This window comes from Nocardioides sp. NPDC004968, assembly GCF_040608935.1.
GTDB lineage: Bacteria > Actinomycetota > Actinomycetes > Propionibacteriales > Nocardioidaceae > Nocardioides.
This window is the reverse complement of sequence record NZ_JBEXJF010000037.1, coordinates 1-50,762: the sequence shown is the minus strand read 5'-3', so window position 1 is coordinate 50,762 and position 50,762 is coordinate 1. Positions and strand designations below refer to the sequence as shown.

At 69.0% G+C, this 50,762-nt stretch carries 51 protein-coding genes; 30 read left to right on the top strand and 21 right to left on the bottom strand.

Translation table 11 applies throughout. From position 1 onward, the window contains the following. The first annotated feature begins 143 nt into the window (after positions 1–143). On the top strand, positions 144–569 hold the full coding sequence (locus ABZU72_RS24020; RefSeq protein WP_355021300.1) for a nitroreductase/quinone reductase family protein: 426 nt from the start codon (positions 144–146) through the stop codon (positions 567–569). 15 nt (positions 570–584) lie between these two features. Here ABZU72_RS24020 and ABZU72_RS24015 read toward each other — a convergent pair whose 3' ends face one another. The 4 genes from ABZU72_RS24015 to ABZU72_RS24000 are packed head-to-tail and all read right to left on the bottom strand — an operon-like array spanning position 585 to position 6,257. Continuing rightward, positions 585–1,829 (bottom strand): hypothetical protein, encoded by a 1,245-nt coding sequence (locus ABZU72_RS24015; RefSeq protein ID WP_355021299.1) that lies wholly within the window; start codon positions 1,827–1,829, stop codon positions 585–587. Continuing rightward, complete coding sequence (locus ABZU72_RS24010; protein ID WP_355021298.1) at positions 1,826–3,409, bottom strand: succinic semialdehyde dehydrogenase; 1,584 nt, start codon at positions 3,407–3,409, stop codon at positions 1,826–1,828. Before ABZU72_RS24010 ends, ABZU72_RS24015 begins: the two co-directional genes overlap by 4 nt. 59 nt (positions 3,410–3,468) lie before the next feature. After that, complete coding sequence (locus ABZU72_RS24005; RefSeq protein WP_355021297.1) at positions 3,469–5,091, bottom strand: GMC family oxidoreductase N-terminal domain-containing protein; 1,623 nt, start codon at positions 5,089–5,091, stop codon at positions 3,469–3,471. Between the two features lie 2 nt (positions 5,092–5,093). Next, positions 5,094–6,257, bottom strand: a complete 1,164-nt coding sequence (locus ABZU72_RS24000; protein WP_355021296.1) for a steroid 3-ketoacyl-CoA thiolase — start codon at positions 6,255–6,257, stop codon at positions 5,094–5,096. A gap of 199 nt (positions 6,258–6,456) precedes the next feature. On the opposite strand from ABZU72_RS24000, the gene ABZU72_RS23995 reads away from it, so the two are divergent. After that, the gene (locus ABZU72_RS23995; RefSeq protein ID WP_355021295.1) at positions 6,457–7,680 is read left to right on the top strand and encodes a cytochrome P450; all 1,224 of its coding nucleotides are present in this window, start codon (positions 6,457–6,459) and stop codon (positions 7,678–7,680) included. On the opposite strand, the gene ABZU72_RS23990 is transcribed toward ABZU72_RS23995, so the two are convergent. From ABZU72_RS23990 to ABZU72_RS23970, 5 genes are all read right to left on the bottom strand, one after another. Next, positions 7,671–8,177 carry a GNAT family N-acetyltransferase gene (locus ABZU72_RS23990; RefSeq protein WP_355021294.1) on the bottom strand — a complete coding sequence of 169 codons (507 nt, stop codon included), beginning with the start codon at positions 8,175–8,177 and terminating at the stop codon, positions 7,671–7,673. The genes ABZU72_RS23995 and ABZU72_RS23990 overlap by 10 nt on opposite strands. 5 nt (positions 8,178–8,182) lie before the next feature. Next, the gene (locus tag ABZU72_RS23985; RefSeq protein ID WP_355021293.1) at positions 8,183–8,584 is read right to left on the bottom strand and encodes an HIT family protein; all 402 of its coding nucleotides are present in this window, start codon (positions 8,582–8,584) and stop codon (positions 8,183–8,185) included. A 149-nt stretch (positions 8,585–8,733) separates the two neighbouring features. After that, on the bottom strand, positions 8,734–9,897 hold the full coding sequence (locus ABZU72_RS23980; protein ID WP_355021292.1) for a thiolase domain-containing protein: 1,164 nt from the start codon (positions 9,895–9,897) through the stop codon (positions 8,734–8,736). Continuing rightward, positions 9,894–10,964 carry a thiolase domain-containing protein gene (locus ABZU72_RS23975; protein WP_355021291.1) on the bottom strand — a complete coding sequence of 357 codons (1,071 nt, stop codon included), beginning with the start codon at positions 10,962–10,964 and terminating at the stop codon, positions 9,894–9,896. Before ABZU72_RS23975 ends, ABZU72_RS23980 begins: the two co-directional genes overlap by 4 nt. Positions 10,965–10,974: 10 nt before the next feature. Then, positions 10,975–11,925 carry an OB-fold domain-containing protein gene (locus ABZU72_RS23970; protein WP_355021290.1) on the bottom strand — a complete coding sequence of 317 codons (951 nt, stop codon included), beginning with the start codon at positions 11,923–11,925 and terminating at the stop codon, positions 10,975–10,977. 61 nt (positions 11,926–11,986) lie between these two features. Between ABZU72_RS23970 and ABZU72_RS23965 the strand changes: the two genes are divergently transcribed. From ABZU72_RS23965 to ABZU72_RS23940, 6 genes are all read left to right on the top strand, one after another. Next, positions 11,987–13,036 (top strand): LLM class F420-dependent oxidoreductase, encoded by a 1,050-nt coding sequence (locus ABZU72_RS23965; RefSeq protein ID WP_355021289.1) that lies wholly within the window; start codon positions 11,987–11,989, stop codon positions 13,034–13,036. Positions 13,037–13,067: 31 nt separating this feature from the next. Beyond that, entirely contained in the window at positions 13,068–13,925 is an 858-nt protein-coding gene (locus ABZU72_RS23960; protein ID WP_355021288.1) for an SDR family oxidoreductase, read from the top strand. Then, positions 13,922–15,157, top strand: a complete 1,236-nt coding sequence (locus ABZU72_RS23955) for an NADH:flavin oxidoreductase (RefSeq protein ID WP_355021287.1) — start codon at positions 13,922–13,924, stop codon at positions 15,155–15,157. Before ABZU72_RS23960 ends, ABZU72_RS23955 begins: the two co-directional genes overlap by 4 nt. A gap of 14 nt (positions 15,158–15,171) precedes the next feature. Further along, positions 15,172–15,888, top strand: a complete 717-nt coding sequence (locus tag ABZU72_RS23950; protein WP_355021286.1) for a PaaI family thioesterase — start codon at positions 15,172–15,174, stop codon at positions 15,886–15,888. A 67-nt stretch (positions 15,889–15,955) separates the two neighbouring features. Further along, a complete protein-coding gene (gene fadD8, locus ABZU72_RS23945; protein WP_355021285.1) occupies positions 15,956–17,536 on the top strand; it encodes a fatty-acid--CoA ligase FadD8 in 1,581 nt (526 codons plus the stop codon). After that, the gene (locus ABZU72_RS23940) at positions 17,536–18,165 is read left to right on the top strand and encodes a cytochrome b/b6 domain-containing protein (RefSeq protein WP_355021284.1); all 630 of its coding nucleotides are present in this window, start codon (positions 17,536–17,538) and stop codon (positions 18,163–18,165) included. The genes fadD8 and ABZU72_RS23940 overlap by 1 nt, the downstream gene beginning before the upstream one ends. 7 nt (positions 18,166–18,172) lie before the next feature. On the opposite strand, the gene ABZU72_RS23935 is transcribed toward ABZU72_RS23940, so the two are convergent. Next, the gene (locus tag ABZU72_RS23935; RefSeq protein WP_355021301.1) at positions 18,173–18,970 is read right to left on the bottom strand and encodes a crotonase/enoyl-CoA hydratase family protein; all 798 of its coding nucleotides are present in this window, start codon (positions 18,968–18,970) and stop codon (positions 18,173–18,175) included. 54 nt (positions 18,971–19,024) lie between these two features. Between ABZU72_RS23935 and ABZU72_RS23930 the strand changes: the two genes are divergently transcribed. The 4 genes from ABZU72_RS23930 to ABZU72_RS23915 all read left to right on the top strand — a co-directional run bounded on the left by ABZU72_RS23930 (position 19,025) and on the right by ABZU72_RS23915 (position 23,287). Continuing rightward, complete coding sequence (locus ABZU72_RS23930) at positions 19,025–20,689, top strand: acyl-CoA synthetase (RefSeq protein WP_355021283.1); 1,665 nt, start codon at positions 19,025–19,027, stop codon at positions 20,687–20,689. Beyond that, positions 20,686–21,795, top strand: coding sequence for a nitronate monooxygenase family protein (locus ABZU72_RS23925; protein WP_355021282.1), 1,110 nt, complete (start codon positions 20,686–20,688; stop codon positions 21,793–21,795). The genes ABZU72_RS23930 and ABZU72_RS23925 overlap by 4 nt, the downstream gene beginning before the upstream one ends. A 170-nt stretch (positions 21,796–21,965) precedes the next feature. Beyond that, on the top strand, positions 21,966–22,793 hold the full coding sequence (locus tag ABZU72_RS23920) for an alpha/beta fold hydrolase (RefSeq protein ID WP_355021281.1): 828 nt from the start codon (positions 21,966–21,968) through the stop codon (positions 22,791–22,793). Between the two features lie 17 nt (positions 22,794–22,810). Beyond that, the gene (locus ABZU72_RS23915; RefSeq protein WP_355021280.1) at positions 22,811–23,287 is read left to right on the top strand and encodes a hypothetical protein; all 477 of its coding nucleotides are present in this window, start codon (positions 22,811–22,813) and stop codon (positions 23,285–23,287) included. Here ABZU72_RS23915 and ABZU72_RS23910 read toward each other — a convergent pair. Next, the gene (locus ABZU72_RS23910; protein WP_355021279.1) at positions 23,265–23,777 is read right to left on the bottom strand and encodes a hypothetical protein; all 513 of its coding nucleotides are present in this window, start codon (positions 23,775–23,777) and stop codon (positions 23,265–23,267) included. The genes ABZU72_RS23915 and ABZU72_RS23910 overlap by 23 nt on opposite strands. Positions 23,778–23,868: 91 nt before the next feature. Between ABZU72_RS23910 and ABZU72_RS23905 the strand changes: the two genes are divergently transcribed. Beyond that, positions 23,869–24,306 (top strand): hypothetical protein, encoded by a 438-nt coding sequence (locus tag ABZU72_RS23905; RefSeq protein WP_355021278.1) that lies wholly within the window; start codon positions 23,869–23,871, stop codon positions 24,304–24,306. A 5-nt stretch (positions 24,307–24,311) separates the two neighbouring features. On the opposite strand, the gene ABZU72_RS23900 is transcribed toward ABZU72_RS23905, so the two are convergent. After that, on the bottom strand, positions 24,312–24,680 hold the full coding sequence (locus tag ABZU72_RS23900) for a VOC family protein (protein ID WP_355021277.1): 369 nt from the start codon (positions 24,678–24,680) through the stop codon (positions 24,312–24,314). Between the two features lie 61 nt (positions 24,681–24,741). Here ABZU72_RS23900 and ABZU72_RS23895 point away from each other — a divergent pair, with 61 nt between their 5' ends. Further along, on the top strand, positions 24,742–25,194 hold the full coding sequence (locus ABZU72_RS23895; protein WP_355021276.1) for a MarR family transcriptional regulator: 453 nt from the start codon (positions 24,742–24,744) through the stop codon (positions 25,192–25,194). A 22-nt stretch (positions 25,195–25,216) separates the two neighbouring features. Here ABZU72_RS23895 and ABZU72_RS23890 read toward each other — a convergent pair whose 3' ends face one another. The 4 genes from ABZU72_RS23890 to ABZU72_RS23875 all read right to left on the bottom strand — a co-directional run bounded on the left by ABZU72_RS23890 (position 25,217) and on the right by ABZU72_RS23875 (position 30,285). After that, entirely contained in the window at positions 25,217–25,876 is a 660-nt protein-coding gene (locus ABZU72_RS23890) for a hypothetical protein (RefSeq protein ID WP_355021275.1), read from the bottom strand. A gap of 279 nt (positions 25,877–26,155) precedes the next feature. Further along, a complete protein-coding gene (locus ABZU72_RS23885; RefSeq protein ID WP_355021274.1) occupies positions 26,156–27,397 on the bottom strand; it encodes a DUF222 domain-containing protein in 1,242 nt (413 codons plus the stop codon). Between the two features lie 585 nt (positions 27,398–27,982). Next, on the bottom strand, positions 27,983–29,059 hold the full coding sequence (locus ABZU72_RS23880) for an acyl-CoA dehydrogenase family protein (RefSeq protein WP_355021273.1): 1,077 nt from the start codon (positions 29,057–29,059) through the stop codon (positions 27,983–27,985). 23 nt (positions 29,060–29,082) lie between these two features. Beyond that, positions 29,083–30,285, bottom strand: a complete 1,203-nt coding sequence (locus tag ABZU72_RS23875; protein WP_355021272.1) for an acyl-CoA dehydrogenase family protein — start codon at positions 30,283–30,285, stop codon at positions 29,083–29,085. Between the two features lie 57 nt (positions 30,286–30,342). Here ABZU72_RS23875 and ABZU72_RS23870 point away from each other — a divergent pair, with 57 nt between their 5' ends. From ABZU72_RS23870 to ABZU72_RS23845, 6 genes are all read left to right on the top strand, one after another. Continuing rightward, positions 30,343–31,512 carry a Rieske 2Fe-2S domain-containing protein gene (locus ABZU72_RS23870; protein WP_355021271.1) on the top strand — a complete coding sequence of 390 codons (1,170 nt, stop codon included), beginning with the start codon at positions 30,343–30,345 and terminating at the stop codon, positions 31,510–31,512. After that, complete coding sequence (locus ABZU72_RS23865) at positions 31,512–31,817, top strand: hypothetical protein (RefSeq protein ID WP_355021270.1); 306 nt, start codon at positions 31,512–31,514, stop codon at positions 31,815–31,817. Before ABZU72_RS23870 ends, ABZU72_RS23865 begins: the two co-directional genes overlap by 1 nt. Continuing rightward, positions 31,807–32,856, top strand: coding sequence for a ferredoxin--NADP reductase (locus ABZU72_RS23860; protein ID WP_355021269.1), 1,050 nt, complete (start codon positions 31,807–31,809; stop codon positions 32,854–32,856). Before ABZU72_RS23865 ends, ABZU72_RS23860 begins: the two co-directional genes overlap by 11 nt. A gap of 149 nt (positions 32,857–33,005) precedes the next feature. Beyond that, positions 33,006–33,587: a hypothetical protein gene (locus ABZU72_RS23855; protein WP_160023363.1), complete on the top strand. Its 582-nt coding sequence runs from the start codon at positions 33,006–33,008 to the stop codon at positions 33,585–33,587. A 92-nt stretch (positions 33,588–33,679) separates the two neighbouring features. Further along, positions 33,680–34,462 carry a 3-oxoadipate enol-lactonase gene (gene pcaD, locus ABZU72_RS23850; protein ID WP_355021268.1) on the top strand — a complete coding sequence of 261 codons (783 nt, stop codon included), beginning with the start codon at positions 33,680–33,682 and terminating at the stop codon, positions 34,460–34,462. Between the two features lie 73 nt (positions 34,463–34,535). Beyond that, positions 34,536–35,261, top strand: coding sequence for a class I SAM-dependent methyltransferase (locus ABZU72_RS23845; RefSeq protein ID WP_355021267.1), 726 nt, complete (start codon positions 34,536–34,538; stop codon positions 35,259–35,261). 3 nt (positions 35,262–35,264) lie between these two features. Here the strand turns inward: ABZU72_RS23845 and ABZU72_RS23840 are convergent, their stop codons facing one another. Further along, positions 35,265–35,555 (bottom strand): hypothetical protein, encoded by a 291-nt coding sequence (locus ABZU72_RS23840; protein ID WP_355021266.1) that lies wholly within the window; start codon positions 35,553–35,555, stop codon positions 35,265–35,267. Between the two features lie 106 nt (positions 35,556–35,661). Here ABZU72_RS23840 and ABZU72_RS23835 point away from each other — a divergent pair, with 106 nt between their 5' ends. Next, positions 35,662–36,975: an HNH endonuclease signature motif containing protein gene (locus ABZU72_RS23835; RefSeq protein WP_355021265.1), complete on the top strand. Its 1,314-nt coding sequence runs from the start codon at positions 35,662–35,664 to the stop codon at positions 36,973–36,975. 35 nt (positions 36,976–37,010) lie between these two features. Beyond that, entirely contained in the window at positions 37,011–37,175 is a 165-nt protein-coding gene (locus tag ABZU72_RS23830) for a hypothetical protein (protein WP_355021264.1), read from the top strand. Here ABZU72_RS23830 and ABZU72_RS23825 read toward each other — a convergent pair. Together ABZU72_RS23825 and ABZU72_RS23820 are read right to left on the bottom strand one after the other, a co-directional pair. Further along, complete coding sequence (locus ABZU72_RS23825) at positions 37,118–37,936, bottom strand: class I SAM-dependent methyltransferase (protein ID WP_355021263.1); 819 nt, start codon at positions 37,934–37,936, stop codon at positions 37,118–37,120. The genes ABZU72_RS23830 and ABZU72_RS23825 overlap by 58 nt on opposite strands. 95 nt (positions 37,937–38,031) lie before the next feature. Beyond that, positions 38,032–38,757, bottom strand: coding sequence for an SDR family NAD(P)-dependent oxidoreductase (locus tag ABZU72_RS23820; protein WP_355021262.1), 726 nt, complete (start codon positions 38,755–38,757; stop codon positions 38,032–38,034). A 78-nt stretch (positions 38,758–38,835) separates the two neighbouring features. Here ABZU72_RS23820 and ABZU72_RS23815 point away from each other — a divergent pair, with 78 nt between their 5' ends. Next, entirely contained in the window at positions 38,836–39,225 is a 390-nt protein-coding gene (locus ABZU72_RS23815) for a helix-turn-helix domain-containing protein (RefSeq protein WP_355021261.1), read from the top strand. Positions 39,226–39,229: 4 nt separating this feature from the next. Here the strand turns inward: ABZU72_RS23815 and ABZU72_RS23810 are convergent, their stop codons facing one another. Next, a complete protein-coding gene (locus tag ABZU72_RS23810; protein ID WP_355021260.1) occupies positions 39,230–39,655 on the bottom strand; it encodes a nuclear transport factor 2 family protein in 426 nt (141 codons plus the stop codon). A gap of 11 nt (positions 39,656–39,666) precedes the next feature. Continuing rightward, entirely contained in the window at positions 39,667–40,152 is a 486-nt protein-coding gene (locus ABZU72_RS23805) for a nitroreductase/quinone reductase family protein (protein WP_355021259.1), read from the bottom strand. Between the two features lie 46 nt (positions 40,153–40,198). On the opposite strand from ABZU72_RS23805, the gene ABZU72_RS23800 reads away from it, so the two are divergent. From ABZU72_RS23800 to uvrB, 7 genes are all read left to right on the top strand, one after another. Beyond that, complete coding sequence (locus ABZU72_RS23800; protein WP_355021258.1) at positions 40,199–41,083, top strand: TIGR03619 family F420-dependent LLM class oxidoreductase; 885 nt, start codon at positions 40,199–40,201, stop codon at positions 41,081–41,083. Further along, complete coding sequence (locus ABZU72_RS23795) at positions 41,080–42,246, top strand: hypothetical protein (RefSeq protein ID WP_355021257.1); 1,167 nt, start codon at positions 41,080–41,082, stop codon at positions 42,244–42,246. Before ABZU72_RS23800 ends, ABZU72_RS23795 begins: the two co-directional genes overlap by 4 nt. A gap of 45 nt (positions 42,247–42,291) precedes the next feature. Next, positions 42,292–44,667, top strand: coding sequence for a protein kinase (locus ABZU72_RS23790; RefSeq protein WP_355021256.1), 2,376 nt, complete (start codon positions 42,292–42,294; stop codon positions 44,665–44,667). 49 nt (positions 44,668–44,716) lie between these two features. Continuing rightward, entirely contained in the window at positions 44,717–45,511 is a 795-nt protein-coding gene (locus ABZU72_RS23785) for an SDR family oxidoreductase (RefSeq protein ID WP_350841383.1), read from the top strand. Then, a complete protein-coding gene (locus ABZU72_RS23780; protein WP_355021255.1) occupies positions 45,504–46,673 on the top strand; it encodes a sulfotransferase in 1,170 nt (389 codons plus the stop codon). Before ABZU72_RS23785 ends, ABZU72_RS23780 begins: the two co-directional genes overlap by 8 nt. Positions 46,674–46,775: 102 nt before the next feature. Beyond that, positions 46,776–48,383 (top strand): hypothetical protein, encoded by a 1,608-nt coding sequence (locus ABZU72_RS23775; protein WP_355021254.1) that lies wholly within the window; start codon positions 46,776–46,778, stop codon positions 48,381–48,383. A 10-nt stretch (positions 48,384–48,393) separates the two neighbouring features. Continuing rightward, a complete protein-coding gene (gene uvrB / locus ABZU72_RS23770) occupies positions 48,394–50,535 on the top strand; it encodes an excinuclease ABC subunit UvrB (protein ID WP_355021253.1) in 2,142 nt (713 codons plus the stop codon). The last annotated feature ends 227 nt before the right edge of the window (positions 50,536–50,762 follow it).

Here is a 50,762-nt window from a genome sequence, read left to right as displayed (position 1 = left end):
GACTTGACGGGCGTTTCAGTGCCCGTCAAGTCCAGGGATACCCGGTCGACCGGGTATCCCACACGGCGCCGCGTTTGACCGGTGCCCGTTGGGCATGTCTGCAAGAGTGGGTGAAAACCGATTCCTCGGGGGAAAGGCACTCCATGTCAGGCAGCGACTACAAGGACTGGAACCAGTCGATCATCGATGAGTTCCGCTCGAACGACGGCAACGTGACCTCGGTGCCGTTCGGGCGCGGGCTCGTGCTGGTGCACCACACCGGCGCCAAGACCGGCACCGAGAGGGTCTCGCCGGTGGCCAACCTCCACCCGGACTCCGACACCTGGCTGATCGCCGCGTCCAAGGCCGGCGCGCCCGAGAACCCGGCGTGGTACCACAACCTTCTCGCTCACCCGGAGACCAAGATCGAGACGCCCGACGAGGGGGTGGTCGAGGTCGAGGTGACCGAGCTGACCGGCGCCGAGCGCGACGCCGCCTGGGAGCGCTTCAAGGCGATGAGCCCCGGGTTCGGCGAGTACGAGGCGAAGACCGACCGGGTCATCCCGGTCCTCGCGCTGCGCAGGCGCTGACCTCAGACAGGACGATCAGACGGGCGTGATCGGCAGCGACCGGCGCGGCTCGAAGGCGAAGTCCGCGCCGGTGCTGAACCTCACCACCGCGACCTCGTTGGCCTCGGGAGCGGGTTCGGTGCGGCGTACGACCTCGACCCGCCAGCCGCCCTCGACCGCACCGACCTCGACGTCGAGGTGAGGGTCGAGGGCCTGCACCGCGGCCCGGAGCGGAATGAACCATTCCGGCCCGATCAGCGAGACCCAGGCGCCGTCCTCGTCGGCCGCCGAAGGGCGGAGGGTCAGCGCGTCGGCGTCCACCTCGCCCGAGACGTACGCAGCGGGGTTGAGCATCGGATGGAGCGCGAGCAGCCGCAGGGCGCCCTTGGTGTCCGGCGGTAGCGAGAGGGCCCGGGCGAGGCGTGCACCGGCGATGCCGGCGACCCCGACCAGCTGCTTGCGGCGGATGTCGACGAGCTGCTCGGGCGACGTCACCCGGGACTCCAAGGCGAGGGTGAAGCCGCGGTCGAGCAGTGCCATCTGCAGGCAGACCTCGTCGGCGATGCGCACCAGCGCTGAGTGGGAGAAACCGGCCAGGTCGAGGTCGGAGACCAGCGGTCCGGCGTAGTCGGCGGCACCGTCCTCGGACGGATCGATAGGCGCCAGCTCGAGCCGCGCCGCGCGTGAGCGCTCGTTGACGGCCAGCTCGGGGATCGCCACGGCCTCGGGATGGGCGTCGTCGATGGTCACCGTCCAGCGGCAGTGGGGCGTCCGGCCGGCCGGCACTCTCGGCGGCCGGTGGACCGGGCGCACCTGGGCCCGGGGGTGGGTCGCGATGGCGGTGGCGTCGAAGGTGGGGTCCTCGATGTCGTGGCACATCCCGCGGACGTACTCCTCGCCCATCGGCTCGACGTCCATCAGCGCGCCGCAGTGGTCGAGGTGGAACTCGCCGTGGCGGTTGTCGTGGACGGTGTAGCGGAAGTCCATGAACTGCGGCGGTGCGCCGATGTCGAGCTGGAGGCCCTTGAAGATCGTCGGTACGTTACCCTGCCCGGCTACCGCCGGCGCGTAGCCCAGCGCGGTCTGCATCCGCCGGGTGTAGACCGGCGAGGCGGCGGCCCACTCGACGATCGCGATCCGGAGCATCTCCTCGCGCCCGAAGGCGGAGATGCACCACGCCATCCCGGAGCGGTCGATCAGCTGGCCGATCAGGAGGAGCTCGCGGACGAGCTCGGCGAGCTCCTCCCGGGTCAGCTCGGCGTAGCGGGAGACGGGCGTCAACGGATGTGGAGCTTCCGCATCCAGCGCAGCGACGCCTGCATCTGCTTGGCGTAGTCGTCGAAGGTCTGCTTGCCCTGCGGCCCCATGACCTGCTTCTTCAGGGTCGCGACGTTCTGGGTCTCGGTGTACTTCAGCAGCCCCTGGTCACCGTGACGGGCACCGACACCGGACTGCTTCATGCCGCCCGAAGGGGTGGACTTCGAGGCGTACGCCGTGGCGAGGCCGTCGTTGATGTTGACGTTGCCCGACTCGATCCGTGCCGCGATCGCCTGGGCGCGCTTGAAGTTCGTGGTCCACACCGAGGCGTTGAGCCCGTAGTCGGTGTCGTTTGCCAGCTCGATCGCCTCCTCGAGGGTCGAGTAGCGGTGCAGCGAGACCACCGGCCCGAACGTCTCGGTCACCCCGTGGAGCATCTCCTTCGTGGTGCCCTCCAGGATGGTCGGCTCGAAGAAGGTCGGCCCGATGTCGGGACGCGCCTTGCCGCCGGTCAGCACGGTGGCGCCCTTGGCGACCGCGTCCTCGACGTGCGACTGCACCCGCGCCAGATGGTCGGGGGAGACCAGCGCCCCGAGGTCGGGCCCGAAGGCGTACGCCGCCTCGATCCGCATCCTTTCGACGGCGGCGACGAACTTGGCGCGGAACTCGTCGTACATCGCCTCGGGGATGTAGATCCGCTCGATGTGCATGCAGATCTGGCCGGTGTTGCCGAAGACGGCGAACATCGAGCCGCCGACGGTCTCGTCGATGTCGGCGTCGTCGAGGACGATCATCGGGTTCTTGCCGCCGAGCTCGAGGCAGGCACCGATCAGGTTGCGCCCCGCCTGCTCGCCGATCACCCGGCCGGTTGCGGTCGAGCCGGTGAACATCGCGTAGTCGACGTTGTCCAGCATCGTCGGGCCCACATCCGGGCCCTCGCCGCAGACCACCTGGAACAGGCCCTTCGGCAGGCCCGCCTCCTCGAGCAGCGAGATCCCGAACAGCGGGGAGAGCGCCGTCTTGTTGTCGGGCTTGAGGAGCACCGCGTTGCCGGCCATGAGCGCCGGGATCGCGTCGGAGAGACCGGTCGCGAACGGGAAGTTCCACGGCGCGATGATCCCGACCAGACCACGCGGCGGGTGGCGCTCGATCGAGCTCGACAGCACCGGCATCACGCCCGGGCGCTTCTTGTCCTTGAGCAGCTTCGGCGCCCGCTTGAGGTAGTGCGAGATCACCATCGGCGGGTCGCAGACCTCCTCGAAGGCGATCCGCCGGGCCTTGCCCGACTCGGCCTGGATGAGGTCGGCGATCTTGTGCTGGTTGCGCAGGATCAGCTCGTGGGCGCGCTTGAAGACGGCCAGCCGCTCCCGGAGCGGGGTCGCCGCCCACGCGTGCTGGGCAGCCCGGCCGGCCTCGGCGGCCCGCTCCACGTCCGCCGGTGATGACTGCGGCAGCGCCACCAGCACCTCACCGGTGTAGACCTCGGTCAGCTTCCAGGACGCACCCGTCGAGGACGGGACCCGGGAGACCAGCTCGGCCAGCAGCTCCTCGGTGATCCAGTCGGGGCGGCGTACGTCTGCTGTCTTCGCGGTGTCAGTGCTCATGTCTGCTTCCGATCAGCGGTTGTCGAGGACGGCTCTACAGATTTTCGTCAAGGATGGCTCTACGCACTTTCGTCAAGGACGAAGGCTGCGCAACGGTCACCGATCATGACCGCGGGAGCGTTGGTGTTGCCGCCGATGATCGACGGCATGATCGAGGCGTCGGCGACCCGGAGGCCATCGATGCCGCGTACGCGGAGCTGCGGGTCGACCACGGCCCGCTCGTCGACTCCCATCCGGCAGGAGCCGACACCGTGGTAGATCGAGGTCGCGCGGTTGGTGACCTCGTCCTTCATGGCCTCGGCGTCGATCGCCTTGCCGGGGTGGATCTCCGACTTGACCTGGTCACCGAAGGCCGGGGCGGCCATGATCTCGCGGATCATCTCCACGCCCTCGAGCAGGACGCGCTTGTCGTCGGGCTCGGCGAGGTAGTTGAAGTCGATCAGCGGCTCGGCGGTCGGGTCCGCGTTGCGCAGCCGCAGCGTCCCGCGCGAGCGCGGGTAGATCAGCGACGACATCACCGTCAGCGCCGCCCGAGGGTCGACCTCGTGGCGGATCGGCGCGTCCTGGTTGGGGGAGGGATAGGCCCAGGGGAGGACGTGCAGCTGCAGGTCGGGCACGTCGGTGGCCAGCGAGGTGCGTACGAAGCCGACCGTCTCGAAGACCGTGTGGCCGAGGATCGACCGGCCGACCGTCTGCTCCTTGAGGACCGCCTTGCCGAAGTAGCCGGCGGTGCCGCGGTGCAGCGCGGTCGGCATCTCCCAGGTGGTCGGCACGAACATGTGGTCGTGCAGGTTGTCACCGACCGGCAGCTCGTGGACGGTCTGGATCCCGTGCTCGGCCAGGTGGTCGGAATGACCTATTCCGGAGAGCATCAGCAGCTGGGCGGAGCCGAAGACGCCCGCGGAGACGATGACCTCCTGGGTCGCCGAGATCGTCTGCGGACCCTGCCTGGTGAGGATCTCGACGCCCTTCGCGCGGCCGTTCTCGATCACGATCCTCGAGACGTGCACCTGGGTGAGCGTGGTCAGGCTCGGCAGCTCCTGGTCGTGGAGGTAGCCCCGCGAGGCCGAGTAGCGCAGCCCGTCGATCGCGCTCTGCTGGAACGTCGAGACGCCCTCCTGCTCGGCGCCGTTGTAGTCGTCGAGCACCTTCACGTCGAGGGTCTCAGCAGCGGCTCGCTGGAAGGAGAGCGATGCCTCGGTCGGCCGCGGGTGCTTCATGACCTTGATCGGCCCGCCGGTGCCGCGGTAGTCGGAGCCGCCGCCCTCGTAGTCCTCGACCCGCCGGTACGCCTCATTGACCGAGTCCGCGTCCCAGCCGGTGTTGCCCTCTGCCGCCCAGGCGTCGTAGTTGGCCCGGTTGCCCCGGACCCACAGCAGCCCGTTGATGGAGGAGGAGCCGCCGAGCACCTTGCCGCGCGGCTGGGGGAGCTCGCGGTTACGGGCGTGGTGCTGGGGGACCGTGTGGTAGCCCCAGTCGACGAGCTTCTTCAATCGCGGCTCGGCGTGGAGGGGTCCGATCATGCCGGGCTTGGTCACCAGGTAGTTGCGCCTGTCGTTCTTCCCGGCCTCGAGCAGGATGACCGACTTGCCGGCGGCCGCCAGGCGGCCGGCGACGGCACAACCGGCCGAGCCGGCGCCGACGACGACGTACTCGGCCTCGGTGATTTTGGACTTGGGCACGATCAGATCCTCTCGATGATCGTCGCGGTGGCCTGAGCGCCACCGGCGCACATCGAGACCAGCGCGGTGCTGGCGTCGCGGCGCTCGAGCTCGTGCAGCGCCGTGGTGAGCAGGCGGGTGCCGGTGGAGCCGACCGGGTGGCCGAGCGCGATCGCGCCGCCGTTGACGTTGATCTTCTCCTCGGGGACCTGGTGCACCTGGGCCCAGGACATGACCACGCCGGCGAAGGCCTCGTTGACCTCGGCGATGTCGATGTCGCCGATCGTCATCCCGGTGTCCTTCAGCGCCTTCTCGGTCGCCTGGACGGGGCCGTCGAGGTGGTAGTAGGGGTCGGATCCGACCAGGTTGGAGGTGACGATCCGCGCCCGAGCCTTCAGCCCGAGCGAGGCGGCGACCGCGGAGTCCATCAGCAGCAGCGCCGAGGCGCCGTCGGAGATCTGCGAGGAGGTGCCGGCGGTGTGGATGCCGCCCTCGAGCACCGGGCTGAGCCCGGCCAGCTTCTCGAGCGAGGTGTCGCGGATGCCCTGGTCCTCGGTGACGGTGCGTACCGAGTCGGTGGGCTTGCCCTCGTCGTCGAGCATGGGGGCTTCGACGGCGAAGATCTGCCTCTTGAAGTGCCCGGCGTCGCGCGCCTGGCGCGCCTTGACCTGCGACCACAGCCCGAACTCGTCGACCTCGTTGCGGGAGAACCCGCGGTTCTTCACGATCCGGTCGGCGCCCTCGAACTGGTTGGGCAGATCGATGTTCCAGTCTGCGGGACGTGGATCGCCGGCGCCCTTGGGCACGTTGGCACCCAGCGGGATGCGTGACATCGACTCGATGCCGCAGGCGATGCCGACCTTGATCTGGTCGGAGGCGATCATCGCGTTGATCAGGTGCGTGGCCTGCTGCGCCGAGGAGCACTGCGCGTCGATGACCGTGGAGCCGGTGTGGATCGGCAGCCCGGCATGGAGCCAGGCGCGGCGGACCATGTTGTTGGACTGCTCGCCCGCCTGGGAGACGCAGCCGCCGATTACCTGATCCACCAGGTCAGGGTCGACTCCGGCGCGCTTGAGCACCTCGACCTGGGCGGCGCCGAGCAGAACGCCCGGGTGCAGGCCCGCGAGCCAGCCCTTGCGCTTGCCGATGGGGGTACGGACGGCTTCGACGATGACGGGCGTGCCCATGGAACCTCGCTCTTCGGGGGTTTCGACAAGTCGCTGGTGCGCGGGCGCGCACCGTCACGCCTGATGACGTGACACCGGTTACACTCGATTGTTCCAAAGTAGAACGTGTTCTCGTTTGGCGCAACCCTTGTGTGATGCTGGGCACTGTGTGAACATAAACTAGAACGTGTTACAGAAAAGACCTCGAAGGAGCACACCCGTGACCGCTCTCCCCGTGGATTTCGATCCGACTGATCCCGTGCTCAACGAGGAGCGCGTCCCGCTCCAGGAGTTTCTCGAGCTCCGCAAGACCGCCCCGGTGTGGTGGGTAGAGCAGACGCCCGAGGCACGCGCGGGCTTCCTCGACACCGGGTTCTGGGCGGTGAGCAAGCACGAGGACATCCTTGCCGTCTCCAAGGACAGCGAGAACTTCGGCACCAACGAGAACGGCGTGATCATCCGGTTCGCGCCCGACATGACCCGCGAGCAGGTCGAGCTGCAGCGCGCGATGCTGATCCACCACGATGCGCCCGACCACACCAAGCTGCGCCAGATCATCAGCCGCGGGTTCACCCCGCGGGCGATCAACGCTCTCAAGGACCGTCTGGTCGAGCGGGCCCACAGCATCGTCGACGACGCGCTGGCCAAGGGCGAGGGTGACTTCGTCGCCGAGGTCGCCGCCGAGCTCCCGCTCCAGGCGATCGCCGAACTCCTCGGCGTCCCGCAGGAGGACCGGCGCAAGCTCTTCGACTGGTCCAACCAGATGCTCGCCTACGACGACCCGGAGTACAACGCGGACCCCGAGGCCGCCTCCATCGAGATCTTGACGTACGCGATGACGCTGGCCGCCGAGCGCAAGGCGGACCCCAAGGACGACATCATCTCCAAGCTCGTCAACGCCGAGCTGGAGGGCGGGGCGCTGGGCGATGACGAGTTCGGCTTCTTCGTCATCCTGCTCGCGGTCGCCGGCAACGAGACCACCCGCAACGCGATCTCCCACGGCATGCAGGCCTTCTTCGACAACCCCGACCAGTGGGAGCTGTGGAAGAAGGAGCGCCCCGACACGATGGTCGACGAGGTGATCCGCTGGGCCACCCCGGTCACCGTCTTCCAGCGTACGGCGCTCAACGACGTCGAGGTCGGTGGCCAGCTCGTCAAGAAGGGCCAGCGCGTCGGCATCTTCTACGCCTCGGGCAACCACGACGAGGACGTCTACGACGACCCCGACACCTTCGACATCACCCGAGAGCACAACCCCCACCTCGCCTTCGGTGGCCACGGCGCCCATTACTGCATCGGCGCCAACCTCGCCCGGATGGAGGTGCGGATCATGTTCGACGTGATCGCCGACCGGATGCCCGACCTGAAGCCCAACGGCGCACCGCGCCGCCTGCGTCACGCATGGATCAACGGCATCAAGGAGCTTCCGGTCACCTACGCCTGACCAGGGACCTTCACATTGGAGAAGTGGGGCCGGCGAAACGGATAATTCTCCGGCACCCACTTCTTCAGCGCTTCGAAAGCCACCTCGTAGAGCCCCTGCTCGTAGGCCTCTGTGGTCACCCACCAGCTGACGTCGACGTCGTACGCGGCCAGCTCCTCGCTCAGCTCCTGCCGGACGCCCAGCGGATAGAGGTAGGCACACCCGACGTAGCCCAGCGTGGGCGTCCCCAGGACGTAGGAGAACGACTTGTTCTCCTTCCACTCGCCCTCGTGCCAGACCAGGTCGATGTAGTCGTCCTCCTCCGACGTCAGCCCGTCCGGCCACCCGCCACCCCGGGTCGCGTTGATGATTTCGCGGTCGGCGTTGATGGCGCGTACGTCATCGGCCAGGCACTCGCGCGACAGTGGCCGCGCCGTCAGGTCGCCGTGGGTGAGCACCCGCGGCGCCTCGAACCCGTCCGGGACGACCAGCAGCTTGCTCAGTCCTGCGTAGCTCATCTCCCTCACCTGAGCTCGCCGGTGAGCTGCTTGGCGAGCGTCGAGCGGATCGCGAGCCCGATGCGGTCCCTCTCGGTCGCCGGGATCTGCTCGTCCTCGGGGACGTCGAGGTAGCCGAAGACCTTCGGCCCCGTCCGGTCCTCCGGCTGGTCCGGCATCCGCGGGACCAGGTGGACGTGCAGGTGGTGATATCCCGCAGTCTCGGAGAACTGCATGACGTAGGTCTTCTCGCACTGCGTCAGGGTGCGCAGTGCCTGCGAGAGCTGCCCGAGAAGTGTGCCCAGTTCCGCATGCCCCTCGGCATCCAGCGCATCGAGGGCGGTCACGTGCTCGCGGGCGACCAGGACAAGCCAGCCGGGCAGTGACGTGTTGAGCGCATGCGCCGCCCGCCAGTGCTTGGTCGTCACGATCGATCCGCGAGGCGTATCAGCCTCGCTCTCTGCGATGGCACAGGTCTGGCATTCCATGCCGATTCACGTTAGCCGATGCACACGGTCGTTACAGGTGTGACGAATGAGGCGCCTCACCCGTCACACCCGCAACGACCGTGTGCGTTTCAGTTGGAGGGCGGCTGTGATCCCACGACCCACATGGAGAAGAACTGCGACCCGCCGCCGTAGGCGTGCCCGAGTGCTCGGCGGGCGCCGTCGACCTGGTGCTCGCCGGCCCGGCCCCTGACCTGCAGGGCGGCCTCGGCGAAGCGGAGCATGCCGGAGGCGCCGATGGGGTTGGAGGAGAGCACGCCGCCGCTCATGTTGACCGGGAGGCTGCCGCCGATGGCGGTCTCGCCGGCCTCGGTGAGCTTCCAGCCGGAGCCCTCGGCGGCGAAGCCGAGGTTCTCGAGCCACATCGGCTCGAACCAGGCGAACGGCACGTAGATCTCGGCACAGTCGATCTCGCGGGCCGGGTCGGTGATCCCGGTCGCCTTCCACAGCGCCGCCGCGGCCTCGCGGCCCGCCTGCGGGTTGACCTGGTCGCGCTCGGCGGCCGAGGTGGGCTCGGAGCGCATCACGGTGCCGTGGATCCAGGCCGGAGCCTCGTACGTCTTGGCGACGTCCTCGGCGGCGATCACCATCGCGCAGGCGCCGTCGGAGGACGGGCAGGTCTCGTCGTAGTGGATCGGGTCCCAGAGCATCTGCGAGGCCAGCACCGACTCGACCGTGGTGCCCTCGTTGTGGAGATGCGCATAGGGGTTCTTCAGTGCGTTGTTGCGGTCCTTGGCCGCGACGATCGCGCCGATGTGCGAGGGCGCGTTGGCGCGGCGGATGTAGGAGCGTACGTGCGGGGCGAAGTAGCCGCCCGCGCCGGCGTGCACCGGCATCACGAACGGGATCGGCACGGAGAGTGCCCACATCGCGTTGGACTCCGACTGCTTCTCGAAGGCGACGGTGAGCACCTTCTTGTGGACGCCGGCCTGAACCAGCGAGGAGGCGACGATGGCGGTCGAGCCGCCGACCGAGCCGGCGGTGTGCACGCGCAGCAGCGGCTTTCCGGCCGCGCCCAGCGCCTCGGCGAGGTAGAGCTCGGGCATCATCACGCCCTCGAACAGGTCCGGCGCCTTGCCGATGACGATGGCGTCGACCTCGTCGAGGGTCAGCCCGGCGTCCTCGAGGGCCCGGTCCATCGCCTCGCGGCACAGCCCGGCCATCGAGACGTCCTCGCGCTTGGCGCGGTGGTGGGTCTGGCCGATCCCGATCACGGCCGCGGGAACCTTGCTCACTTGCCACTCCCGTTCTCTTGGGCTTCCATCACGCACACGAGGTTCTGCTGCAGTGCCGGACCGCTGGTCGCGTGACCGAGCACCTTGTCGGCCGACCCATCCCAGATCCGCTTGGCGGCCTCGCCGATCCGGATCGCGCCGGCGCTGAACATCGGGTTGGCGGCGAGCGCTCCACCCGAAGGACTGATCTGTACGTCATCACCCAGTCCGAGCGCCGAGCGCAGGACGAGCTCCTGGTGGCTGAACGGCGCGTGCAGCTCGGCGACCTGGACACCCGCGGTGCCGCCCACGGCGGCAGCTGCCCGCTGGGCCGATCCTGAGATCGTCAGGTCGCGCGTGCCGAGGTGGAGACCGTCGGAGCTGTGCGCGATCCCGGTGATCCAGGCCGGACGCTGGTTGGCGTCGTACGCCCGGTCGCCGGCGGCGAGCACGATCGCGGCCGCGCCGTCGGTCACCGGAGCGCAGTCGTGCTTGCGCAGAGGGTCGGCGAACATCGGCCGGGCGAGCAGCTCGCTCACCGAGGAGCCACCGGCCCGGACGGCGTACTCGTTCTTCTCCGCATCCGTCAGCGACCGGTTGACGACCTCGGCCAGCGCGGTCTCGTCCCAGAGTCCGGCGTCGAGCCCCAGGCGCGCCTGGAGCGCGGCCAGGGAGACGGTGTCGGGCCACAGCGGCGTCATCGTGTAGGGGTCCAGCTGCAGCGTCAGCGTCCGGCGCAGCACGCCCGCCGACGCCTTGCCGAACCCGAAGACCAGCGCGGTGTCGACCTCGCCGGTCTGGATCTTGATCCAGGCCTCGTACAGCGCCCAGGCGGCGTCCATCTCGACGTGCGACTCGTTGACCGGGGGCAGCACCCCGATCGCATCGATCGCGCTCACGAACGAGAACGACCGGCCGGCCAGATAGTCGGACGAGCCCGAGCACCAGAACCCGATGTCCTTCTTGGCCCATCCCGTCTGCTCGTAGCACTCGGCCAGGATCGGCACGAGCAGCTCGGCCATGCTCGGCGACCCGTCGAAGTCCTTCATCTGTCGCTGGGCGAACCCGACGACGGCAACGTCTCTCACTGAGCGCTCCTCACAGGTGGTGCTTGTAGCTGTCGAAGTCCGCGTCCGGCTCATCGGTCGGCGCGAAGTGGCTGATGTTCTCGATGCTGGTGCCCCACTCGTCGCGCGGCTTCCAGACCGCCTTCACCCGCATCCCCATCCGGACCTCGTCGGCCGGGATGTCCAGGATCAGGTGCTGCAGCGCGATGTCGGCGCCGTCGAGGAGGACGTACGCGGAGACGTACGGCGGCTTGATCTTCTGCCCCAGGAACGGGACGTTGACGACGCAGAACGTGGTCACCGTGCCGACGTGCGAGAGCTCGATCTCCTCCGCGGTCGGCACCCCGTCTGTCGGGCAGGCGCCCCGCGGCGGGACGTAGACCTTTCGGCACTTCGGGCACCGCTGGCCCAGGATCCGGCCCTCGGCCAGGCCGCGGAAGAACGAGGACTCCTCCGGCGAGGCCGCGTAGTGGTAGTCGAGGCTGACCGGGGTCACGATCCGGCTGACGTCCTCGCCTCCGGTGGCTGCCGGGGTGCCTGCTGGGTCGCCGCCTTCGGCCTCGAAGACGAGGTCGTTGACAGAGCCGGTGCGCTCCTCGGCCCATCTGGCTCGGACCCTCATCCCGGTCTCGATGTCGTCGGGGGAGGCGACGTCGACGGCATGCAGCCACGGGGTGTCGGCGCCGTCGATGGTGATCAGGGCGTACGCGAACGGCCTCTCGAACGGCTGGCCGGCGACGGGCTCGCTCACCCAGGTCCATGAGGTGACCGTGCCGGTGTCGGGAAGCTCGACGAACTCGGTCACGGCCTGGTGCGTGACCGGGTCGTACTCAGGGGGTGGGACCGCGACTCGGCCGTCGCCGAGCCGGCCGCCGACGATGGTGGTGTCTCGTAGTCCGGTGAGGAAGCGGCCGATCACCGGGCCTGTGGATCTGGTGTAGTCGAAGGCGACCGTCACGGGTGCCTGCAAGGTGCGACTCATGACAGAAAGTGAAACACGTTCTAGTATTGGCCACAACCTTTACGTGGTGACTAAGGAGTCGATGAGAGTGAAGTTGGGGCTACAGCTTGGCTACTGGGGAGCACAGCCACCGACCGGTGTCGGCGAGCTCGTCGCCGCCGCGGAGGAGGCCGGGTTCGACGCGATCTTCACCGCCGAGGCCTGGGGGAGCGACGCGCTCACGCCGCTGGCCTGGTGGGGCCGGGAGACCTCCCGGGTCCGTCTCGGCACCTCGATCGTGCAGATGTCCGGACGTACGCCCACCTCGATCGCGATGCACGCGCTGACGCTCGACCATCTCTCCGGTGGCCGGTTCGTCCTCGGGCTCGGCGTGAGCGGCCCGCAGGTGGTCGAGGGGTGGTACGGCCAGCCGTTCGGTAGGCCGCTGGCCCGCACCCGTGAGGTCGTCTCGATCATCCGGCAGGTGCTTGCCCGGGAGGCGCCGGTGACCAACGACGGGCCGCACTACCCGCTGCCCTTCACGGGCGAGGGCTCGGTCGGGCTCGGCAAGCCGCTCAAGCCGATCGTGCACCCGCTGCGCGCCGACATCCCGATCTGGCTCGGTGCCGAAGGCCCCAAGAACGTCGCCCAGACCGCCGAGATCGCCGACGGCTGGATCCCGATCTTCTACACCCCCAGGTCCGCCCCGATGTACGCCGACTGGCTCGCCGAGGGCTTCGCGCGACCTGGGGCGCGGCGTACTGCCGACGACTTCGAGATCGCCGCGACCTGCCATCTCCAGATCGTCGCGGACGCGGAGGAGAAGCAGGCCGCGCTCGAGGCGATGAAGCCGTTCGCGGCCCTCTACATGGGCGGCATGGGCGCCAAGGAGCAGAACTTCCACAACCAGGTCTTCGAGCGGATGGGCTACGCCGAGCTCGCCGGGCAGGTTCAGGCGCTCTACCTGACCGGCGACAAGACCCAGGCCACCGCCCTCATCCCCGACGAGCTCGTCGACGACCTGCACATCATCGGCACCGAGGACGAGGTACGCGACAAGGTGGCGCAGTGGGAGGAGACCGGTGTGACCACCCTGCTGCTGAGCCTCGGCTCGGCCGCCGAGGTCCACCGCATCGCCGAGGTGCTCGGATGACGACGGCGCCCCTCTCGGGGGACGCCCGCTGATGGCGGTCTACGCCGTCACCGGATCGGCCTCGGGCATGGGGGCCGCCGTCGTCGAACGGCTCCTCGCCGCCGGACACCGCGTCGTGACCGTCGACATCGCCGAGGCCGATGTCGTCGCCGACCTGTCGACGCCGAAGGGCCGCCGCGACGCCACCGAGAAGGTGCTCGCCGCCTGTGGCGGCCGGCTCGACGGCGCGGTCCTCGCGGCCGGGCTCGGGCCGGCGCCGGGGCACGAGCGCCCTGGCCTGATCACGCAGGTCAACTACCTCGGCGTCGTCGAGCTCCTCGAGGGCTGGCGCGAGGCGCTCGCCGCCGCCGGCAACGCCAAGGTCGTGGTCTTCTCCAGCAACTCGACCACGACGATGCCGCTGATCCCGGCACGGGCGGTCGCGGCGCTGCTCGAGGGCGACGCGGAGCGGGCGCTGAAGGCGTACCGGATCTTCGGGAAGGGGGCGCCGGCGATGGCCTACGGCGCCTCGAAGGTCGCCGTGACCCGCTGGGTGCGGCGTCGCGCGGTCGAGCCGGAGTGGGTGCAGGCCGGGATCCGGCTCAACGCGATCGCGCCGGGCGCGGTGCTGACGCCGCTGCTGGAGAAGCAGCTCGCGACGCCGGGGGAGGCGAAGGCGATCCGGTCGTTCCCGGTCCCGGCCGGCGGCTTCGGCGACCCGGGGCTGCTCGCCGACTGGGTGATCCACATGCTCGGCCCCGCGGCCGACTTCATGGTCGGCAGCGTCGTCGTGGTCGACGGCGGCACCGACGCCTGGTTCCGGGCCGACGACTGGCCGCGGCCGGTGCCCGGCAGGCGGCTGCGGGGCTATCTGCGCAGGATGCGCGAGTTCAGGAAGGTACGCGCGTGACCGACTCCACGACCGACCCGCTCGCTCCGGCGACGCTGGGTCCGGTGACCCTGCGCAATCGGGTGATCAAGGCGGCGACCTTCGAGGGCGCCTCACCCGGGGCGCTCGTCTCGGACCGGCTGATCGACTACCACCTCGCCGTCGCCGAGGGCGGCGTCGGGATGACCACGGTCGCCTATCTCGCGGTGGCCCCGGAGGGACGTACGCATGCCGACTGCATCTACTGGCGCCCGGAGGCGCTGGCCGGGCTGCGGAGGCTGACCGAGGAGGTCCACGCGACCGGCGCCAAGATCTCGGCCCAGATCGGTCACGCCGGCCCGGTCGCCAACGCCAAGTCCAACGGGGTGCCGTCGCTGGCGCCCACGCGGTCCTTCAACGCGCTCGGGATGGCGTTCAACCGCGCCGCGACCGCGGCGGACCTCGCCCGGGTCGTCGAGCAGCACGGCGCCGCGGCCCGGATGGCCGTCGAGACCGGCTTCGACGCGATCGAGGTGCACCTGGGCCACAACTACCTGCCCAGCTCGTTCCTCAGTCCGCGCCTCAACCAGCGCACCGACGAGTTCGGCGGGTCGCTGGCCAACCGGGCCTCGTTCCCGCGCCGGATCCTGGCCGCGGTGCGGGAGGCGGTCGCCGAAGCGGGTGGTGGTCGGGTCGCCGTGCTCGCCAAGATGAACATGCGCGACGGCTACCGCGGCGGGTTCGACCTTCCCGAGTCGGTCGAGTTCGCGCGCCTGCTCGAGTCCGACGGCCACCTCGACGCGCTCGAGCTCACCGGCGGCTCCTCGTTCATGAACCCGATGTATCTCTTCCGCGGCGACGCTCCCTACCGCGAGATGGCCGCCAACATGCCACTGCACCCGGTGATCAGGATGGGCATGCGGATGGTGGGCAAGGGCTTCTTCAAGGAGTACCCCTACAAGCCGCTCTACTTCCTCGACAACGCCCGCGAGTTCCGCCGCGCTCTGAGCATGCCGCTGGTCCTCCTCGGCGGGGTCACCGACCTGACCGGGATGCGGACCGCGATGGACGAGGGCTTCGAGTACGTCGCGATGGCCCGCGCGCTGCTCCGCGAGCCGGACCTGGTCAACCGCCTCCGGGCCGACCCCGCGACCGTGTCGCGATGCACCCACTGCAACCTGTGCATGTCGACCATCTACCCGGGGACCCATTGCCACCTCGACGCCGAGCACGTCTACGGTGAGGCTCACCCGATCCTGCTGCCCCCATCCTGAAGCCGAGGACCCAGATGTCGATGCACTACGGACGCGCCCACCACCCGCAGGCTCCTGCCGGATACGTCCGTGACGACATGACCGACGCTGAGATCAAGGAGCGGGAGGCCACGCTGGTCCCGCTGACCGACTCGGTGCGCCGGCTCGTCGACGCGGTCGTGCGCACCCAGGTCGCGGACTCGGTCCTCGACGACGTACGCCGCCGGGTCGAGGCGCTGACCGATGAGCTGCTCGCCGAGGCGCTGCCTGGCCCGCACGGGGTCCGGTTCGGGGCGGACGGCGGCTTCCGCAACTACGGCAACCCGGTGGTCGGGAAGGGCAACGCCATCGCCCCGCCGCTGGCGGTCCAGCGCGACGGCGAGGACGTGTGGGCCGACTTCGAGCTCGGGCCCGCGTACGAGGGCCCGCCGGGACTGGTCCACGGCGGTGTGTCTGCGCTGATCCTGGACCAGCTGCTCGGCGAGGCCGCCTCGGCGGGTGGTCGCCCCGGAATGACCGGCACCCTGACGATCGTCTACAAGCAGGGGACTCCGCTGGGTCCGTTGCGCGGTGAGGCGCGGATCGCGTCGACCGAGGGAGTGAAGTCGGTCGTACGTGGACGGCTGCTGACCCGGCCCGCCGACGGTTCCGAGCCGGTGGTGTGCGTCGAGGCCGAGGGCATCTTCATCCTGCCGCGGTGGGCACGCGAGGCGATGGCCGCCGCCGACCGGGATCACGTCGGCGACGCCTGAAGCGGCTCCTGTCGCAGCAGCCAACCCGGGGCTAGAACACGTTCTAGTTTCGCGGTAAGGTGCGGGCATGGATACCAGCCGCATCGGTCCCCACAACGGTCATCTGATGGTCTCGGCGCTGGAGCGCCACAAGAACCGTCCGATCATTCATCTCGGCGACGTGAGTCTGACCGGGGCGGAGGTGGCGGCGCGGATCAGTCAGTACGTCCAGGCCTTCGAGGCGCTCGGCGCCGGCACCGGCTCGGCGACCGCGCTGCTCGCGCTCAACCGCCCCGAGGTGCTCTTCATCCTCGGTGCCGGCCAGACCCAGGGATTCCAGCGCACGGCGCTGCACCCGCTGGGCAGTGCGGAGGACCAGGCGTACGTCATCAACGATGCCGGGATCACCGGTCTGATCATCGACCCCTACTTCGCTGATCGCGCGGTCGAGCTGCTGGAGATGTGCCCGGGGCTGAAGCGGGTGCTGACCATCGGGCCGGTCCCGCCGCAGCTGGCGGATGTCGGCGTCGATCTCGTCGCCGCCGCGGAGACCTACCCGGTCGAGCCGCTCGCTGCGAGGCTGCTCCCGCCGAACCACGTCACCTCGATCACCTACACCGGCGGCACGACCGGGAAGCCGAAGGGCGTGATCGGGCTGTCCGGGTCGTTCGCGACGATGACCCAGGTGCAGCTCTCGGAGTGGGAGTGGCCCGAGGCGCCCCGGTTCCTGATGTGCACACCGCTCTCGCACGCCGGTGCCGCCTTCTTCGTGCCCGTCGTGATCAAGGGCGGCACCCTCTTCGTGATGCCGAGGTTCGATCCGGCCGCCGTCCTGGAGACCATCGAGCGCGAGCGGATCTCCTCGCTGATGGTGGTCCCGACGATGCTGTACGCGCTCCTCGACCACCCTGACTCCCGCATCCGCGACCTGTCCTCGCTCGAGACCGTCTACTACGGCGCCTCCGCGATCAACCCGGTGCGCCTGGCGGAGGCGATCGAGCGGTTCGGGCCGATCTTCGCGCAGTACTACGGCCAGTCCGAGGCGCCGATGGCGATCACCTACTTCGCCAAGGGCGACCACGTCGACGCTGACGGGGAGCCGCTCACCCATCGGCTCACCTCCTGCGGCCGGCCGTCCGCGCTGGTCCGTACGGCCCTGATCGGTGCCGACGGCACGCCGGTCGCTCCTGGCGATCCCGGTGAGATCTGCGTCGCCGGACCGCTGCTCTCCGGTGGGTACTGGCAGCTGCCCGAGGTCACCGCCGAAACCTTCCGGGACGGCTGGATGCACACCGGCGACGTCGCCCGGGAGGACGAGGACGGCTTCTGGTACATCGTCGACCGCACCAAGGACATGATCGTCACCGGCGGCTTCAACGTCTTCCCCCGCGAGGTCGAGGACGTCATCGCGACCCATCCCGCGGTCGCCCAGGTCGCCGTCATCGGCACCCCGCACGAGAAGTTCGGCGAGGCCGTCACCGCCGTGGTCGTCCCCCGTCCCGACGCCGTCCTCTCGGACGAGGTCGTCGCCGAGATCCAGGCCCTGGTCAAGGAGCGGAAGGGATCCGTTCATGCACCCAAGTCGGTCATCGAGATCGACGCGATCCCGATGACCGCCCTCGGCAAGCCGGACAAGAAGGCCCTGCGGGCGCGCTACGCTGCCTCCTGATGTCAGGCACGTCGGCAACGGGCTATGGGGTCGTCGCCAAGACCCTTCACTGGCTGACGGTCGCCGCCTTCGTGCTGCAGTTCGTGGTCGGCTATGCCATGTCGACAGAGACCGACTGCGACCCGCCGGCGGAGGACCGCAGCGGCGGTGACACCTCCGACGCGGAGGAGGAGCGGATCGAGCGCTTCGAGGAAGCCTGCGAGGCCCGGGTCGGCGACGAGGGCTCGCTCGACACCGCCTGGGCCGACCTGTGGGGCGGCGGCATCGGTGTGGACGGCATCGGCCTGCCCGAGCTGCACATCCTGCTCGGCCTGGCCATCCTGCTTCTCGGCGGTCTTCGGGTCGCCTGGCGCATGATCGCCCCGCTACCCCCGTGGGACCCGCGACTCACCGCGACCGACCGACCCCTGGCCCATGTCACCGAGCGGGTGCTGCTCTCGCTGATGTTCGTCGTCCCGCTCACCGGCCTCGCGCTGGTGGCGGTCTCCGACGACCTGGTCGCGCTGCACATCGCCGCCCACATCGCGTTCTTCGTCGCGCTCGGCGCACATCTGCTGCTGGTGCTGCGGCGGGGGCTGCTTCCGCGGATGCTGCCAGGGGCTGCGTACGTCAGGAAGGGCCGCGCCTGAGGGGGTCTCAGCGTCCCTTGAACTCGGGCTTGCGCTTCTCCAGGAAGGCCTTGGGGCCCTCCTTGGCGTCCTCGGAGGCGAAAACGGCGGCACCGACCTTGGCGTCGTCGGCCCAGGCCTCCTCCTCGTGCTTGCCCTCGGACTCGCGCATGGTGCGGAGGATCGCCTGGACGGCCAGAGGCCCGTTGGCGGCGATCATGTCGGCGAGCTCGTGGGCCTTCTCGAGCGCGGTGCCGTCGGGGACGACGTGGCCGATGAGGCCGAGCTCCTTGGCCTCGGGGGCGAGCAGCGTACGTCCGGTCAGCAGCAGCTCGGCGGCGACGGTGTAGGGGATCTGGCGGGGGAGACGGACCGCGGAGCCGCCCATCGGGTAGAGCGACCAGCGGGCCTCGGCGACGCCGAACTTGGCCGACTCGCCGGCGACCCGGATGTCGGTGCCCTGCAGGATCTCGGTGCCGCCGGCGATGGCGGGGCCCTCGACGGCGGCGATCAGCGGCTTGGTCAGCCGGAAGCCTTTGAGCAGGCCCTTGATCACCGTCGGGTCGAAGCCCTCCTCGAACGACTCCGAGGGCGGCTTCTCGTCGGCCTTCTTCAGGTCCATCCCGGCGCAGAAGTAGCCACCCGCGCCGGTCAGGATGCAGACCCGGATCTCGGGGTCCGAGTTCACCCGGTCCCAGGCGTCCTCCATGATCCGCAGCATCTCGGAAGAGAGGGCGTTGCGGCGCTCGGGACGGTTCATGGTGACGATGAGCTTGTGGCCGTCCTGCTCGACGATCGCGTGCGGCTGAGCAGAAGTTTCTGTGATCGGCATAACATCAGACCCTAGCGGAAAACTGAAACGTGTTCTAGTGTCGCAGTCATGGCGCTGAACCTTGCTGACCTCTTCGAACACGCCGTCGACGCCGCGCCTGCGAAGGTGTCGGTCCAAGTCGGCGACCGCAAAGTGACTTACGCAGAGCTCGAGCGTGAGTCCAACAAGCTGGCCCACTATCTGGCCGGCCAGGGGATCGGGAAGGGCGATCACGTCGGGCTCTACTCCAAGAACTCCGTCGAGCACGTCGTCGCCCTGCTCGCGATCCTCAAGATCCGTGCTGTGGCGATCAACGTGAACTATCGCTACGTCGCCGGTGAGCTGGAGTACCTCTTCGGCAACGCCGACCTCAAGGCCCTGGTCCATGACCGCGTCTACGCGCCGCTGGTCGCCGAGGTCTCCCCGAAGCTGGACGGCCTGACGACGTTCGTCGCCGTCTCCAACCCGCTCGAGCCGCACGACGACTCCGACCTCAGCCCGTTCGGCGGCGTCACGCTCGAGGAAGCCCTGGCCGGGCAGTCTGAAGCGCGCGACTTCGGCGAGCGCAGCCCCGACGACATCCACGTCATCTACACCGGCGGCACCACCGGCTTCCCCAAGGGCGTGATGTGGCGCCACGAGGACTTCTGGCGCGTGCTCGGCGGCGGCATCGACTTCATGACGGGTGTGCCCCTGGAGGAGTACGACCAGTCCAAGCAGGCCGCCGGAGGCGGACTCATCACCCTGCCGCTCAGCCCGCTGATGCACGGAGGTGCGCAGGCGAGCCTGCTGATGCACCTCTTCGCCGGCCAGGTCACGATCCTGGAGCCGAAGTTCGACCCGGTACGCACCTGGGAGATCGTCGACCGCGAGAAGGTCCAGATGATGTTCATGACCGGTGACGCGATGGCGGTGCCGCTCATCGACGCGTACGAGGCCGGCCCCGGCAACGGGCAGAGCTTCGATGGTCAGTCGCTGTTCGCCATCGCCTCCTCGGCCGCGATCTTCTCCAAGTCGGTCAAGGAACGTTGGATGAGGGCCTTCCCGAACGCGGTGTTCACCGATTCGATCGGATCGACCGAGACCGGCTTCCAGGGCACCGGCCTGCAGGACGCCTCTGCGCTCTCGACCGACGGACCCGTGGTCACCGCGGGTGCCCACACCGCCGTGATCGGCGACGACGGCCACCCGCTCGACCTCGCCACCGACGTCGGCAAGATCGGCCGTACCGCTCGCAAGGGCCACGTGCCGGTCGGCTACTACAAGGACCCCGAGAAGTCGGCGAAGACCTTCGTGGAGATCGACGGCATCCGCTACGCGATCCCGGGGGACTACGCCCGGGTCGAGACAGACAACCGCCTCACCCTGCTCGGACGAGGCTCCAACTGCATCAACACCGGCGGCGAGAAGGTCTATCCCGAGGAGGTCGAGGCTGCCATCAAGGCGCACCCCGACGTCTACGACACGCTCGTCGTCGGGATCCCGGACGAACGCTACGGCCAGGCCGTCGCCGCTGTCGTCCAGCCGCGACCGGGCGCGACCATCGAGCTCGAGGGGCTGCGTACGTTCCTGCGGGCTCACCTGTCCGGCTACAAGCTGCCGCGCGCCCTGACCATCGTCGACGAGGTGCCCCGCAACGCCACGGGCAAGGCCCAGTACCCCAAGGCCAAGGAGATCGCCCTGGCCACCCAAGCGACCGCAACAGAGCAGGACCCCGAAGGAGCAAAGGCATGATCCGTACGGCACTGTGCGAGGCGTTCGGGATCGACTACCCGATCTTCGCCTTCACCCCCTCGGAGCACGTGGCCGCGGAGGTCTCCAAGGCCGGCGGGCTGGGCGTGCTGGGCTGCGTACGCTTCAACGACGCCGAGGAGCTCGACCGCACCCTGACGTGGATGGACGAGAACACCGACGGAAAGCCCTACGGCGTCGACGTGGTCATGCCTATGAAGGTGCCGACCGAAGGCACCTCGACCGACCTGTCCGCCTACATCCCGGCGGAGCACGCCGAGTGGGTCGACAAGACGCTGCTCTCCCTCGGCGTACCGCCGCTGCCGGAGGGGGAGGGCCGCGAGGGCGTCCTCGGCTGGCTGCACTCGACCGCGCGCTCGCACGTCGACGTCGCGCTGCAGCACCGGCCGGTGCTGATCGCAAACGCGCTCGGCACCCCGCCCAACGACGTGATCGAGAAGGCCCACGAGCACGGCGTCAAGGTGGCCGCCCTCGCGGGTGCACCGAAGCACGCGGTGTCGCACGTCTCGAACGGCGTCGACATCATCGTCGCCCAGGGCTACGAGGCCGGCGGGCACACCGGAGAGATCGCCTCGATGGTGCTCCAGCCCGACATCGTCGACGCGGTCGGGCCGGACGTGCCGGTGCTGGGTGCCGGCGGGATCGGTTCGGGCCGTCAGATCGCCGCGTCGCTGGCGCTCGGTGCACAGGGCGTCTGGACCGGTTCCATCTGGCTCGGGACGAGCGAGTATCGCAACCTCAACACCCACGCCGGCTGGGAGAGTGCCTTCACCCGCGCCACCTCCGCCGACACCCGCCGGATGCGGATCTACACCGGCAAGCCCGCTCGACTGCTGAAGTCGAAGTGGACCGACGCCTGGGAGGCCGAGGGCTCGCCGGCACCGCTGCCGATGCCACTGCAGAACCTGCTCGTCTCCGACGCCCACAACCGGATCAACGCCGCCGGGGATCCCGATGTCGTCGCGATGCCGGTCGGGCAGATCGTCGGCCGGATGAACGAGGTACGCCCCGTCGCCGCGGTCATGGCCGACCTCATCGCCGAGTTCGAGGCCACCGTCAAGCGCCTGGACGCGATCGCCGAGGGATAGTCCGCAGCACCACGAAGGCGCCGGCTCGTCGACCGAGCCGGCGCCTTTCTCGTGCCGTGATTCCGTCGCGCCTTACCTCAGCGCGCTATCGCACACACTGGTCGCTGGCGCCGCTACCGCACACCACAACCCCGCCGCAGAGACGGGAGAGGCACTGACAGGATGGCCGCGTGACGATCTCGAGCTACGTACGTGACGGACTCACCTTCGACGTGATCGACTCGGGCCCCGCCGACGGCGACCCGGTCGTGCTCCTGCACGGTTTCCCGGAGCGGGCGACCTGCTGGCGTGAGGTGTCACCGATCCTGCACGAGGCCGGCTTCCGCACGATCGCCCCGGACCAGCGCGGCTACTCGCCGGGCGCCAGGCCGCGTACGCGCCTCGGCTACGGCGCCGGCAAGCTGGTCGAGGACGTGGTGGCGCTCATCGACGAGATCGGCCGGCCGGTGCACCTGGCCGGCCACGACTGGGGGAGTGCGGTCGGTTGGGGAGTGGCGGCCAAGCGACCCGACCTGGTCCGGAGCTGGACCGCGATGTCGGTGCCGCACCCGGTCCCGTTCGCCCGGTCGATGAAAGGTCCGCAGCGGCGCAAGTCCACCTACATAGCGCTCTTCAACATCCCGCTGCTGCCCGAGCTGGTCTCCGGGGGAGGCGGCCGGATGGAGCGGATGATGCGGGGGAGCGGCTGGAACGACGAAGACGTCGAGCGCTTCCGGGAGGAGATCGTCGACTACGGCGCGCTGCCCGGTGGTCTGGGCTGGTATCGCGCCCTGCCCCTGGCCCCGCGCGTCGGCCGGGTCTCGGTGCCGACGACGATGCTCTGGAGCGATGGCGACGTCGCGATCGGCCGAACGGCCCTGGAGGGCAACGAGGACTCCGTCACCGGTCCCTACGAGTTCATCGAGCTGACCGGGGTCAGCCACTGGATCCCCATCAAGGCGCCGCAGGCGGCTGCCGACGCGATCCTCTCGACCATCGCCAGGGCGAGTCGGTCGTGATCGATGGCCGAGGCGGAGTGGCGCGCCATTCCGTGATCGGTGGTGCCGCCGCGGCCGCTGGTGCGTTGGCGGGCATCGGGCTGATGCGGCTGCTGTTCGCGCCGGCTGTGGCCTTCTTCGGTGGCTTCATCGAGGTGGAGGGGGCCGAGACCGGATCGGCGCTGGGCGACGCGCTCGCCACCGGGCTCGGCGCGGTGGGGGCGGTGCTGGCCGCGTTCTTCTTCGCGGCCGTCGCGCTGCTCACTGTCGTGGCGGTGATGCCGTTGGTGGCGATGGGTCTTACGCTCGGAGGCTCCGGGTTCGAGCGCGCTTGGCTGGCAGTGCTGATCACGCTTCCGCTCGCCCTGGTCGGGTTCTTCGGGATCGGACAACTGTTGCCCGGTTCGGTCCCGTGGTGGTTCTGGCCGGTGACCGTGGCAGCCGCGGCGGCGGGATCGGTCTGGCTCGCAGCGGCCCTCCCTGCACCGGTGCTCAGTCGGTCGCGGCCACGGTAGGAGAGCTCGACCGGGGCGTGGTGTCGCGAGCTGTGATCGCGTCCCGGACACCGTGGATCGCTGTGCGGATCATGTCGCCGTACGGCCCTTGCGGCAGGGTAGCGACACGTTCCTCGGCCTTGCTGATCTGGCCGGCGGCTGCCTCGAAGGAGCCCAGGCGGCGCAGGTTGTCGGCGATGTTGAGATGCAGGCTCGGATAGAAGCCGGCAACCTCGAGGCCCGCGTGGTGCTCGCCGGCCCGACGGTCAGTGAGGGCGCCTGCGGCGTCGAGGGCGCGTACGTCCCAGATGAGTGCCTCGGCCGGATCGGGATACAGATCGGCGAGGTAGTGGGCGAGCGTGCACCGGTGAAGCGGATCGCCCAGCACTCCGAGGTCTTCCCAGATCTCGAGCAGCTCCTGCCGTGCTCTGGTGGTCTCGCCTTGGTGGCCAAGGGTCACGGCGGTGGTGATGGCGTCCATCGTCGGATCGGCTGCAGGGGTCGCGGTCATGCGCCGATGCTGGGGCTTCGACCCACCTGAAGGTCAAGAGTTGAGTACGCGGGCTCATCACGCCGCGCCGCGGCGCCGCGAGACTCGTCGCATGCTCGCTTTCGACCGCCCGGCCAGTGTCCGCTGGCGCATCACGCGCGTGCCCTGGTTTCTCGTCACCACGGCTCTTGCGTCCGTCGTGGCTCTTCTCGCCATCGGGAAGCTGGCCATGAACTGGCTGGACGTCTATCTCGTCTTCTTCGGCGAGCAGCCGGAGATCGACCCGGCGAACATCGCCGCGTACCGCGTCTGGGGTGCGATCGCGCTCGCCGCGCTCCTGTGCGGCGCGGTCGCCCACATGCTCAACCCCGACCGCCGCTTGCTCGGGACCTTCTGGCAGGGCCTGTTGGTCCTCGTCGGCACGGCGATGGTCCTGCTCTGCTACATCCCCGGCGCGGTGGATCTACCGGCGCCGGGGCGGGAGGACGACGGGTATCGCGCCCCGCCCTGCTACTCCGGCGGCGACAACGACGAGTGTGTCGGTGGCTGACGCTGTCAGCCGCGGTCGTGGAGCGTGATCTGGTAGCCGTCGGCGTCGGCGAAGGTGAACGTACGCCCGAAGGGGCCGTCGATCGCGGGGGAGACGATGGTGTGCCCGTCGGTGACGAGAGCATCGTGGATGGCCTGGACGTCGGTGGCATGGAGCCAGATCGCGGCACCGATGCCAGGTTGGGCGACAGAGGCGAGATCGGTGCCCGGGACGACCTCGCGAAGCGCGAACGCGATCGGCTTGGTCTCGAAGACGACGGCATGCGGTGGCCCGGCCGGCGAGCGGACGAGGCCGAGGTAGTGCTCGTAGAACGCCTGCGACGCGTCGAGGTCGCGCGCCTGCAGGGAGATGAAGTCGGGGCCGGTGACGGGCATGGAATGCTCCTTCGATGTGTGTCAGGTAACTGACACAACGAACGTATGTCAGAATACTGACATGAGTCAAGACGGCGTCGACCTGGACAAGTCGCTGGGCTACCTGCTGAAGGAGGCGTCGAGCGCCCTGCGCGCCGCGATGGAGGAGGTGCTTCGCCCGCTCGGGATGAGCATCACCCACTACGCCTGCCTGGAACTGCTGGCGCAGCGGCCCGGTCTGTCGAACTCCGAGCTCGCCCGAGGCGCGTTCGTGACGCGCCAGACGATGAACGTGCTGCTCCGCTCCTTGGAGCGAGACGGTGACGTGACCAGGCCGGCGGCGGCCCCCGTCGGAAAGGTCCTCCCCGCGCAGCTCACGCCTCGTGGCAGGCAGAAGCTCGAGGAGGCGACCGTCGCGGTCCGCTCTGTGGAGGTCAGGATGCTGGCCGGCATGACTCCGACCGATCAGTCCGAGGCCTTCCGGATCCTGCAGGGCATGGTCCACTCCCTACGTGATGGGGGCGACGGCGCCTGATCGGCCCGCAGCTGCGAGGAGGCTACGAGCGGACCCTCGAAGCACGCCAGAGCGCAGCGGCAAGCCATAGCGCCGCGACGGCGACGAGTACGCCCCAGACAATCCGCCCCGCGTGCGGGAGGAAGTACTGGGGGAGCATCGTGACCAGGAGAGCTGCCAGCGGGACGGCGCTCCAGCGGGGCAGGGACCCCGAGCGCCAGACCGCGATCGCGACGAGCACGGCGGCGACGGCGATGAGCAGCAGGCCGATCACGAAGACGGTCATCGCGGTCGGGTCGAGGCGGAAGTCGTTGCCCACGTCGGTCAGGCTGGGGTCGCCGTCGGCCACGGCGCGCTCGCCGATGGCCTTGAGACCGTAGACCTCGGCACCGTAGTAGGAGATGGTCAGACCGGAGCCGATGTAGCCGATGACGGCGGCAAGATATGCGGTCCTCTCCTGTGGTGTGCCGTCGAGGAGGTGGCGGATGGCGCCATAGCCGAGCGGGATGAGAATGAGGCCGACGATGGCACTGATGTGCGCGATGCTCCAGCCGGCGGAGGCCCACGCCGCTGCTCCGTCAAGCGTGGTCTCGTCGGCGCGTGGGGCAACGACCTCGTAGACGGCAAAGAGGACGCCGGCGATCGCGAACGCGACGGCCCCCATCTGGGTGCGGCGGTCGGGGGAGACGTGGGGGACGGTCACTGCGGAGCTCCTAGGTGGATGCAGTGAGAGCAGTGCTCTCAATTGTGAGCGATGATGACATGCATCCGCCTGCACCGCACGCGATTTGCCCGGCCTTCGTCCAAGACCGATCCGGGCGGCCCTCCCGTGAGTGACTCATAGGTCGAAGCGCTATCGCACACCGTGGTCATTTGGCGCGATACAGCACAGACAGCCGCGACGAAGATGTGGAATCGCGTCCATGCCGCCGGCGAGATGGAGAACCCGGCCCGGTGCCGATCTTCGCGATCCTGGCACTTTCTAAGTGCGTCGGGTGAAGCGGATGTCGCCACTAGGTAGGCGTTCATGGAGGTACGCGGTGTCGTGGGCGCGGTGGTGGTGATGGGAGCAGAGCAGGGCGGCGTTGTCGAGGTCGGTGTTTCCGCCGAGTGCCCAGGCAACCCAGTGGTGGGCCTCGGCCCAGGTGCCGGGGATGTCGCAGCCCTCGGCCTCACAGGTCGCGGATCTGAGCAGGAGGGCTCGGCGTTGGGCGGCGGTGAAGAAGCGTTGCATGCGGCCCAGGTCAAGAACCTCGGAGGCACCGCCGAGGACGGCGGGGATGATGTTCGCGTTGCAGGCCAGCCGGCGGGCCTCGGCGGCGGTGATCGGGGTGCCGCCCACGATCTGGGCGATGCCGGCCTCGGTGCGGAGCTGGTCGATATCGATGGTCACGATCACCGTGGTCGCATCCCCACCATGGATCGGGAGCCGGGCCGGGTCGAGGGTCTCCAGCATCTGGCACAACGCACGTCCGAGCCTGCGGTCGTAGGGCAGATACTCGCCGGTCTCGGTGCGGGTGCCGTCATCGCGGCGGGGCGAGGCGAACGCTTCCAGGTTGGTGGCCAGCCGATCCGCGGCCCCGTCTGGGACCACCGCAGAGATGCGGGTGGTGCCGTCCCCGAGCCGGCGCATGGACAGGCGGGTCTTCTTCCTCGCGTAGGCCTCCTCCGCGGCGAGCCGTCGAGCTTCCTCGGCCTCGGCGATCTCAGGGGCGATGACATCGAGGATCCGGCGCCCGAGACGGCGGAGCTGGGTCGGATCGAACCGGGTCGCGTAGCCGACCAGGGTCTCCTCGGCCTTGATCCGGATCTCGGGGTCGAGATCGGCGGGCAGCTCGTCGAGAGCGTTGACGATCACCTGGGCCTGCGCCGGGTTGCAGTCCCCGCGTCGCATCGCGGCCGCGACCAGCCCATAGGAACGGTCCAGGGCCTCAGCCAGCCGCAGGTCAACGCGCAGGGTCTCGGGACGCTGGTGGGTGTGGTGATGCAACCACCCCGCCACATCCCGCGCCCCGGACTCAGCGGACACGTCATCAGCGGTCGCGAGTACCCGCAGCTCGAGCTCAGCCAGCTGCGCCTTCGCCCGGGCGATCTCGAGCAAGGTGGCGGCCTTCTGATCGGTGGCCATGAACGCCGGATTCGCCTCAGCAACTCGCTCGAGGGAGGCGGTGATCGCGACCACGGCCCCGAGCACGGGGTGTTGGGGTTGTTGCAGCGTGGTCATCGAAACGGTCACCTCCCGACGTACGAACACAAGGGTTTCTGCCTGTGCAGAATCCCGGTTGGTTCGCTGGTCTCGGAGGCCCGGCAGTACGGGCTATTACTTACCCTCGCAGCTCAGCGTTCACGCCCCTGGTTCCCCTGGATTACCCGCCACCCGTTGTGTCTCGGATGGAAAGGGCACGCCTCTTTCGAGGTGGTCGGCCTTCACGTTTACGCCTGCGCCGAGCCTACCATATAACGCAAACCAATGAACCCAATCAGGGACAGATATCCCAAGCGAAAGCCAGACCGCTGCTGGAAGCCCGCAAGACAGCCAAATGGCACCCAGCCCAGACACCCTGGTTCTAAATCTCCCAGCCCAAACAACGTATTGGCCCCACCCGCGCTGGAACTCCGCACGAGACCAACGGACACACATCCAGATCCCCACTCGTAGGCGGCCAGCCCGTGGACGAGGAATGGACTCGTGGTCAATAAGACAAAGCGCTATCGCACAAGATGCGTACTTTCCGCGATACAGCACAAGCACCCGCCACAAAAGAAAGGCCCCGGCAGCCGCCGGGGCCTCTCATGACGTCGGTACGAATCAGGACGCAGCGAGAGATCGTCCGATCCGCAAAGCCTGCTCGGTAGCCCCGCCGAAGACGAACTCGAAGCGCTTGGCGGTCGTGAAGTAGCGATGCGCCTCGCCGTCGAGGTCGATGCCGACACCGCCGTGGACGTGGACGGTGGTGTGGGCGAGCCGGTGGGCGGCGTCGGCGGCCCAGAGCTTGGCGACGGCGACCTGGTCGGCGGCGGGGAGGCCGGAGGAGACCCGCCAGACGGCCTGCCAGAGGGTGAGCCGCTGGGCGAGTACGTCGATGAACCCGTCGGCCAGCCGCTGGGAGACGGCCTGGAAAGTGCCGATGGCGCGGCCGAACTGCTCCCGGGTCTTGGCGTACGACGACGTGAGCGAGAGGGCTCCTTCGGTGATGCCCAGCAGTTCGGCGGCCGCCGCCACGGTCAACAGCGAGCCGAGCCGGGAAGCGGCCGCGGAGTCCCCGACACGACGAGCGGGGGCCGAGGCGAACGAGACCAGCGCGGTGACGTCGCCGTCGCTGGTGTGCTGCGCACGGCGATCGACGCCTTCGGCCGATGCCTCGACCAGGAAGACCCCGACGGTGCCGTCCGGGGATGCCGCGGTCACCAGGAACGCATCGGCGATCATCCCTGCCCTGACCAGCGTCTTCACGCCGGTGACGGTGTCCCCGGTGGCGACGACCATAGGGATGTCGGGCAGGTGGGAGTACTCCTCGGCAACCGCGGCCGTCAGGATCCGGGAGCCGTCGGCGACGCCGGTCAGGGCGTCCGCCGCTGTCTCGGCGAGGAACAGGCCGCACGGCCCGTGCACGGCGAGCGGTACCGGCGCGACCTGCCGCCCGGCCTCGACCAGTACCCGGCACAGCTCGACGAGCCCGAGCCCGGCACCGTCGTACGTCTCGGGCAGATGCAGCCCGAGCAGCCCGGCCTCGCCGAGGGCGGACCAGAGGGAGGCGTCGAAGCGGCCGCGGTCGCCGGCAGCCGCCTCGACCGTACGCAGCCGCTCGACCGAGGTCGCATCGCCGATGATCTTGGCCGCGAGCTCGGCGGCGTCGTCGGATTCGGTGGTGAAGGAGAAGTCCATGAGGTGTCCTCGGGTCGGGATGGTCAACGCTTGGCGGCGGGGAGGCCGAGGCCCACGTAGCCGATGATGTCTCGCTGGATCTCGTTGGTGCCGCCGCCGAAGGTCATGACCAGCGAGGACCGGTGGAACCGCTCGAGGCGGCCGGCGAGCACGGCGCCGGGGGAGTCGGCCGTCAGGCCGGCCTGCGGTCCGACGATCTCCATCAGGGTGCGGTAGACCTCGGTCGCGAGCTCGGAGCCGTAGACCTTGGTCGCCGACGCCTCGGCCGGCGAGAGCGCGACCCCGTGGTCGGCGTCCGAGGCGAGCTTCCAGTTGATCAGCGAGAGTGCCTCGATGCGTGCGTGCGCTCGTCCGAGGGCCAGCTGGACCCACTCGGCGTCGATCACTCGGCTGCCGTCAGGGAGCACCGTGGTCAGCGCCCACTCCTTCACCAGTCCGAGCGAGTGGACCAGCGGTGCCGCCGAGGTCAGCGCAACTCGCTCGTGGTTGAGCTGGTTGGTCATCAGCGCCCAGCCCCCGCCGCGCGAGGAGACGAGGTTCGACGCCGGCACGCGCACGTCGGAGTAGTAGGTGGCCGAGGTGCCCACTCCGGCCACGGTCTGCACCGGCGTGTAGGAGAACCCCTCGGACGATGTCGGCACCAGGATCATCGACAGCCCCTTGTGCCGCGATGCCTCCGGCTCTGTCCGGCAGGCGAGCCAGATCCAGTCCGCATACTGGATCAGCGAGGTCCACATCTTCTGGCCGTTGATCACCCACTCGCCGGAGCCCTCGTCGAGCACCGCGCGAGTCTGCAGCGAGGCGAGGTCCGTCCCGGAGCCCGGCTCGGAGTAGCCGATCGAGAAGTGCAGCTCACCGGCGAGGATCTTCGGCAGGAAGTACGCCTTCTGCTCGTCGGTCCCGAACCGCATGATCGTCGGGCCGACCGTGTTGAGCGTGAGATAGGGGATCGGCACCCCGGCCACGGCGGCGGCGTCGGTGAAGATCAGCTGCTCCACCATGGAGCGGTCCTGGCCGCCGTACTCCTTCGGCCAGCCGATCCCGAGCCAGCCGTCCGCGCCGATCTGCCGGATGGTCGAGAGGTAGACCTCCTTGTCCGCTTCATCCCCGAACTCGCCCGAGGCCCGCGCGAGAGCAGCCCGGCGCTCCGGCGTGACCAACTGGGCGAAATAGGAGTTGAGCTCTGAGCGAAGTTGCTCCTGGGCGGGTGTCAAGGCCACATGCATGTGATAAAACTAGAACAGGTTCCACTTCTTGGATAGACCCCAGCGGAAGGTACGACGATGGCCGACCCCACCACCCAGACCCGCACGCTCGACCACGGCACCCAGCCGGAGCGCTTCGCGCGCGGTTGGCACTGCCTGGGTCTGGCCAGCGAGTTCAAGGACGGCAAGCCCCACGCCGTCGAGGCGTTCGGCGGCAAGCTGGTCGTCTGGGAGAACACCAAGGGCGAGCTGGGCGTGCTCGACGGCTACTGCCGGCACATGGGCGGCGACCTCACCCAGGGCACCGTGAAGGGCGACGAGGTCGGCTGTCCGTTCCACGACTGGCGCTGGGGCGCCGACGGCCGCTGCAAGCAGATCCCGTACGCCCGCCGCGTCCCGCTGCGCGCCCGCACCAAGGCGTACGAGACCGTCATCCGCAATGACTCGCTGCTGATCTGGCACGACCCGGAGGGTTCGAAGCCCGACTACGACATCCTGCCGCCGGAGCTGCCCGACGTCAGCGACCGCGAGATCTACACCGACTGGATCTGGAACACCGTCCCGATCAAGGGCAGCCACTGCCGCGAGCTGATCGACAACGTGGTCGACATGGCGCACTTCTACTACGTGCACTTCGCCTTCCCGACCGACTTCCGCAACGTCTTCGAGGACCACACCGCCACGCAGTACATGGCCTCCCGAGGGCGCCCGGACGTGTCCGGTGGCTACGGTGACGCCGAGATGTTCCTCAAGTCCGAGGCGACCTACTACGGCCCGGCGTACATGATCAACTGGCTCGAGGTCGACTACAAGGGCTTCGTGACCGAGGTGATCCTGATCAACTGCCACATCCCGACCGGCCCGGACTCGTTCCTTCTGCAGTACGGCATCACCGTCAAGAAGCCGGAGGGTCTCGACGACAAGACCGCCAACTTCATCGGCAAGAAGTACGCCGACATGTTTGGTGACGGGTTCCTCCAGGACGTAGCGATCTGGGAGAACAAGGCGCCGGTGCAGAACCCGCTGCTGTGCGAGGAGGACGGCCCGGTCTACCAGCTGCGCCGCTGGTACGAGCAGTTCTACGTCGACGTCGCCGACATCGAGCCCGAGATGCGTGCCCGCTTCGAGTTCGAGGTCGACACCACCAAGGCCAACGAGTTCTGGCACGAGGAGGTCGCCGAGAACCTGCGCCGGATCGAGGCCGAGAAGGCTGAGAACCCTGAGTCGAGTGACGCAGGGGTCAGTTGATGGCCTCGTTCGTCCCGACGTCGCAGGACACCGTCGAGGACCAGCGGCTCTACACCCAGGCCCGCCTGGTCGAGGTGGAGTGCCTCGACTGCCTCGCCCGCGTCGGGGTGAAGAAGAACAGCGAGCATCAGACCTCCGTCCAGTGGACGGCCGAGGCGCAGGCCCAGTGTCCGGATCTCGTACGCCGCAAGGCCGCCGCCAACGGCGAGCGGCTCGTCCATGCCCGCTGCCCTCGTCTGGCCGCGTCCATCGAAGCAGCCGTCGCCGACGGCCGGATCCAGATCGGAGCCGAGGATGGCTACTGACTCTTTCCTGCTGCCTGTCAGCGACGTGGTCAAGGAGACCGCCGACGCCCACTCGATCGTCTTCGAGCTGCCCGAAGACGTGAGGCACGCGTTCCAGCCGAAGCCGGGGCAGTTCCTCACCGTCGCCGTGCCGAGTGACCGTGACGGCCTGGCGGCGCGCTGCTATTCGCTCTCCAGCGCCCCGGGCGACCCCCTCACGGTCACCGTCAAGCGCACCGTGGACGGCTACGCGTCCAACTGGATCTGCGACAACCTCCGGCCCGGCGACACGCTTCGCGTGCTTCCGCCGAGCGGGATCTTCACCCCTGCCGACATCGACGCCGACTTCCTGCTCTTCGCCGGCGGTTCGGGCGTCACCCCGATCATCTCGATCGCCCGTACGGCGCTGCGCGAGGGCACGGGAAGGATCGTGGTCTTCTACGCCAATCGCGACGAGCGCTCGGTGATCTTCGCGGAGGAGTGGGCGCGGCTCTCCGCCGAGCACCCGGACCGGCTCCAGGTGGTCCACTGGCTCGAGTCGGTCCAGGGGCTGCCCACCGGTGAGCAGCTCAAGGCGTTCGCGGCCGACCGTCTGACGTACGACGCCTTCGTCTGTGGGCCGGCGCCGTTCATGAAGGCGACGGTCGCGGCGCTCAAGGAGCTGGAGTTCCCGCGGGCGCGGCGGCATCAGGAGAAGTTCGCCTCCCTGGGCGGCAACCCGTTCGGCGTGGTCGCCCCGGTCGAGGAGGCGGAGACGGAGGTCGTCGACGACGGCCCCAAGCAGCCCGCCACGCTCGAGATCGAGCTCGACGGCACCACCACGACGTACGACGACTGGGACCCGGGCACCCCGATGCTCGAGTTCCTCGAGGCGAAGGGTGTCAAGGCGCCCTACTCCTGTCGCGAGGGCGAGTGCTCGGCGTGCGCGTTCCGGCTGCTCGAGGGTGAGGTGAAGATGGTGCGCAACGACGTGCTCGAGCAGGAGGACCTCGACGACGGGATCCGGCTCGGCTGCCAGTCGTTGCCGACCACCGACACCGTCCGCGGCACCTACTCCTGAGGGACTCGCGAGAGACACAGATCACCAACCGGTTGCCAGGTCGAGGCGCGCGGCGCGATAGTGTCGCGCTGCCCGAACCACATCCCACCGTGTCACCCCGAGGAACGTCGCCGGCTGACCGGTAGGGCTCAAGCGAGGTATCCCCCAACGTGTTCAATCGCAACTTCTACGCCGCCCAGGACGATCGACGCTTCGTCGTCGGCTATGCCCTCGATCTCGGCTTCAGAGTTTTCGATGCCTACTCGGCACCTGGCCAGCCGTTGACCGAGATCACCACGACGGCATCGGCCTCGCTGCTCGCCGCGAGGCCCGCGTTCAAGCTGTACGCCCCCAACACCGGCCCCGAGCCGGTGATCACCCGGGTCGAGCTGGAGGAGTCGGAGTTCGGTCCCTCGGCCTTCGAGTACCGGTGCAACGGCTGGGGTCTGATCGGGCTCAACTTCGGTGGCGTCGTGGGTCTCGGCGGCCTCGGCTGGAGCACGCTCAACACGATGGCCGAGGCCCGTGCGGCTCGCTGGCACGCGGTGGAGCCGATCGGTGCCGCTCCCTCGGAGTGGAACTGGCCGGCTGTCGACGACGCCGCGATCAAGATGTTCGAGGCGATCGCCTCGATGGCGGGATCCGCCGTGGGCGACAGCCCGATCCTGGCCGCCGCGGGTCAGCTCATCAAGGACAAGGGTCTGCTCTACGAGTCCGGTGGCGGGCTGCACGCGCGTCCGGGTCTCGGCTGAGCGCGCCGCGCGGAGCTTGATACGCCGGGCGTATCAATCCTCCGCGAATCGATACTTCCCAACAACAGGTCGGCGATCCTAGATTCTCGGGCATGGACGCCACCTACGAACCCATCCGAGTGCACCACGTCGTCTCGGGCCAGCCGGACGGTCCGGTGGTGGTGCTGTCCAACTCTTTGGGGGCGACCCACGCGATGTGGGACGAGAACCTGCCCGACCTCGAGCGGCACTTCCGCGTGGTGCGCTATGACACCCGTGGACACGGTCGCTCGCCGGTACGTCCCGGCCCATACGCGATCGACGACCTGGCCGACGACGTCGTCGCCCTCCTGGACCGCCTCGGCGTCCAGCGGGCCCACTTCGTGGGCCTCTCCCTGGGTGGCATGACCGGGATGCGCCTCGCCGCGCGCAACCCCGACCGCGTCGACCGCCTCGTCCTCCTGTGCACCGGAGCACATCTGGCCCTTTCCTCCGCCTGGCATGACCGTGCGGCCACGGTGCGAGCCGACGGCACTCGGGCCGTCGCCGAGGCGGTCGTAACCCGCTGGTTCACACCGGGATTCCTCGAGGCGAACCCCGAGGTGAAGGCGACCTGCGAGGCCACGGTCGCTGCCACCCCGGACGAGGGCTACGCCGGCTGCTGTGAGGTCATCGCCGCCATGGACCTCCGCCCCGATCTCCCGACGATCACCGCCCCGACCCTGGCCATCGCCGGTGCCGACGACGCCGCCACGCCGCCCCCGCACCTGGAGGCCATCGCCGATGCTGTCCAGCACGGCCGGCTCCTGGTGGTCCCCGACTCGGCGCATCTGGCCAACGCTGAGCAACCCGAGATCATCACCCGCGCCATCATCGACCACCTCGAAGCGCGTTGACGGGCACCGCCGAATGGTCTCGGGTGGATAACCAGGTGCGTCCAGGTGCGCGACCTGGCTAGGTTCGGAGCCGATGCGAGAACCCGATGCCGCGTTCGCGGACCCACGTCAAGCAGTCCTCTACGACGTCCTCGACGACGACCGTTCCGACCTGGATGCCTATGTCGCGATCGCCGATGAGCTCGGTGCCCGTCACGTCATCGACATCGGGTGCGGGACGGGCTCACTCGCCGTTCGGCTGGCAGGTGAAGGGATCACCGTCGTCGGCCTCGACCCAGCCGCGGCATCTCTCGACGTCGCCCGCACCAAGCCATACGCCGACCGGGTCACCTGGATCAACGGCGACGCAACCGCTCTCGCCGGCCTCTCCGGCACTGCCGACATGGCGGTCATGACCGGGAACGTCGCCCAGGTCTTCGTCTCCGACGCGGACTGGTCCGAGACCCTGACCGCGGTCCACACGGCGCTCCGTCCTGGCGGCTGGTTCGTCTTCGAGACCCGTCGACCCGAGGTCCGGGCCTGGGAGGACTGGGACATCGCGCCGACAACCGTCGACCTCCCGGATGGCCGAACCGCGGTCGTCACCCGCACAGTCACCGTCGTCGACCTCCCGCTGGTCACCTTCGAGGGATCGACCACCATCGGCGACGAGATCCTGACCTCGGTCTCCACCCTCCGCTTCCGCGACCGTCCGGAGATCGAGCGCGACCTCCGGTCCCATGGCTTCACCGTGAGCGACGTACGCGACGCGCCGGATCGGCCGGGAAAGGAGCATGTCTTCCTGGCTCGTGCGCAGTGACGATCAGGTCACTTGCGCCTCGCGGACCGTACCGTCGGCCCACGTGATCCCGATCTGGGCCGCGGCAACTGCGCGCGGTCTCTCCGCGTGGAGGTAGAGCTCGACCTCGGCCGTACGTCCTTGCCAGTACGCAGTATGTGAGCCGTCCGCCTTCAGGTCATCGTCGTCGGGGGCACCGAGGGCAACGGTGATCGACTCGATGAGAGCGGCGAAACCGGGCCGGAGCCTGTCGGCAACATCGGCGAGCCAGATGTGGGACCAGAAGTGCTCAACGGCCCCATCCGAGCCGAGCATCAGGCCCGAGTTGGTCGTGTGCCATGCCCTCGTGGTCTCTACGAGAACCCGCCTGAAACGTACCCAATCAGGTTCCTCTTTCCGCAGGTCAGAGGTAGAATTAGGCATGCAATCACGGCTCGGGACAACCACCACTCACAACCTACTCGACAGCCTTGCCCAGGCCCGCACGGACGAGGTCAGGGCAGCGAACGACCGGCTAGTTCTGGTTGCGGCGTATCTGCTGGAGCGGCCACCGCGAGGGCCTGACGACGTCGCCTACGACCGCGACGCGGGGCTCTTTGGGGACCGTGCGCTCAGCCTTGCGGGCGAAGGTGCTGTCGAGGTCTCGGAGTTCGCGGTCATGGAGCTGGGGCCGGTGCTGGGGATGCCGTTGGGATCCGTACGTCGGTTGGCCGGTGACGTGATGGAGTTGGCGCAGCGGCTCCCGAGGGTGTGGGCACGGATCTTGAACTACTCGGTCGAAGGATGGCGAGCGCGACAGGTCGCCGACCTTACCAAGAAGCTTTCGCTGGAGGCGGCTGGCTGGGTTGATGCCCAGGTCGCGCCGATCCTGCACAAACGAGGTCGAGTCACCATCTCGCGTCTGGTCGAGAAGGCCTTTGCGACGTTCGATCCCGAGGGTGCTGCGCTAGCAGCCGAGGAGAAGGCGGAACAGTTCCGGGTCGACGTCGACCTGGACGCGCCCACGCTCTTCGACGAAGACACCGGCCACCTCGGCGACGGACCGGTCACCGGCCACGCTCATGTCGACGCGACCATGGATCTCGCCGACGCCGCCGACCTCGAGAACGCGGTGGCTGCGATCGCCAAGGACCTCGGAGGCGACGACCGCTTCGCCGGGTGGTCTCTCGGCCGCCGTCGCGCGAAGGCCCTCGGCGAGCTCGCGCGCCGCTACACCTCCGGCAGTAGCGAGTCGGGCACGGCTCGCGTGCTCCATCTCTACTGCCACGTGGACCAAGGCGACCTGCGCGGGACCGGTCTGGTCAGCGTCGACAACTACGGCGCCGTCGTCCCGCTCGAACGCGTTGATGAGTGGGCCATTGCCTCCGGCACCGTCGTGCGCCCCGTCAAGGTCATCGACCTGAACGCCGAGGTCACTCGCGATGGCTACGCTCCGTCGGTCACGCAGCGCGAACAGGCCGCGCTCATCGCTGGTGGCACATGCGTCTACCCAGGCTGCACCCGATCGGCCTGGTTGGCTGATACGGAGCACCTCGAGGCGTACGACGACGGCGGCCAGACCACCAGCTCCAACCTTGCCAAGACCTGCCGCAGCCACCACCGCCTCAAGACCTTTGGCGGTTGGACCTACACCCAACCCGCTCCCGGCACATTCATCTGGCGCTCACCACTCGGCTTGGAGTACGTCCGCTACCCCGACGGCACGTACGAGCAGCTCACGCGCCAGGCCGCGTGAGCGCCTCGAAACGACCTCGTCCTTGGGTTGTGGCCGTGGGTGCATACGCTGCCCTCCATCTGCGCAAGATCGACCTGGCCGACCAGGTTCTGGTCGTCAACCCAGGTGGTTACATCGGTGAGTCCACGAGCAGAGAGATCGCCTACGCCCGTGACACCGGCAAGCCGGTCTCGTTCACGGATCGGCCGTCGCTCGACTGAGCGACGAGCAGATAGCCGGCGCCGTCGGAGTCGAGGGTCGTTGTCTCGACGGTCAGTCCGATGCTCTGCAGCTGTGCGACGAGCTCCTCGTAGCGGTAGGGCCAGAACGACAACCGCTCCGCGCACGTCCGGAGCGACCCGTCAGGCCTCACCTCGGTGACGGCGATCTCCATGTGGTGCTCCTGTTCCCAGTCCGGCGCGATCTGGGTGTGGTAGATGACCACCGCGTCGCGACCGTTGCGGCGGATCAGGCGATCGCGGACATCGATCCGGGAGCCACGAGCGCGCACGGCCTCCCACATACGGGAGGTGAGCACGAGGCGTCCGCCTGGACGCAGCAGCTGGGCCATCGAGGCAAGCGCGGCCAGACGGCCGCGCCTGCCTTCGGCGTGACCGAGGGAGTTGCCGACGCAGAACACCAGGTCGAAGGTCGAGGCCTCGAGATGGTCTGTCAGGTCCTCCCAACCGATTTGGCGCACGTCGAGCGTTTCGCGATGTTCGCCGGCAAGTTCTGATGTCCGGCGGATCATCCCGGCGCTGGCATCTGTTGCGACGACGTCCAGGCCGAGACCGGCGAGACCGACCGCGAGCTGGCCGGTGCCGCAGGAGCAGTCGAGGACCCGTGCGTTCGGTGGCAGAGACGTCACCAGGTCCTCGAACCTCGCCGCAGCGCCGACGGGGGAGAGATTCTCGTCCCGAATCAGCCACTCGTACGCCTCGGACAGTGCGCCATAGCCGGCCACAGCGATCACCTCCGTCATCCGTCGGCGGGACCTCCGTGTTTGCCCTGCCCACCGCTATTCGTCCAGCGAACCAGACCCGAAGGTCGCGATGCCACTGAGTTTGCGGCGGTCTCTCAGTCCTCAGCGGGTCGCGGCGTGATCACGTCGAAGACCGCTTCGTCCTCGGTTCCGGAGGCCAGGCGCCAGACCGCGTCGGCGAGCTCGTCGGGGTCGAGGGTGGCGTACGCGGTGGGAGTGGTGGGGTCGGTGAGCATCTGGTGGATGTCGCCGCGCTCGATCAGGCCGCCGACGACGAGGGAGCCGACGTGCACTCCGTCCTCGGCCGCGGCGACGGCCAGGGTGCGGGCGTAGGTCCGCAGGGCGCCCGAGGCGGGGGCGTAGGGGCCGAGGAACGGCAAGGGGACGAGCGCACTGAGCCCGGAGACGTACACCAGCGCGCCGCCGCCGCGCGAGCGCATCGTGGGGAGGGCCAGGTTGGCCACCTCGACGGCCGGCTCGAGGGTCTCGGCCATCGCACGACGGACGTCGGCGGGCTCGGTCTCGAGGATCCCGACCGTGGGTGCGCTCAGGTTCTGGGCGCCGGGGCCGTGGTAGACGACGTCGATCGGTCCGAGAGCCGCCGTGATCTCGGCGAGGGCATCGGCGACGGCGCCTGGCGCCCGCAGGTCGGCGGCAACCGCGAGAGCGGGTACGCCGCTCGCCGACAGCTCCTCCAGGTAGCCCGGGTGCCGGTCCGTGCTGCGGGAGACCAGGCCGACGGCGTACCCCTCCTTGGCGAACCTCCTCGCCACCGACATGCTGAGGCCGGGGCCGGCGCCGAGGACCGCGATCGTGCTCATCTTCTTCTCCCTCATGGATAGGTTGCTGATGTCAGCAACCCTCGCCGCCCGGCGGCGTTCGCGGAAGAAGGCACTTCAATGTCAGATGGGAACACCGATGTGCCCCGACACATCGTGAGCGCGGCGCTCGGGCCCGGACTGCCGCAGAAGGTCCCGGCGGGGGAGTACGAGACCTGCCCGGTGACACAGGCGGTGCAGATGCTCGGGGACAAGTGGACGCTGCTGATCGTGATGATGCTGGCCGAGCGGCCACATCGCTACAACGAGCTGCGGCGCCGCGTCGAGGGGATCAGCCAGCGCATGCTCACCCGGACGCTGCGCGTCCTGGAGGAGGAGGGGATCGTGACGCGTACGGTCTTCCCGACGGTGCCGCCGGGTGTGGAGTACGGACTCAGCGACCGTGGCCGGGAGTTGCTGGTGCCGCTCGCCGGGCTCGCGGACTGGGTGATCCGGGGCCGGGCGGCCTGAGGGCTCAGAAGCCGCGGGTCCAGAAGACCTCCTCGTGGAGGTGGCGCGAGCGCCAACCCTCCGGCGTGCGAACGAAGGAGTGGCGGTAGCGACCGCCCACCTCGACGACGCGCTCGCCCCCGGACCCGTCGGAGATGACCATCGGGTTGTCGAAGTATGCGATGACTTCCGCGCTCTCGTCGGTGAACGTGATGCCGACCTGGCCGATCGTGTGTAGGCGCTTCTGGGAGAACGCGGGCAGCATCTCGGCAAGCCACTTCTTGACCTCGGCGAGCTCGCCGACCGTACCGCCGGACTCGGAGTAGTCGATCGTGGCGTCGGCGGCGAAGACCGTGTCGAGCGCGTCCCAGTCGCCGTCATCGACAGCCAGGGTGTAGCGGGTCAACGCGTCGGTGATCTCGGCGCGGTCGATCAGCTCTTGAACGTCCATAAGTGTCTCCTTCAGCGGGGTGAGAGGACGATGACCGGGATCTCCCGGTCGGTCCAGGTCTGGTAGGTCTCGAAGTCGGCGTACGTCTCCAGCAGCCGCGGCCACAGCTCAGCCCGCTCGGAGGGGTCGGCGACGTGTGCCCGGACGAGTCGGCGCCCGCCACGAGGGACGCGGACCGCGACGTCGGGCTGGGCACGCAGGTTGGCGACCCACTGCGGGTCCTTCGGAAGCCCGCCCTGGGAGCCGACGACCACGAGATCCGCTCCCGAGCGCATGAACAGCAGGGGAGTGGTGAAGGTGCGGCCCGACTTGCGGCCGATGTGCTCGAGCAGCAGGACAGGGGCGGGTTTGCGCCAGCCGGCCATCACCCGCCAGGTGCCGCCGATCCGGCCGTTGGTCAGCTTGAACAGCGCGGTGTTGGCGCGGGCGCCGTACTTGATGATTCTCGCCGTCAGCGGCGAGTCGAGGCCCGCAGGGCGTTCGAGAGAAGGCGACATGACGAACACTCTGGCAGAAACTTAGAACACGTTCTAGTGTTGGCACATGCGCTTCACCTATGCCGAGGCAATGACGCAGGCCGACTACTACGCACCGCTGGCCCAAGCGGCGGAGGCCGCCGGCTACACCAGCATGACGGTGGCCGACAGCCTGATCTATCCCGAGGAGTCCGACTCCACCTATCCCTACACCGACACAGGCGACCGTGAGTTCCTGCAGGGCAAGGAGTTCATCGAGGCGTTCATCCTGTGCGCCCATCTCTTCGCGGTGACCGAGACGCTGAGACTGACTCCGTTCGTGGTGAAGCTGCCAGTGCGTCCCCCGGTGCTGGCCGCCAAGCAGGCCTCGAGCCTCGCCTTCCTCTCCGGCAACCGGCTCGGACTCGGCGTCGGGCTGTCCCCGTGGCCGGAGGACTTCGCCGCCCTCGGCGTCGACTGGAAACGCCGCGGCAAGCGGATGGACGAGTGCATGGACATCCTGCGCGGCCTCACCGACCCGAGTGGCGACTTCTTCGGCTATGCGGGCGAGTTCTACGAGTTCGCGCCGCTCCAGCAGCGCCCCGCCCCGACAGAGAAGATCCCCCTTCTCGTCGGCGGCCACGCCGACGCCGCCCTGCGCCGCGCGGTGCTCAAGGGCGACGGCTGGATGCACGCCGGCGGCGACGGCGAGGAGCTCGACCGCCTCCTGGTCCGCCTCGCCGAGATCCGGCGCGAGGAGGGCGACACCCGGGACGACTTCGAGGTCCACGTGATCAGCTACGACGCGTACGACCTCGACGGGATCAAGCGGCTCGAGGACAAGGGCGTCACCGACTGCATCGTCGGGTTCCGCGACCCGTATGTGAAGGGTGCCGACCCTGAGCCGCTGGAGAAGAAGATCAAGCACCTGGAGTGGTACGGGGAGAACATCATCGCGAAGGCTGGGCAGTGACCGAGCAGAGCGCGGCGTACGGCCTGACCGAGCCGCTGCAGCGGGCGATCGCGGAGGCGGAGGAGCTGATCGCGAACGCGCCGTTCATCCGCACCGAGACCGACCGGCTCGAGGGCTATGAGTATCTGTCCGGCCGGATCCGGATGGCGATGCAGACGGCCTTCGACTACGACCTCGAGCAGCCGCTCTTCGTGAACCCGACCCACCAGTTCTCCAAGCAGGGCCTGGACAACCCCGACGCGATCTACTTCAACGCCTACCTGCGAGAGGGCGTCGAGTACGTCGTCCGCGGCCGCCGCGGGACCAGCGCCGACCTCTCCTTCCAGGTGATGGGCGGCGCCTACACCGCGGACTCCGCCGCGACCAGCCTGATGGCGTTCGACGACCGCAAGCTCCAGCTCGACTACGACGGGTCCTTCGAGTTCACCTATGTGGCCGAGCCGGGCGCGAAGACCCTGATCGTGCGCGAGGTCTTCAACGACTGGGACACCGAGACCCGCGGCACGATCACCATCGAGCGCCCTGACACCCTCGGCCGGCCGCGCCGCCCGCTCACCCAGGAGTTGCTCCGCAAGAAGTACGAGGTCGCCGCCCGGTCGCTGACCGGCTCGATCCAGACCTGGTTCGCCTTCCCCCAGTTCTTCCAGTACAAGGAGCCGGTCAACACGCTCACGGTCCCGGCCCGGACCCCGGGCGGGCTGGAGTCGCAGTTCTCCTCGATCGGTCACTACGAGCTGGCCGAGGACGAGGCGCTCGTGGTGGAGGTGCCGCGCTGTGACGACTGCAGCTATCAGGCCATCCAGGTCGGCTCGGACTGGTACGCCTCGACCGACTACGAGACCCACCAGACCAGCCTCACCAAGGCCCAGGCCGTCACCGACCCCGACGGCGTGATGCGCTTCGTGATCTCCGAGCACCCGCCCCTGGACGGCAGGCCGATCGCGAACTGGCTCGAGACCACCGGCCACCGCACCGGCTCGCTGATGCTGCGCTGGCAGAGGCTTGAACGCGACCTCACTGCCGCCGACGGGCCCGTGGTCCACAAGGTGGGCATGGATGACGTACGCGACCTGCTGCCGCACACCGAGGCGTTGAGCCCCGGGGGGTATGCCGAGCGGATCACCGCACGTCAGCGGGCCGTTGCACGCAGGATGCTGAGCTGAGAGCGGACGCGACGCGAAGGCGTAGGACGCCTATGCTTGCCGCCCATGGCCAGTCCCCACCACGAGCCACCGACGATCCCGGGCTTCCGGCATCGTCGACTGATCGGCGCAGGCGGCTCCTCCGAAGTCTTCCTCTACGAGTGGCCGCAGGAGAAGGTCGACGTCGTCGTCAAGGTCTGGAACGACCGGCTCAGCGGCGAGACCCAGGACGCGCTCGCCAAGGAGACCAAGGAGGTCGCCGAGCTCGCCGCCCATCCCCATGTGCTGCCGCTGCACGCCGTCGGCGTCAGTGACGACGACCGGTGCTTCGTGGTGATGGACCATCGCACCGGCGGCGACCTGCAGGCCCGTTGGCGGCGCGAGCGGCTCTCGGCCGCCGAGGCCCTGAGTATCACGATCAAGGTCGCGGGCGCGCTCGACGTCGCCGCCCGGCACGGGATCCTGCACGGTGACGTCAAGCCCGCCAACATCCTGCTGACCAGCGGCGGTGAGCCGCAGTTGGTCGGGTTCGGAGGCCTCTCGTCGGCCGGGCGCCCCGGCGGCGCCGATTCGACCTCGCTGCCGTGGATGGCTCCGGAGATGCTCTCCGATCCGCCCGAGCCGAGTGGCTGGGCGGACATCTGGAGCCTGGCCGCGACCTGCTACACGCTGTTGGCGGGACGTACGCCGTTCGAGGGGCCGGGCCGTGGCGATGCCCCCGCGGCGCTGTCGGAGCGGATCCGGGAGTACGACCCGCTGCCCATCGAACGCGACGACATCCCGGCGTCGTTCGACGAGGCGCTGCGCAAGGCGATGTTCAAGCGCCGGGCCGGACGGCACTGGAGCGCCGCCGACTTCGCCAAGGCGCTCCAGGCGGTCGAGGCGGAGCTCGGGCTGTCGGTCACGCCGCTCGCGGAGATGCGCGAGCCCCGGGACGAGATCGCCGAGGCCGCGGAGGTGGTTGAGATAGCCGAGCCGGCCCCGGTCGAGGTCGCTCCGGATCCGGTTCCGTCGCAGGTCGAGTCGCCGGGGATGGGGGATACGGCCGAGGTGCCGATCGTCACCGGCCCCGTGATCGACCCTGTGGTCGAACCCGTGATCGCCCCCGCCCCGGTGCTCGACCAGATCGACGACGACGTCCTCGGCCACCGTGTCGACGTCGACCGGCTGGCCCGCCTGCTCGCCTCCGCACGCACCCAGCTTCCGATCTCGGTCGCCGTCCAGGGGCTGCCCGGCAGTGGCCGGTCGACCTTCCTGCGGAAGGTCCAGGAGCGTATCGAGTGGCTCACCGAGAACGACGAGACCTACCCCGCCCGCACCACCCACGTACGTATAGACGCCCGCCAGTACGCCGATGGAGACGTGGCGGGCGCGGTGCTCGAGAGCGTGCGGAGCGCAGGGAAGAGCGAGCCGCCGCCGCTGGTGGCGAAGCACCAGGCCGCGCAGCGGCGGACCGCCGAGCTGCGGGCGGCGCTCGCGGGCGTGCCCGAGGATGACGGCACCCGCGGCAAGCGCCGCGCACAGCCGATGAGCACCACGATGGCCCTGGCCGCCATGGACCGCGAGGTCGCGGCCTACGAGGCGGCGCTGCGGGCAGCGCCGCCCGGACCTCCGCCGCGCCCGTCGGCCGGCTCGCTGAGAGGGCCGCTGGCGAGCCGCACCATCGTCTACGTCGACGACCTGGACAGGTGCGACCCGCCCACCGCGGCCGGCGTGCTGCAGGCGATCGACGAGCTGAGCAGCCAGGAGAGCGTCGCGGTCGTCGCGGCCGTGGACGCCCAGACGCTGCGTCGAGCGATCGGTGGCCGAGTGGCGGAGCCCGCGGCGTACCTCTCCCGGGTCTTCGACGTGCCGTTCGCGCTGCGGGCGTTCGCGGGTGACCCGGCGGTGCGGTTCATGCGGTCGCTGATGCGTCAGGCGGTGCCGTCTTGGCCGGCCGCGCTGGCCACCGGCACGGGCGATCGGGCCGGGCGTACGAGCCCGGTCGAGAGCTTCGAGATGACCCCGGGCGAGGCGCTGTTCGCGAGCGAGCTGGCCAGGTTCTGCCCGACGCCCGGAGCGGCCCGGAAGCTGCTCGCGGTCTATCGGCTGGCGCGCACGGCCCCGGTGGCGACCGTGGGCACCGAGCCGGCCGGCCACCATGCCCTCGGGATCCTGATGGCGATCCTGGTCGGGGCGCCGGCGCAGGCCGTCCAGGTGCTCGGAGCCGTGGTCGAGTCGCTGGCCACGGGCGAGGACGGGACGACGTTCCGGAAGCTGCTCGAGAAGGTCGCGCGCGAGCACACCGCGGGCTGCGGGCGGGCCACCTGTGGCTCGTGCGCCGACTGGTCCCGGGTGCTCCGCGCCCACGCCGACCTCGTCCGGACTCAGCAGGTGCCGCATGAGGTCGGGGCGTACGCCGCCTGGGTCGACGAGGTCGCCAGGTTCAGCTTCCCGACCTGACCCAGCACACCCCTTCCGCAAAAGTGAAACACGTTCTAGTCTAGGCGCCATGACTGGACTCCTGGATGGCAAGGTCGTCGTGCTCTCGGGGGTCGGCCCCGGCCTCGGCCGCTCGCTGGGCGAGCAGGCGGCGCTGATGGGCGCCGACCTGGTGCTCGCCAGCCGCACCGAGAAGCGGCTGCAAAAGATGGCCGGCGTCATCGAGGAGCACGGACGACGTGCGCTGGTGGTGCCGACCGACATCACCGACGAGGACGCGCGCCGGCACCTGGTCGACGCCGCGCTGGAGGAGTTCGGGCGCGTCGACGTACTCCTCAACAACGCCTTCGGCATCCCGCCGATGGATCCGCTCACCCAGATCCCGCTCGACGCGCTCCGGCTGGCCCAGGAGTCCAACGTGTACGCCCCGCTGCGGCTCTCGGCGCTCTTCGCCGACGCGCTCGCGGCCACCCCGGACAAGCCCGGCGGCGCGATCGTGATGATCAACTCCGCAGTGCTCTACCAGAGCCAGCCCGAGTTCGCGGGCTACAAGCTGTCCAAGGGCGCTCTCGCCCACCTCGCCTCCTCGCTGGCCACCGAGCTCGGTCCGCGCGGCATCCGGGTCAACTCCATCGCGCCGTCCTACATCTACGAGGACGTCAACAAGGCCTACTTCGACTGGATGGCCTCGGAGTCCGGGCGCACCCACGAGGAGGTGTACGCCGAGAAGGCCGCCCCCACCGACCTGAAGCGGCTCGCGACTCCCGAGGAGGTCGCCCGGGCGGCACTGTTCCTGGGCAGCGACCTGGCCTCCGCGGTCACCGGGACCGTGCTCAACGTGGACTGCGGGGAGTTCCATGACTGAGACCGCGCCCCGCGAGCGGGCGGATGTGGGGACGTACGAGGACATCTGCGCCGCCGCTGTCCGCACCACCGGGCTGAGTGCCGAATATTTTGAGTACAGCTCCGGGACCGACCACGAGGAGGGGCTGCGGCTTCTGGTCGAGGACCTCGCCTCGCCCGAGGCAGGGCTGACCCCGGTCGGCAACTACTTCCATCGGTCCCAGGTGAAGTCGGCCCTCGTGGGCCGGCTGATGACGCAGGCCCGGCTCGCGGAGTTCCCCCAGCACCAGGACGTACGCATCGAGCGCCCGATCTTCGTCACCGGCCTCGTCCGCACCGGCACCACGGCCCTGCACCGGCTGCTGGCCGCCGACCCGGCGCACCAGGGTCTGGAGACCTGGCTGACCGAGTTCCCCCAACCGCGCCCTCCGCGCGAGACCTGGGAGCAGGACCCAGTCTTCAACGCCCTGCAGGGCGCCTACCGGCAGCACCATGTCTCCAACCCCGAGTTCATGGGGATCCACTACATGGACGCCACCAGCGTCGAGGAGTGCTGGCGGTTGCTGCGGCAGAGCGGCAAGTCGATCTCGTTCGAGTCGCTGGCCCACGTCCCGCGCTACTCGGCCTGGCTGGCGAAGCAGGACTGGCGCGATGCGTACGAGGTCCATCGCCGTTCCCTCCAGCTCATCGGGCTCAACGACACCGACAAGCGCTGGGTGCTCAAGAACCCCTCGCACCTGGTCGCGCTCGACGCGCTGATGGAGGTCTACCCGGACGCACTCGTGGTGGTTACCCATCGCGACCCGGTCGTCTCGGTCGCCTCCGGCTGCTCGCTCTCCGCCGAGGCGACCGCCGGGATGTCGACCACGTTCGTCGGGGAGATCATCGGCAAGACCCAGCTCGAGATGCTCTCCCGCTCGTGGCGCTCCTTCGGTGAGACCCGGAAGAGGTATGACCCGGCGCAGTTCCTCGACGTCGACTACCGCGGGTTCGTCAAGGACCCGGTCGGCACCGTCGAGAACATCTACGCCCACTTCGACATCCCCTGGAGCGACGCCGCCCGCGCCGAGGTCTCCCGCATCGACGCCGAGTCGCGTTCGGGGAGCGCCCGGCCCAAGCACGACTACAGCCTGGCCGACTACGGGTTGACGGAGGACGAGGTTCGCCAGGCGTTCACCCTCTGATTCCGTACGGCATCCACCGCTGCTCCATCGAGGTGCCCTACGGTTCCACGCGAGCTCACGGGTGTGCGGCTCATGACGCCGTCCGACCTCGGGAGCCATGTGATGAGCCATGCCGCTGCGGTGCTGAGTGCCGAGCCGACGGACGCGCCCGCCAGGCCGTCGGTCAGGCTGGTCACGGTGCTCGCTCTGCTGGCCGCGTTCGCAGCCTCGATGAGCCTCTACGTCGCCACCACCCAGGCGTTGTCGTACCACGCGCGTGACGAGGGCCCGAACGCCTCGTACGCCATCACGCTCCACGAGGGCGAGCTGCCCACGATCGACACACCGGTGGCGCAGGACAGGGAGCGCTTCCCGCAGATCACCGGGGGTGCGAACCGGGAGGAGTTCGATCGCCACCGGATGATCTGGACTGCCAACCATCCGCCGCTCTACTACCTCCTCGGCGCGCCGTGGGTCGCCCTCGCCGACGCGCTCGGCAACCCGCAGGTGCTGATCGCCGGGATGCGGGCGGTGAGCGCTCTGGCGTACGGGGCGCTGGTGTTCCTGGTCGGCCTGATCGCCTTCGAGGTCACCCCACGACGCCCGGCGGCCGCGATGCTCGCCACCGCGATCACGGCCTCGCCGGCGGTGCTGGCGATCGCGGCGGGGTTCATCATGAACGACAGCGTCGCGGTGGCGGCGTCGTCGCTGACCGTGCTCGCGACCCTGCGCATCCTCCGCCTCGGGGTGACCCGGAACCGGATGATCGTCATGGCGGTCGCCGGAACCCTGGCCGCCGCGACCAAGGCGCCCGGCGTGATCGCGGTGATCATGTGCGGTGCCGCGCTCGGGGTGACGCTGCTGCTCCGCGACCGCACCCGGCAGGGCTTCCTCCGGGCGACCTGGCTGACCGCGATCGCCACCGGGGTGCCCGGCCTGGCGATCGGCTGGTTCTACGTACGCAACATCGTGCTCTACGGTGACGCGACCGCGAGCTCGGCGCTCCTGGAGCGCTACCAGCGGGTGCAGGTCGACACCTGGTTCGAGGTGATGACCGCGCCGCGCTTCTGGCACGGCTGGTACGACCACCTGTGGGTGCCGCTCCAGCTGCGCGGCACGGCGCTGCACTGGGTGATCGACGCCATCACCTTCATCGCTCTGCTCGGAATGGCCCTGGGGGTCGTCGCGCGTCTGCGGGATCACGGTCGCGAGCGCGGTCTCGTGGTCAGCGCTCCCCGGGTCCCCTCGGTGGCGACCGTCGGGCTGCTCGTGCTGATCGCGCACGCGTTCGTGATCATCGTCAACCTCGCCCAGTTCCGCTCCGGCGGCGGCAACCCGCACGAGCGCTACCTGATGACGATCATGCCGCTGGTCGCGATCATGCTGTCCGTCGGCCTCCTCGCCATCGTCGATGCGCTGCCGTGGGGTGAGATCCGCCGGCGTGAGGAGATCGCGGCAGCGCTGATCTCGGCGTTCCTGGTGGGGATGGCGACCGCCACCTTCGCCGTCTGGGTGCGCACCCAGATCCGTCTGGGGGTCGATCTCATGCTTCCCGAGATGCGGCCGGTGCCATATCTGGTGCTGGGCGTCGGGGCGATCTGTGCGGTCGCTGCGGTGGTGCTGCCGTTGCTCTGGCGGCCACGCGCCGAGTCGGCGGAACCCCTTGACGTACGCATCGTGGAGCCGCGGCGAAGCGGAAGCACGCGCGAAACTGTCGGTGGTCCCGCGTAGCCTTGGTGTCATGCGTCCAGTCACCGATCTCGAGCGTCGTGTCGCCCCGTTCAAGGTGGTCTCCGACTACCAGCCCTCGGGTGACCAACCGGCTGCGATCGCGGAGATCACCCAGCGGATCCAGGGCGGCGTCAAGGACGTCGTTCTGCTCGGCGCGACCGGCACCGGAAAGACGGCGACGGTCGCCTGGACCGCCGAGCAGCTGCAGCGCCCGCTGCTGGTGCTGCAGCCCAACAAGACCCTCGCCGCCCAGTTCGCCAACGAGCTGCGCCAGCTCTTCCCGGACAACGCGGTCGAATACTTCGTCTCCTACTACGACTACTACCAGCCTGAGGCGTACGTCCCCCAGACCGACACCTACATCGAGAAGGACTCCTCGATCAACGAGGAGGTCGAGCGGCTGCGCCACTCGGCCACCAACTCGCTGCTGACCAGGCGCGACGTCATCGTGGTCTCCACCGTCTCCTGCATCTACGGTCTCGGCACCCCGCAGGAGTACGTCGACCGGATGCTCCGGCTGCGGGTGGGGGAGGAGCACGACCGCGACTCGATCCTGCGGCGGCTGGTGGAGATCCAGTACACCCGCAACGACCTCTCCTTCACCCGAGGCACGTTCCGGGTGCGCGGCGACACCCTGGAGATCTTCCCGGTCTACGAGGAGCACGCGGTCCGGATCGAGTTCTTCGGCGACGAGATCGAGCGGCTGATGACGCTGCACGCCGTCACCGGCGAGGTCCTCACCGAGGACCAGGAGCTCTACGTCTTCCCCGCGACCCACTACGTCGCCGGCCCCGAGCGCATGGAGCGCGCGATCAACGGCATCGAGGCCGAGCTCGACCAGCAGCTGAGCACCTTCGAGAAGCAGGGCAAGATGCTCGAGGCGCAGCGGCTGCGGATGCGTACGAACTATGACATCGAGATGATGCGCCAGGTCGGGTCCTGCTCCGGGATCGAGAACTACTCGATGCACATCGACGGCCGGGAGCGCGGCACAGCGCCCAACTGCCTGCTCGACTACTTCCCGGAGGACTTCGTCCTCGTCGTCGACGAGTCCCACGTCGCGGTCCCGCAGGTCGGCGGGATGTACGAGGGCGACATGTCCCGCAAGCGCAACCTGGTCGAGCACGGCTTCCGGCTGCCCAGCGCCCAGGACAACCGGCCACTGAAGTGGGAGGAGTTCCTGGAGCGGATCGGCCAGACGATCTACCTCTCCGCGACCCCGGGCAACTACGAGCTGGACCTGGTCACCCGCGACGGCGGCGAACCCGACGTGGTCGAGCAGATCATCCGCCCGACCGGCCTGATCGACCCCGAGGTGATCATCAAGCAGACCAAGGGCCAGATCGACGACCTGATCGGCGAGATCAACGACCGGGTCGCCAAGAACGAGCGCGTCCTGGTCACCACGCTCACCAAGAAGATGTCCGAGGACCTCACCGACTATCTGCTCGATGCCGGGATCCGGACGCGCTATCTCCACTCCGAGGTCGACACGCTCAAGCGGATCGAGCTGCTCCGCGACCTGCGGCTGGGGGAGTACGACGTCCTGGTCGGCATCAACCTGCTCCGTGAGGGTCTCGACCTTCCCGAGGTGTCGCTGGTCTCGATCCTCGACGCCGACAAGGAAGGCTTCCTGCGCTCGGACAAGTCGCTGATCCAGACCATCGGCCGTGCGGCCCGAAACGTCTCCGGTCAGGTGCACATGTACGCCGACAAGATCACCCCCTCCATGGAGTCGGCGATCGAGGAGACCAACCGCCGCCGCGCGATCCAGACGGCCTACAACGAGGCCAACGGCATCGACCCGCAGCCGCTGCGCAAGAAGATCGCCGACATCACCGACATGCTCGCCCGCGAGGAGGAGAGCACCCAGGAGCTGCTCAACACCTGGGCCGGCACCGAGGCCAAGGGTCGAGCGGGCAAGACGGCGGCCAAGTCGCCGACCCCGATGCTTGGCGACGCCGCTCGCGAGGCCCGCGAGCGCGGTCTCGTCGGCCTCCCCTCCTCCGACCTGGCTCAGCTCATCGGTGACCTCACCGACCAGATGAAGGGCGCCGCCGCCGAGCTCCAGTTCGAGGTCGCCGCCCGCCTCCGCGATGAGATCTCCGACCTCAAGAAGGAGCTGCGCCAGATGATGGAAGCGACGAAGTGAGGAGGGGGTCGGCGTAAGCCTTCTTCGCGCCGAAGGCGCCCTCTTGGTTTATGCCGACCCCCGACGAACGAGGAGCTGCGCGCGAGCGAAGCGAGCGCGCTGGCGACGAAGGAGTCGCCAAGCGACACAGTTCCCGCTGGTCGAGCCGCCGGAGCCGCTAGGCGGAGGCGTGGGGGGGGGGGCCGGGGCTCCGCGGGGCGGGCGGCGGTCGGGTGGGTGGGGGTGAG

What these genes read in the sequence shown, in the direction of transcription:
- ABZU72_RS24020 (WP_355021300.1), top strand. Translation starts at nt 144, where the DNA reads ATGTCAGGCAGCGACTACAAGGACTGGAACCAGTCGATCATCGATGAG.
- ABZU72_RS24010 (WP_355021298.1), bottom strand. Translation starts at nt 3,409, where the DNA reads ATGAGCACTGACACCGCGAAGACAGCAGACGTACGCCGCCCCGACTGG.
- ABZU72_RS24000 (WP_355021296.1), bottom strand. Translation starts at nt 6,257, where the DNA reads ATGGGCACGCCCGTCATCGTCGAAGCCGTCCGTACCCCCATCGGCAAG.
- ABZU72_RS23990 (WP_355021294.1), bottom strand. Translation starts at nt 8,177, where the DNA reads ATGAGCTACGCAGGACTGAGCAAGCTGCTGGTCGTCCCGGACGGGTTC.
- ABZU72_RS23970 (WP_355021290.1), bottom strand. Translation starts at nt 11,925, where the DNA reads ATGAGTCGCACCTTGCAGGCACCCGTGACGGTCGCCTTCGACTACACC.
- ABZU72_RS23965 (WP_355021289.1), top strand. Translation starts at nt 11,987, where the DNA reads ATGAGAGTGAAGTTGGGGCTACAGCTTGGCTACTGGGGAGCACAGCCA.
- ABZU72_RS23960 (WP_355021288.1), top strand. Translation starts at nt 13,068, where the DNA reads ATGGCGGTCTACGCCGTCACCGGATCGGCCTCGGGCATGGGGGCCGCC.
- ABZU72_RS23950 (WP_355021286.1), top strand. Translation starts at nt 15,172, where the DNA reads ATGTCGATGCACTACGGACGCGCCCACCACCCGCAGGCTCCTGCCGGA.
- fadD8 (WP_355021285.1), top strand. Translation starts at nt 15,956, where the DNA reads ATGGATACCAGCCGCATCGGTCCCCACAACGGTCATCTGATGGTCTCG.
- ABZU72_RS23940 (WP_355021284.1), top strand. Translation starts at nt 17,536, where the DNA reads ATGTCAGGCACGTCGGCAACGGGCTATGGGGTCGTCGCCAAGACCCTT.
- ABZU72_RS23930 (WP_355021283.1), top strand. Translation starts at nt 19,025, where the DNA reads ATGGCGCTGAACCTTGCTGACCTCTTCGAACACGCCGTCGACGCCGCG.
- ABZU72_RS23925 (WP_355021282.1), top strand. Translation starts at nt 20,686, where the DNA reads ATGATCCGTACGGCACTGTGCGAGGCGTTCGGGATCGACTACCCGATC.
- ABZU72_RS23910 (WP_355021279.1), bottom strand. Translation starts at nt 23,777, where the DNA reads ATGACCGCGACCCCTGCAGCCGATCCGACGATGGACGCCATCACCACC.
- ABZU72_RS23905 (WP_355021278.1), top strand. Translation starts at nt 23,869, where the DNA reads ATGCTCGCTTTCGACCGCCCGGCCAGTGTCCGCTGGCGCATCACGCGC.
- ABZU72_RS23900 (WP_355021277.1), bottom strand. Translation starts at nt 24,680, where the DNA reads ATGCCCGTCACCGGCCCCGACTTCATCTCCCTGCAGGCGCGCGACCTC.
- ABZU72_RS23895 (WP_355021276.1), top strand. Translation starts at nt 24,742, where the DNA reads ATGAGTCAAGACGGCGTCGACCTGGACAAGTCGCTGGGCTACCTGCTG.
- ABZU72_RS23885 (WP_355021274.1), bottom strand. Translation starts at nt 27,397, where the DNA reads ATGACCACGCTGCAACAACCCCAACACCCCGTGCTCGGGGCCGTGGTC.
- ABZU72_RS23880 (WP_355021273.1), bottom strand. Translation starts at nt 29,059, where the DNA reads ATGGACTTCTCCTTCACCACCGAATCCGACGACGCCGCCGAGCTCGCG.
- ABZU72_RS23875 (WP_355021272.1), bottom strand. Translation starts at nt 30,285, where the DNA reads ATGCATGTGGCCTTGACACCCGCCCAGGAGCAACTTCGCTCAGAGCTC.
- ABZU72_RS23870 (WP_355021271.1), top strand. Translation starts at nt 30,343, where the DNA reads ATGGCCGACCCCACCACCCAGACCCGCACGCTCGACCACGGCACCCAG.
- ABZU72_RS23865 (WP_355021270.1), top strand. Translation starts at nt 31,512, where the DNA reads ATGGCCTCGTTCGTCCCGACGTCGCAGGACACCGTCGAGGACCAGCGG.
- ABZU72_RS23860 (WP_355021269.1), top strand. Translation starts at nt 31,807, where the DNA reads ATGGCTACTGACTCTTTCCTGCTGCCTGTCAGCGACGTGGTCAAGGAG.
- pcaD (WP_355021268.1), top strand. Translation starts at nt 33,680, where the DNA reads ATGGACGCCACCTACGAACCCATCCGAGTGCACCACGTCGTCTCGGGC.
- ABZU72_RS23845 (WP_355021267.1), top strand. Translation starts at nt 34,536, where the DNA reads ATGCGAGAACCCGATGCCGCGTTCGCGGACCCACGTCAAGCAGTCCTC.
- ABZU72_RS23840 (WP_355021266.1), bottom strand. Translation starts at nt 35,555, where the DNA reads ATGCTCGGCTCGGATGGGGCCGTTGAGCACTTCTGGTCCCACATCTGG.
- ABZU72_RS23835 (WP_355021265.1), top strand. Translation starts at nt 35,662, where the DNA reads ATGCAATCACGGCTCGGGACAACCACCACTCACAACCTACTCGACAGC.
- ABZU72_RS23825 (WP_355021263.1), bottom strand. Translation starts at nt 37,936, where the DNA reads ATGACGGAGGTGATCGCTGTGGCCGGCTATGGCGCACTGTCCGAGGCG.
- ABZU72_RS23820 (WP_355021262.1), bottom strand. Translation starts at nt 38,757, where the DNA reads ATGAGCACGATCGCGGTCCTCGGCGCCGGCCCCGGCCTCAGCATGTCG.
- ABZU72_RS23815 (WP_355021261.1), top strand. Translation starts at nt 38,836, where the DNA reads ATGTCAGATGGGAACACCGATGTGCCCCGACACATCGTGAGCGCGGCG.
- ABZU72_RS23810 (WP_355021260.1), bottom strand. Translation starts at nt 39,655, where the DNA reads ATGGACGTTCAAGAGCTGATCGACCGCGCCGAGATCACCGACGCGTTG.
- ABZU72_RS23805 (WP_355021259.1), bottom strand. Translation starts at nt 40,152, where the DNA reads ATGTCGCCTTCTCTCGAACGCCCTGCGGGCCTCGACTCGCCGCTGACG.
- ABZU72_RS23800 (WP_355021258.1), top strand. Translation starts at nt 40,199, where the DNA reads ATGCGCTTCACCTATGCCGAGGCAATGACGCAGGCCGACTACTACGCA.
- ABZU72_RS23790 (WP_355021256.1), top strand. Translation starts at nt 42,292, where the DNA reads ATGGCCAGTCCCCACCACGAGCCACCGACGATCCCGGGCTTCCGGCAT.
- ABZU72_RS23785 (WP_350841383.1), top strand. Translation starts at nt 44,717, where the DNA reads ATGACTGGACTCCTGGATGGCAAGGTCGTCGTGCTCTCGGGGGTCGGC.
- ABZU72_RS23780 (WP_355021255.1), top strand. Translation starts at nt 45,504, where the DNA reads ATGACTGAGACCGCGCCCCGCGAGCGGGCGGATGTGGGGACGTACGAG.
- ABZU72_RS23775 (WP_355021254.1), top strand. Translation starts at nt 46,776, where the DNA reads ATGAGCCATGCCGCTGCGGTGCTGAGTGCCGAGCCGACGGACGCGCCC.
- uvrB (WP_355021253.1), top strand. Translation starts at nt 48,394, where the DNA reads ATGCGTCCAGTCACCGATCTCGAGCGTCGTGTCGCCCCGTTCAAGGTG.